The following is a 56,176-nucleotide window of genomic DNA, read 5'->3' on the forward strand; positions in this document are numbered from 1 at the left end:
GCTCGCCACGGCCGCGGGGCTGGTGTTGCTCGTGGGAGGCGCCGTCCTGCACCGCACCACGTCCGCGTCGCCCTGCGCCAGCAACGAGCAGGCCCTCGTCGGCGTCTGGGATGAGGCCCGCGGGGCCGCCGTGCGCGCGCGCTTCACCCAGAGCCCCCTGCCCTACGCCGCGGGCGCGTGGAGCGAGGTGGAGCGCACGTTGAACGGCCAGGCACGGGCCTGGCTCACCGCGAGCCACGAGGCGTGTGTCGCCACGCGCGTGAAGGGACAGCAGACGGAGCGGCTGCTCGAGCGACAGGTCATCTGCCTGGACCAGCGGCTCAAGGACCTGGGCGCCGTGGTGGACACGCTCGCCGCCGCGGACGCGCAGGTCATCCAGAACGCGACGCGCGTGGTGCACTCGCTGGAGAGCGTGTCCGTCTGCGCCAACCTGGCCGCGCTGGCCGCGCCCGAGCCGCCGCCCACCGACGAGGCCAGCCAGAAGCACATGGAGGCCCTGCGCACCCGACGGGCCCAGGTGCGCGCGAAGCTCAACGCGGGCCAGGTCGCGCCCGCGCTCCTGCTGGCGAACGAGGTGGCGGCCGAGGCCCACGCCATCGGCTACGGGCCGCTCGAGGCAGAGGTGCTGGACCTGCTCGCCGAGACGCAGGGGAAGAACCTCGCGTACCGCGACGCCATCAAGACCCTGCACCAGGCCATCCAGGTGGCCACCGCCAGTCGCCATGACCGACAGGCCGCCGAGTCGTGGGCGGGCATGATCCGCCTGCTCAGCCTGGTGGGACCGGAGGTGGACCCGGACGGCGCCGTGCCCGGACACGCGGAGGCGGCGCTGCGCAGGCTGGGCGGCGACGCGCGCATCGAGGCGATGTACTTCCGCAACCTCGCCAGCCTCCACCGCAGGCGCGGGCGACGCGAGGAGGCGCTGGCCGCGAGCCAGCGCGCGGTGGAGCTGGCGCGCAAGCTCTACACCTCGAACGAGCCGGAGCTCGGCACGGCGCTGTTGACCATGGGCCACGCGCTCCACGAGTTCGACCGCCACGCGGAGGGGATTCGCTTCCTCACCGAGGCGGAGGCCATCTACCGGGAGAAGTACGGCCCCGAGCATCCGTACCTCGCCACCGTGCTCAGCAACCTCGCCGTCTTCAACGTGCGGCTCGGCGACATCGAGGCCGCGCTCCGATACGGGCGGGAGGCGCTGGCCATCAACCAGCGCGTCTACGGCGAGGAGAGCGAGGCGGTGGCCAGCGCGTACCACAACCTGGCGGGGTTCCTGATGGAGCAGGGGCGCCCGGAGGAGAGCCTCCAGCACTACATCAAGGCGGCGCGCATCCACGAGAAGGTGCAGGGCCCCGACGCCAGCGACGTGGGCGCGTCCCTCTCACGCATGGGCCTGGTGCTGGCCTCGCTGGGGCGGCACGAGGAGGCGCTGAAGCACCACCAGCGCGCGGTGACCATCCGCGAGAAGCGCTACGGTCCCCAGGATGCCCGGGTGGGGATGGAGCTGATGAACGTCGCCGATGACCACCTGGGCCTGGGGGAGTCGCGCAAGGCCATCCCCCTGCTGGAGCGGGCCCTCGGCCTGCTCGAACAGCCCTCCGCCGAGCGCTACGCCGATGAGCTGGCCAGCGCCCGCTACTCGATGGCCCGAGCGCTCGAGGCCGAGCCCGGCCAGCGCCAGCGCGCCCTCACGCTGGCGAACGCCGCGCAGCGCTACAACCAGTCCCACCTGCCCGCCCGTACCCAGCAGTTCAAGGACGTCGAGCGCTGGCTCGTGCGACACACCGCGCCTCGTCTATCCTCCCAGCACCATGGCAAGCCCCTATGAGGTGACGGCGGTGCGCGGCCCGTCGGAGCTCCCGCGAATCCTGGAGCTGCAGCGCAGGAACCTGAAGCAGGTGCTCGAGGATGACGAGATGCGCTCGCAAGGCTTCGTCACCGTGGAGCACGACGTGACGGCCCTGGAGCAGATGCACGCGCTGGCGCCCAGCATCGTCGCGCACCACGGCGACGAGCTGGTGGCGTACGCGCTGACGATGCCCCGCGAGTGCCGGGCGCTGATGCCCCTGCTCGTGCCCATGTTCGACCTGCTCGACACGCTGGAGTACCGGGGGCGCGCGCTGCGAGAGCAGCGCTTCTACGTCATGGGGCAGGTCTGCGTGGACAAGGCCCACCGGGGCAAGGGGCTCTTCGACCAGCTCTACGCGAAGCACCGGGAGCTCTACCGCGGCCGCTTCGACCTGCTCGTCACCGAGGTGTCGGCGCGCAACACGCGCTCGCTGCGCGCCCACGAGCGCGTGGGCTTCAGGACGCTGCACACCTATCGCGACGCCACGGACGAGTGGGCCGTGGTGGCGTGGGACTGGAGCGAGGCGCCCTGACGCCGGCTACCACCACGCGGAGCAGCGCCCCGTGCTCGTGTTGCACAGCCGCAGCAGGAAGCGCTGGACGCCCGAGTACTCGCCGCTCCAGGCCGCGTTGAAGACGTAGCCGTCCGCGTAGAACTGGAGCCGGGTGCCGCTGGCGTGGCTGCTGGTGGACCACGTGCCCCGATAGACGCCACCACCCATCGCCGTCCACGTCTTGCAGACGTTCGCCCGGCGGTTCCCGGGCGCCGTCAGCATGGTGCAGGCCCGCGCCAGCTCCGCGGCGGCGTCGGGAGGCGCCTCGGGGACGGGTTGTGAACCGGCGACACCCGCCGCGGCGAGGATGCCTGCGAGGACCTGGAACATGGTGTGACGCTCCTGCCCGGGGCCCGTGCGGCCCACAGCGGGCTGTCGAGGGAGCGGCCAAGCTGCCTCCGGTCATGCATCGCGGCAACGAGCCCCGAAGGGACGGCCACGCGCCGACGCGTGACACCTGACTGCGGGACAGTTGCGCATGCGGGGCGCGCGGGGACCGCCTCCGTCGCCCGGGAGGAGCGGACCGCCGCCGTATGTCATTGCCCCGCGTGTCATCCCGGCCCGGCGCACGCTTCGCGCCAACGCGCTCCGCCCGGTTTCTTCGAAAGCGCGGGGCCCGCGGCGTCGATTCCTCCCTGGCGGAAATCACGGGGTCCGGCCGCTTGCGCAGTCCCTCGGTGATCCGGGTCGTCATCACACCATGGGAAACCACGAGGTCTCTCCTACCCTCTACCACCCAGGGTCTGGAGGCGGCGCACGGGGCGTCACCATTCCGGACGGCACGCTCGCGCGCTCGTGGCCCAGGGCCCTCGACGCGGAATCGACCCGTGGGCGGGCGCCGGCCACCTCCCCACCGGCCATGCGAGCGCGCCATCCGCCCCACCCCTCTCGGCCCGGTGCGGGCGCGGCGTAGCATGAGCGAGTGAATGCGCGGGTGCACTGTCTCGTCCTCGGAGGCAACGCCCCATCGGAGCCAATTGTCTCGTATATGATGCTTTGGTAGAGGACCGCCGCAGGCAGCACCCGCCTTTCTTCCCCGCCATCATGGTTTTTTCCGTCCACCACTGGGCCGCGTGGGCTCCTGGGCTTTTCGGGCAAGACGCCTGGAGGTCCTGGCTCTCCAAGCCCCATCCACTCCCGTCCGAGGGGACGCCTCCCCTGACGGAGATGCCGCCGATGATGCGCCGTCGGGTGGACAGGCTGGGCCGCATCGCGCTCCAGGCGGCGTACACGTGCCAGGCGGACGCTCCCGCGTGTCCCCTGGTGTTCGCGTCCCGCCATGGGGACATGGGCCGCTCGGTGGACCTGCTGGAGCAGCTCGCGAAGTCCACCCCGCTGTCGCCCACGTCCTTCAGCCTGTCGGTGCACAACGCCATCGGCGGGCTGTACTCCATCGCCCGGGGGGATTTGACGGCGCAGAGCGCGGTGGCCGCGGGCGCGGAGACGGTGGAGGCCGCCTTCGTGGAGGCGTGCGGGCTGCTCGGCGAGGGCGCTCCGGAGGTCGTCGTCATCGTCTACGACGAGCCCCGCCCCGCGCCCTTCCAGCACTTCCCGGAGCAGACGTCCCTGGCGCACGCCTGGGCCTGCAGCGTGAGGCCCGCGGGCGACGGCCCGCGCTTCCGGCTGTCCTGCGGCGCCGCGGAGGGTGTCCATCCCGCGCCGACGCCGGAGGGGCTCCCGGAGGAACTGTCCGTGCTGCGCTTCCTCGTCCTGGGCGACGCGCGCCTGGAGCGGGTCCTGGGCTCGCGCCTGTGGCGGTGGGAACGCGATGTCTGAGCGCCTCAACTATTACTGGCGCGTGTTCGCCACGGGCTTCTGCTTCGCCACCTTCGGGCTGGGCGGGCTGGCCCTGCGCATCTTCTTCTTCCCGCTGCTGTCGCTGCTGGTGCGCGACCGGCCCCGGCGCACGCGGCTGGCCCGGCTGGCGGTGCATTACTCCTTCCGCTTCTTCATCGAGCTGATGCGCGTGGTAGGCGTGCTGGCCTACCGCATCGAGGGCGTGGAGAAGCTCGCGCGCCCCGGCCTGCTCATCCTCGCCAACCACCCCACGCTCATCGACGTGGTGTTCCTCATCTCGCTGGTGCCCAACGCGGACTGCGTGGTGAAGGCGAGCCTGGCCAACAACCCCTTCACCCGGGGGCCCGTGGAGGCCACCGGCTACCTGTGCAACGACTCCGGCCCGGAGCTGGTCAAGGCGTGCATCGCGTCCGTGAAGGCGGGCAACAACCTCATCATCTTTCCCGAGGGCACCCGCACGCCGGTGACGGGGCCCATGAAGCTGCAGCGCGGCGCGGCCAACATCGCGGTGCGCGGGCCCTGTGACATCACCCCCGTCACCATCCGCTGCCAGCCGCTGAGCCTCACCAAGGGCCTGCCCTGGTGGCGCGTGCCCCCCTCGAAGATGAACTTCACCATCGTGGTCCAGGACGACCTCCAGGTCGCGTCCATGGTCGACGAAGCGCACGGAGAGGCGCTCGCGGCCCGCCATCTCACCGAGAGATTGCACGACTACTTCTCCACGGAGACACAACGTCATGCAGGTGCTTGAGCAGGAGATAAAGAAGCTGGTCATCGAGACCTTGAATCTCGAGGACGTCAAACCCGAGGACATCGACCCGGGTGCGCCGCTGTTCGTCGAGGGCCTGGGGCTGGACTCCATCGATGCCCTGGAGCTCGGCCTGGCGCTGCAGAAGACCTATGGCGTCGCCCTGGCGAGCGACTCCCAGGAGAACCGTCGTCACTTCGCCAGCGTGCGCGCCCTCGCGACCTTCGTGAGCGCCCACCGCAAGTCCTGAGCATCCACCATTCATTCGAGGGGGCCCTTATGCACCACATGACCAAGAACCAGCTCTTCGAGAACCTGCGCACGCTCCTGCAGGACACCTTCGACATCGACCCGGCGCGAATCACCCCCGAGGCCCGCCTCCGGGACGACCTGGACATCGACAGCATCGACGCGGTGGACCTGCTGGTGAAGCTCAAGCCCGTGACGGGCAAGCGCATCTCGCCGGAGGTCTTCAAGTCGGTCCGCACCATCCAGGACGTCGTCGACGCGCTGCACAGCCTGCTCGACGAATCCGTGGCGGCGTGAAGCACCTGCGTCCAGCGCTGCTCGGCGTGCTGAGCCTCGCGTACCCGCTGTTGATGTACAGCGGGCTGGGCCGGTTCGAGCCTCGCTGGATGGCGATACCCCTGGTGGTCATGGCCGTCCTGCGCGCCGTGGCCACGAAGGAGCGCGTGTGGCTCGTCACCGCCGCGCTCGCGCTCGTGCTCGCGGGCACCAGCATGCTGGGCAACCACGCCCTGCCGCTGAAGCTCTATCCGGTGCTCGTGAACTCGATGCTGCTCGCCGTCTTCGCCACCAGCCTGGTGTATCCGCCCACCGTCATCGAGCGGCTGGCGCGGCTGCGCGAGCCCCAGCTCCCGGCGTCGGGCGTGGCCTACACGCGGCGGGTGACGCAGGTGTGGTGCGGCTTCTTCGTCGTCAACGGCGGCATCGCGCTCGCCACGGCCCTGTGGGCGAGCGACGCCACGTGGGCGCTGTACAACGGGCTCATCTCCTACGGCTTGATGGGGCTGCTCTTCGCCGGCGAGTGGCTGGTGCGCCGACGCGTGAGGGCGGGCCACGTCCATGGCTGAGAGCGTCGCCCTCGAGGAGCTCCTCACCCACGGCCGCCCCTCCGACTTCCCGGTGGCGCTGCGGGACGGGCACGTGCTGGGGTTCGCGGCCTTCCAGGCCCGGGCCGCTGGCTGGCGCGCGGCATTCGAGCGGCGCGAGGGTCGGCGCCTGGCGCTGTACTTCGAGGACACGTACGAGTTCGCCGCCGCGCTCCTGGGCGCCTGGCACGCGGGGAAGTGTGTCTACCTGCCGTCCGACGTCCAGCCCGCCACGCTGGAGCGGCTCGCGCGCGAGGTGGAGGGCTTCGCAGGACAGGTCCCCGCCTCGCTCTCCCCGCTCGTGCCCGAGGAGGCCCGGCGCTCCGACTGGAGGCCGCTGTCCTCGGGGGCGCGCTCGCTGGTGGTCTACACCTCCGGCTCCAGCGGCGAGCCCGCGGCCATCGGCAAGCACCTGGGCCAGCTCACGCGCGAGGTCCACACGCTGGGCCGCCTCTTCGACGCGCGCGTCGGCGACGCCCGCGTGCTCGCCACCGTCTCGCACCAGCACATCTACGGGCTCTTGTTCCGGGTGCTCTGGCCGCTGACGGCGGGCCGGCCCTTCCTCGCGCGGAGCCTGCCGTATCCGGAGGAGCTGCTCGCGGAGCTGACGAAGGGCCCCTCCGTGCTCGTGGCCAGCCCCGCCCACCTCAAGCGGCTGCCCGGGACGCTGGCGTGGGAGGGCGCTCGCGGGAGCCTTCGCGCGGTGTACTCGTCCGGAGGGCCGCTTCCCACCGAGGCGCTGCACGCGTGCCGGACGCTCCTGGGTCAGGCGCCGGTGGAGGTCTACGGCAGCTCGGAGACGGGCGGCATCGCGTGGAGACAGCGCTCGCGCGAGGACGACGCGGGCTGGACGCTGATGCCGGGCCTGGAGGTCCGCCTGGAGGACGACGCGCTCGCGGTCCGCTCCCCGCACCTGCCAGAGGACAGCTGGTTCCAGACCGAGGACCGGGCGCGGCTCCTGCCGGAGGGCTTCGAGCTGCTGGGGCGCAAGGACCGCCTGCTCAAGCTCGAGGAGAAGCGCGTGTCGCTGAGCGCCATGGAGCGAACGCTCGTGGCGGGCGGGCTCCTCACCGAGGCGCGCGTGGTGCCGCTGCAAGAGGGCCTGCGGGTGACGCTCGCGGTGGTGGCGGTGCCCACGGCCGCTGGCGGGAGGCTCCTCACGGAACAGGGCAAGCGCTCGCTGAACCAGGCCCTGCGGGAACAGCTGGCCCACGGCTTCGAGCCTGCTGTCCTTCCGCGTCGATTCCGGTATCTGGAGGCGATGCCAGTCAACAGCCAGGGCAAATCCACCGAGGCGGCACTCACCGCCCTCTTCGACTCCCGCAGGCCGCCCCTGCGCGTGCTCGAGCAGGGTCCGGAGAAGGCCGTGCTGAGCCTGGAGACGCCGGCGAGCCTGCCCCAGTTCAAGGGCCACTTCCCCCAGAAGGCCATCCTGCCCGGAGTGGCGCAGATTGAATGGGCCATCCAGTTCGCCCGCGAGCTGTTCACGCTGCCGCCCCACTTCCTGCGCATGGAGGTGGTGAAGTTCCAGCAGCTCATCGTCCCCGGGACGCAGGTGACGCTGGAGCTGACGTGGAGCGCGGCCAAGGGCAGCCTCCACTTCAAGTACACCTCCGAGGCCGGCACCCACGGGAGCGGCCGCATCCTGTTCACCGAGGTCCACGGATGAAGGTCTGCGCGGTGATTCCCGTCTACAACCACGGCGAGGCCGTGGGCGCGGTGGTGCACGCCGTGCGCTCGCATGGACTGCCGTGCGTGCTGGTGGACGACGGCAGCGAGCCGGGCTGCGCGCGGGTGCTGGACTCGCTCGCGGCAAGCGACACGTCCGGTGTCTCCGTGGTGCGCCTGCCCCAGAACGAGGGCAAGGGCGGCGCGATGATGGCGGGCCTCAAGGCGGCCCAGGCCGCGGGCTACAGCCACGCGCTGCAGATCGACGCCGACGGTCAGCACGACACCGGCGACATCCCGCGCTTCCTGGAGCTGGCGAAGGGCGCGCCCGACAAGCTCGTCTGCGGCACGCCCGTGTACGACGAGTCGGTGCCCAAGGGCCGGCTGTACGGCCGCTACGCCACGCACATCTGGGTGTGGATCAACACGCTGTCGCTGGCCATCCGCGACTCGATGTGCGGCTTCCGCGTCTATCCGCTGGCGCCCACCGTGGCGCTCATCGACCAGGTGCGCATCGGCAAGCGGATGGACTTCGACGTGGAGGTGCTGGTGCGGCTGTACTGGCGGGGGATGGGCATCCTCAACCAGCCCACCCGCGTGCGCTACCCCACCGACGGCATCTCCCACTTCGACGTGCTCTGGGACAACGTGCGCATCTCCGGCATGCACGCGAAGCTGTTCTTCGGGATGCTGGCGCGGCTGCCGCTGCTCCTCTGGAGGAAGGTCTCCTCATGAGGGCGCGGCACTGGGCGGAGATGGGAGAGAGCACGTTCGTGCTCGGCATCTGGCTCCTGTACTGGGTCCACCGGCTCCTGGGCCGCTGGCCGTTCCGCCTGTGCCTGTACCCCGTCGTGTTCGTCCACTGGCTGTCGCGCCCCGTGGTCCGCGACGCGTCGCTGCAGTACCTCACGCGCGTCCAGGCGGCCACGGGCGCCATCGGCCACACGCCGGGCCGGAAGGACAGCCTCAAGCACCTGGTGACCTTCGCGGAGACGATGCTCGACAAGCTGCTCGCCGTCAGCGGCCGCTACCGCTTCGAGCAGGTCCGCACCGAGGGGCGCGAGCAGTTCTACGAGGTCGTGAAGCAGGGCAAGGGCGGCATCATCGTCACCGCGCACATGGGCTGCCTGGAGCTGTGCCGGGCCATGGCGGAGAAGCGCGGCGAGGTGAAGCTCCACATCCTGGTGCACACCCGCCACGCCGAGCAGTTCAACCGGCTGCTCAAGCGGCTCAACCCCGACAGCATGTTCCAGCTGGTGGAGGTCACCGACATGGGGCCGGGCACCGCCGTGGCGCTGGAGAAGTACGTGGCGGCGGGTGAGTTCGTGGTGATTGCCGGGGACCGCGTGCCGGTGAACGCCAGCCAGACGGTGGACGTGGAGTTCCTGGGGCACCCGGCCGCCTTCCCCGTGGGGCCGTACGTGCTGGCCTCGCTGTTCAAGTGCCCGCTGTACCTCTTGGGCTGCATCCACGAGAACGGCGGATACACCATCCACTTCGAGTGCCTGGCGGAGAAGGTCGAGCTGCCCAGAGGCAGGCGCGTGCCCGCGCTGACGGAGCACGCCAGGCGTTATGCCGGACAGGTGACGGCGCTCTTGAAGCGCTCACCGTTCGATTGGTTCAACTTCTTTCCCTTCTGGGATCAGGCGAATGTCTCCGCCAGGAATCAAGAGTGAGCGCGCGGTCCGGTTCGATGGGAGCCGGCTCGCCATCGAGGACGTGTCCGCGCTGTCGCGCCGCGAGCGCGAAGCCGAGCTGAGCACCGCCGCGGAGTTCCGGGGACGCATCACCCGGGGCGCGGAGTTCCTGGACCGGCTCCTGGCCGAGGACGGGCACATCTACGGGGTGACGACGGGGTACGGAGACTCGTGCACCGTCACCATCCCCCCGGAGCTGGTGGCCGAGCTGCCGCACCACCTCTACGCCTACCATGGCATCGGCGCGGGCCGCTTCCTCACCCCCGAGGAGACGCGCGCGGTGCTCGCGGCCCGGCTGGCGTCGCTGTCGCAGGGCGTGTCCGGCGTGGGCCTGGGGCTGCTCCACCAGTTGGAGCAGTTCCTGCGCCTGGACATCCTGCCGCTGATTCCGGCCGAGGGCTCGGTGGGCGCCAGCGGTGACCTGACGCCCCTGTCCTACGTGGCCGCCGCGCTGTGCGGTGAGCGCGAAGTCCTCCACCGGGGCGAGCGCCGTCCCGCGGCCGAGGTGCTGGCGAAGCACGGGCTTGTGCCCCTGAGGCTGCGCCCCAAGGAGGGGCTGGCCATCATGAACGGCACGGCGGTGATGACCGCCCTGGCCTGCCTCGCGTGGGAGCGCGCGGAGTACCTGAGCCGGCTGGCCACGCGGCTGACGGCCTTCAACGTGGTGGCGAGCGCCGGCAACGCGCACCACTTCGACGAGGCCCTGTTCGCCGTCAAGCCGCACGTGGGCCAGCAGCGCGTGGCCGCGAGGCTGCGGCAGGACCTGGCCACCGAGCGCCCCAGCCGCAACGAGCAGCGCCTGCAAGACCGCTACTCGCTGCGCTGCGCGCCCCACGTCATCGGCGTGCTCGAGGACGCCCTGCCCTTCTTCCGCGCGCAGATTGAGAACGAGCTCAACAGCGCCAACGACAACCCGCTCATCGACCCGGACAGCGAGCGGGTGCTGCACGGCGGGCACTTCTACGGCGGCCACATCGCCTTCGCCATGGACGGGCTGAAGAACGCGGTGGCCAACGTGGCGGACCTCTTGGACCGTCAGCTCGCGCTGCTGGTGGACACCCGCTACAACCACGGCCTGCCGTCCAACCTCTCCGGGGCCACGGGCCCGCGCGCGGCCATCAACCACGGCCTCAAGGCGGTGCAGATCAGCGTGTCCGCGTGGACGGCGGAGGCGCTCAAGCAGACGATGCCCGCGTCCATCTTCTCCCGCTCCACCGAGTGCCACAACCAGGACAAGGTGAGCATGGGCACCATCGCCGCGCGCGACTGCCTGCGCGTCCTCGAGCTGTCCGAGCAGGTGGTGGCCGCCATGCTCATCGCGGCGCGTCAGGGAATCGCGCTGCGGCAACGCGTTGCTCAAGGTTTGAATCTCACGGCGTCTCTGGCGTCGATGCAGGCCGAGCTGGAGCAGCGAATCCCGTTGGTGGTGGAGGACCGCGCGTTGGACCGTGAGCTGCAAGCGCTGCTGGGGGCCATCCGCGCCCGTGAGTGGAGGCTCTATGAAGCCTGACCTCAGCCACGAAATCGAGCTGACGCCGCCCTTCCATGACATCGACCTGATGGAGGTCGTCTGGCATGGCCACTACGTGAAGTACCTGGAGCTGGCGCGGTGCGCGCTCCTGGCGAAGTTCGACTACGACTACCCGCAGATGCTGGCGTCCGGCTACGCGTGGCCCGTGGTGGACATGCGGCTGAAGTACGTGCGCTCGGCGACGTACGGGAAGGCGCTCAGGATTCGCGCCGAAATCACCGAGTGGGAGAACCGGCTGCGCATCGACTACGTGCTGCGCGACGCGGCCACGGGCCAGAAGGTGAACCAGGCCCACACCATCCAGGTCGCCGTGTCCATCGCCACCAAGGAGATGCTGTACGTCTGTCCGCCGGTGCTCTGGCAGCGGCTGGGGGTGAAGCCCGAATGAAGCGCGTGCTCCTGCTCGTGGCGCTGCTCTGGGGAGCGGCGGCGAGCGCCCGTGACGTCGTGTCCCAGGTCCGCGAGCGGCTCGTGGATGTGCCGCTGCTGCGCGGCGACTTCGAGCAGAAGAAGACGGTCTCCGGCTTCAAGAAGCCGCTGGTGTCGCGCGGGGTCTTCCTCCTGTCGCGCGAACAGGGCGTGCTGTGGGACACGAAGGCGCCCTTCGCCTCCACCCTCACGCTGACGCGCAAGTCGCTGAGCGCCGAGCAGGGCACGGGCGCGGCGGCGTACCACCTGGACGCGAGCAAGGAGCCGGGGCTCGCCGCGGTGAACGAGGTGATGTTCGCGCTGCTGTCCGGCGACGTGAAGGCGCTCTCCAGGCGCTTCAAGGTCGAGGGGGAGCTGGTGGGCGCGGCGGGCTGGAAGCTGACGCTCACGCCCACGGACACGGGCCTGCAGCGCGTGTTCCGGAGCATCCACCTGGAGGGCGACCAGTACGTGCGGCGAGTGCAACTGGAGGAGGCCCGAGGCGACTCGAGCGTCATCCTCTTCGACAAGCTGAGCCAGACGCCTCCTCCCAGCGACGCGGAAGCCGGACGCCTTGCGAAATAAGTGGGCCATCCTGTGGCTGCTCGTGGTGCTCGTCGTGGGCGCGCACCAGGTCCGGTTCTGGCGCTCGGCGCGCCTGGACACGGATGTGCTGGCGCTGCTGCCCGAGGACGAGCAGGCCCCCGAGGTCGGCGCCGCCACGCGCAAGCTCGCCGACCAGGCCGGCCGTGAGCTGGTGATGCTGGTGGGCGCGGCGGACTGGGAGTCCGCTCAGCGCGCGGCGGACGTCGTCAAGGCGGAGCTGTCGCGCGAGGACTCGCCGCTGAAGGCCTCCGCGCTGGATGCGTCCTCGCTGGAGACGGCGCTGGAGCTGTACCGGCCCTATCGCGACAGGCTGCTCACCGCCTCGCAGCGCGAGTGGCTGGCGAAGGCGAGCCCGGAGGAGCTGGGCGGCACCGCGCTGATGAAGCTGTACCAGCCCGCGGGCCCCAAGCTGACGGACTGGGAGGCGGACCCGCTGGGACTGTGGCCCGACTGGTGGGCGGCGCGCGCATCGGAGAGCACCGCGCGTCCGCGGGATGGACGCCTGTGGTTGTCGGGCGAGGGGCGTGAGTGGGTGCTGCTCGCGTGGCACAGCCAGGTGTCCGCCTTCGCGCTGGGCGACGAGGGGAACATCACCTCCGCGGTGGCGCGAGCGCGCGCGACCATGGAGGCCCAGGTGCCCGGCAGCCGGATGGTGTCCGCGGGCGTGCCGCTGTACGCGGAGGCCGCCGCGTCCCAGGCCAGCTCGGAGATGTCCACCATCGGCATCGGCTCGCTCGCGGCGGTGCTGTTGCTCGTCTGGCTCACGTTCCGCTCGGTGCGGCCCATCGTCCTGGTCGGCGTGTCGCTGGCGCTCGGGTGCGCCGTGGCGCTGAGCGTCACGGCCCTGGTCTTCGAGCGGGTGCACCTGCTCACCCTGGTGTTCGGCTCCAGCCTGGTGGGCGTGGCGGAGGACTACGGCTTCCACTACTTCGCCGCGCGCCAGGGCAGGCCGCCCTCGGAGCGCTGGCCGCTGATGCGCGGCCTCCTGCCTGGCATGGTGCTGGCGCTCGCCACCAGCGTGGTGGCGTACCTGGCGCTGGGCGTGGCGCCCTTCCCCGGCCTGCGGCAGATGGCGCTCTTCTCCGCCACGGGCCTGGTCGCCGCGTTCCTCACCGTCGCGTGCTGGTTCCCCCTGCTGGACACGGGTGAGCTGCCGGTGACGTCCTTCGCCACCCGCTTCGGCGCGTCGCTGTCGCGCTGGCCGCGCTTCACGCACACGCCCGCGTGGTGGGTGGGCACGGCGGTGCTCGGCCTGTTCGTCGTCGGCGGCCTGTGGCGGCTGGGCACGCGCGACGACGTGCGCCAGCTCCAGAACGCGCCCGCGCACCTCATCTCCGACCAGCGCGAATTGGGGCGCCTGCTCGGCCTGCCCAGCCCCGCCCAGTTCTTCCTGGTGGGCGGCGGCGACCCGGAGCAGGTGTTGGAGCGGGAGGCCGCGCTCAAGGTGAAGCTGGACCCGCTCGTCACGCAGAAGGTGCTCTCGGGCTACCGCGCGGTGTCGGACTGGCTGCCCAGCATGGCGCGGCAGCGCGCGGACGCGGAGCTGAGCGCGCGCGCGGAGGCGCAGGCGGTGGCCGCGGTGGCCGAGGCCACGGGCGAGGCCCCCACGCGCGCCCGCTTCGCCGACGACGTGCTCACCCCCGAGCGGCTGTTGGCCAGCCCCGCCTCGGCGGCCATCCGCCAGCAGTGGCTGGGCCAGCTGGGCGACGGCCACTTCAGCATCGTCATGCTGCGCGGGCTCAATGACCCGTCCGTGCTGCCGCGCGTGGCCGAGGCCGCACAGGGCCTGGAGGGCGTGCGCTGGGTGGACAAGACGCGGGAGATCTCCAGCCTGCTGGAGCGCTACCGCCGGCTCATGGGCGGGCTCATCGTGCTGGGCTACGTCGCGGTGCTGCTGCTGCTCGTCGCGCGCTTCGGCCGACAGGCCTGGCGGGCGTGGGTGCCCACCGCGCTGGGGACACTGGTGACGCTGGCCTGCTTCGGCTGGGTCGGCGAGCCGCTCCAGCTCTTCACGGTGCTCGGCTTCATGCTCCTTTTGGGCATGGGCGTGGACTACGGCATCTTCATGCTGGAGCACCCCGGGGACAACTCGGCCTGGCTCGCGGTGGCGCTGGCGGGCGTGAGCACCCTGCTCTCCTTCGGACTCCTGGGACTCTCCGCCACGCCGGCGCTGCGCTCCTTCGGACTCACCATGTTGTTGGGCGAAGTCACCATCTGGGTGCTCACGCCCTGTTGCAGACTGCCATCAGGCAAGGACGTGTCGTGAAGATCGAAAAAACGGAAGTCGTCATCATCGGGGCGGGTCCGTCGGGTTCAGTGGCGGCGGGCATCCTGCGCAAACAAGGCCGTCAGGTGTTGATCCTGGAGCGCGAGGAATTCCCCCGCTTCTCCATCGGAGAGAGCCTGTTGCCGCAGAGCATGCAGTACATCGAGGAAGCGGGGATGCTCCGCGACGTCGTGGAGGCGGGCTTCCAGTACAAGAACGGCGCGTCCTTCGTACGCGGCGACAAGTACACCGACTTCGACTTCCGCGAGAAGTTCTCCCAGGGCTGGGGCACCACGTACCAGGTGCAGCGCGCACACTTCGACCACGTGCTGGCGCTCGCCGCCGAGCGCATGGGCGCCACGCTGCGCTTCCGCCACGCCGTGGAGTCCGTGGACGTCTCCGGCCCCACGCCGGAGCTGACGGCGCGCGGCCCCGACGGTGAGCCCTACCGCGTCCAGGCCCGCTTCCTGCTCGACGCCAGCGGCTTCGGCCGCGTGCTGCCCCGCCTCCTGTCGCTGGAGACGCCGTCCAACTTCCCGGTGCGCGGCGCGCTCTTCACGCACGTGGAGGACCGCGTCGCGCCGGGCACGTTCGACCGCAGCAAGATCCGCATCACCGTGCACCCCCAGCACGTGCACGTCTGGTACTGGACCATCCCCTTCTCCAACGGGCGCTGCTCGCTGGGCGTGGTGGCCAGGCGCGAGTACCTGGAGCAGTTCAAGGGCACGGAGACCGAGCGGCTCAAGGCCATCGTCGCCGAGGACCCGTCGCTGTCCGGCCTCCTGAAGGACGCCGTCTGGGACACGCCCGCGCGCGCCATCACCGGCTACGCGGCCAACGTGAAGTCGCTGTGGGGCAACGGCTTCGCGCTGCTCGGCAACGCGGGCGAGTTCCTGGACCCCGTCTTCTCCTCGGGCGTCACCATCGCCGTGAAGTCCGCGGGCCTGGCGGCGAAGTGCATCGCCCGGGAGTTCGCGGGTGAGAAGGTCGACTGGGAGGCCGACTACGCGGTGCCCCTCAAGGGCGGCGTGGACACGTTCCGCACCTTCGTCGAGTCCTGGTACCAGGGCGGCTTCCAGGACGTCATCTTCCACCCCAACGCCTCGCCCGAGGTGCGCAAGATGATCTCCGCCATCCTCGCCGGCTACGCGTGGGACAAGGAGAACCCCTTCGTGGCCGACAGCAAGCGCCGGCTCGGCGTGCTCGAGAAGCTGTGCGCGGCCTGAGCGCCACCCTCGCCCTGGTGGGGCTCGCCTCCTGCGTCACCCCGGCCCCGCGCCGGGGCGCGCCGGAGGTGGCCTTGCCCGCGCTCGCCCTGCCGCCGGCCTCGCTCGGCGCCAGCGTCAGCCTGACGCAGCGGCTGAGCTTCGCCCACGAGATGGACCCGGGCGGCCCGCGCTCGCTGGAGGCCCTGCTGGAGGTCGACCCGGCGGCGCTGCGCCTGGCCGGCTTCGCGCTGGGCCAGCGGGTCTTCACCATGGAGTGGGACGGTGAGCGGCTGGAGGAGCAGCGGGACGCGCGGGTGCCCGAGCAGTTCCAGGCTCGGACGGTGCTGCGCGACATCCAGTGGGTCTACTGGCCCGCCCCCGCGGTGCGGGATGCGCTCCCGCCAGGATGGACGCTTGAGGACGGCCCGGGCCAGCGGGTCCTGCGGTATGGAGACAAGGAGTGGATGTCGGTGCGCTATGGTGGAGAGCCCCGCTGGAAGGGCCGCGCGGAGCTGGTCAACGCGGCGGAACACTACCGGCTGACCATCGACTCCCAACCCACGGAGGAGTGAGCCCGTGACGCCGCCCGTCTTCCTCAACCACCTCGGCGTGGTGTGCGCCCTGGGCCATGGCACCACCGAGGTGGCCCAGGCCCTCTTCGGCGCCCAGCCGACGGGCGTGGCCCCCAGCCCCGACTTCGCCTCCCGCGTGCTGCACGTGGGGCAGGTCACCTCGCCGCTCGTGGCCACGGACGCGCTGCCGGTGCACCTGCGGAGCCGCAACAACGCGCTCCTGCTCACCGCGCTCGCCCAGGTGCGTCCCGCCGTGGATGAGGCCCTGCTGCGCTACGGGCCCCAGCGCGTGGCCGTGGTCCTGGGCACCAGCACCTCCGGCATCGGCGAGAGCGAGGCCGCCATCAAGGTCCGCGAGGCCACGGGCGAGCTGCCCGCGCACTTCGACGTGCGACAACAGGAATTGGGCTCGCCCGCGCTGGCGCTCAACCACGTGCTCGGGGTGAACGGGCCGTCGTTCGTCATCTCCACCGCGTGCTCGTCCAGCGCCAAGTCCCTGGCCACCGCGGCCCGGCTCCTGCGCTCGGGAATCGCCGACGCGGTCATCACCGGCGGCGCGGACGCGCTGTGCGCCTTCACCGTGGCGGGCTTCGCCTCGCTCGACTCGGTGAGCGAGGCCCGGTGCAACCCGATGAGCGTCCACCGCCGGGGCATCAACATCGGGGAAGGCGCGGCGCTGTTCCTGATGACGCGCGAGCCGGGGCCCGTGCGGCTCGCGGGCTGGGGCGAGTCCTCCGACGCTCACCACCTCTCCGCACCCGAGCCCGGGGGACGGGGCGCCCTGGTCGCCATGCGGACGGCGATGGAGCGCGCGGGCGTGACGGAGGCCGACGTGGGCTACGTCAACCTCCACGGCACGGCGACGCCGCAGAACGACGCCATGGAGAGCCGCGCGGTGGCCTCGCTCCTGGGGCAGGCCGTGCCGTGCAGCTCCACCAAGCCGCTCACCGGGCACACGCTGGGGGCCGCGGGCGCGCTGGAGGCGGCCCTGTGCTGGCTGACGCTCACCGACGCCCACGGGCGGCTTCCGCCCCACTGGTGGGACGGCGAGGCGGACCCGGAGCTGCCCGCGCTGGCGCTGGTGAAGCCGGGAACGGCGCTGGGGCGCCCGCCGCGCTATGTCCTGAGCAACTCCTTCGCCTTCGGCGGCAGCAACGCCGCGCTTCTGTTGGGGACGGCCTGATGCCCACGCCCATTGCCTTCGACATCTCGGAGATTGTCCCCCACGCCGACCGCATGCGGCTGATAGACAGGGCGGTGGAAGGCGACGAGGAGGGCCTGGTGGCCGAGGTGACGCTGCGCGAGGACTGCCTCTTCCAGGAAGGGGGCGAGGTGGGCGGCTGGGTGGGCATCGAGTTCATGGCCCAGGCCATCGCCGCCTACGCCGGCTGGCGGCAGCGGCTGCAGGGACAGCCCCAGCGGATGGGCTTCCTCCTGGGCACGCGCAAGTACGAGTGCAGCCGCCCGTCGTTCAAGGTGGGCGAGCACCTTCGCATCGAGGTCCGCCGACAATTCTGGACGGACGAGGGCATGAGCCAGTTCGACTGCACCCTGGGCGTGGGCGGGGAGACGGTGGCCACCGCGGCGCTGACGGTGTTCCAGCCGCCGGCCTCGGTGGACCTGACGAAGGTGGGCAAGGATGAGTGAGAAGACGGTACTGGTGACGGGCTCCAGCCGGGGCATCGGCCGCGCCATTGCCCTGCGGCTGGCGCGCGACGGCTTCGACGTCGTGGTGCACTGCCGCGCCAAGGTGGAGGAGGCGGAGGCGGTGGCCGCGGGCGTGCGCGAGCTGGGCCGCGCGTCGCGGGTGCTGCGCTTCGACGTGGCCGACCGCGCCGACACGGAGAAGGTGCTGCTCGCGGACATCGAGGCCCACGGCTGCTACTACGGCGTGGTGTGCAACGCGGGCATCGCCCGGGACAACGCCTTCCCCGCCATGCCCGCGGAGGACTGGGACGCGGTCATCCACACCAACCTGGACGCGTTCTACAACGTGCTCAACCCGCTGAGCATGCCGCTGGTGCGCAGGCGCAAGCCCGGGCGCATCGTCACGCTGTCCTCGGTGTCCGGCCTCATGGGCAACCGGGGCCAGGTGAACTACAGCGCGGCGAAGGCGGGCATCATCGGCGCCACGAAGGCGCTGGCGGTGGAGCTGGCCAGCCGTGGAATCACGGTGAATTGCGTGGCGCCGGGCCTCATCGACACGGAGATGGTGGAGCCGCACGTCGTCGAGGAGGCGCTGAAGATGATTCCGGCGAAGCGGCTGGGCAGGCCCGAGGAGGTCGCCGCCGCGGTGAGCTTCCTGATGAGCGAGGACGCCGCGTACGTCACGCGGCAGGTCATCTCCGTGAATGGAGGGCTGCTGGGATGAAGCGGGTCGTCGTCACGGGCGTGGGCGCGCTGAGCCCCCTGGGCCATGACTGGCCGCAGGTGGAGGCCCGGCTCAGGTCGCTGCGCAATGCCGTGCAGGTCATCGAGGACTGGAAGCAGTACGAGGGGCTCAACACCCAGGTGGGCGCGCCCACCGCGCCGTTCGAGCTGCCGCCGCAGACCTACTCGCGCAAGACGATGCGCGGCATGGGCCGGGTGGCGCTGCTGGCCACGCGCGCCAGTGAGCTGGCGCTCGTCGACGCGGGGCTCCTGGGCGACGCGCTGCTCTCCAGCGGGAGGATGGGCGTGTCGTACGGCTCGTCCACCGGCTCGCCGCCGAGCATCGGCGACTTCGGCCGGATGCTGATGAACAAGAGCACCGAGGGCATCACCGCCACGTCCTACGTGCGCTCCATGTCCCATACGGCCGCCGTCAACATCGGCGTCTTCTTCGGGCTCACCGGGCGCATCATCACCACGTCGAGCGCGTGCACGTCCGGCAGCCAGGGCATCGGCTACGCGTACGAGGCCATCAAGATGGGCCGGCAGGTGGCCATGCTCGCCGGAGGCGCCGAGGAGCTGGATGCCACCGGCGCCGCCGTGTTCGACACCCTGTTCGCCACCAGCACGAAGAGCAACGGCACCCCGGAGCTGACGCCCCGCCCCTTCCACGCCCAGCGCGACGGCCTGGTGCTCGGCGAGGGCGCGTGCACGCTGGTGCTGGAGGAGCTGGAGCACGCCCGGGCCCGGGGCGCGCGCATCTACGCGGAGCTCATCGGCTACGGGACCAACAGCGACGGGCGCCACATCACCCAGCCGCACTCGGAGACCATGGCCCTGGCGATGCGACTGGCCCTGGAGGACGCGGGCGTGGAGCCGGGCGCGGTGGCCTACGTCAACGCGCACGGCACCGCCACCGACACGGGCGACGTGGCGGAGAGCGTGGCCACGAACCAGGTCTTCGGCGAGCGGATGCCCATCTCGTCCCTCAAGAGCTACATGGGACACACGCTGGGCGCCTGCGGCGCGCTGGAGGCGTGGATGACGGTGGAGATGATGCGCTCGGAGTGGTTCGCCCCCACGCTCCATCTGGATGAAGCGTCGGTGGACCCCCGCTGCGCCCCGCTGGACTACGTGACGGGAAATGGCCGAAGGATCCAGGCCGACGTCGTCATGTCGAACAACTTCGCCTTCGGTGGCATCAACACCTCGTTGATCTTCCGCCGGTGGCAGTGACGGAGAACTCCATGAAGAAGGCAATGCTGCTGTCGCTGCTCGCGCTCACCGTCTCCACCCCGGCCCTGGCGCGCGACACCGTGGTCATGATTCCGCTCAAGGAAGTCCTGGCCATGCCCCAGGCCCAGGAGAAGCTGGACGGCACGGTGCGCTTCTACCTGGCCGGCGCCAAGACGCCCGACATCGTCAAGGAGATGGGCGAGGACGTCTCCAACAAGAAGACCAACGGCCTCAACAAGTCCGACGAGGAGGGCTGCAAGTGGGCCACCCTCTCCGCGCTCATCGCCCTCCAGGAGGGCGCCAAGAAGCGCGGCGCCAACGCCGTGGTCGGCATCGTCAGCTACTACAAGAAGAACGAGCTGCAGCACGCGACCGAGATCGAGTGCCACGCCGGCACCTTCGCCATCGGCGTCGCCCTCAAGGGCACGTACGCGAAGGTCGCGGGCAAGAAGTAGCGCCTTTCCACGGGGGTCCTCGACCACCCCGGTGGCTTGGTTTGAGCCCCGTCCAAGTCGTAATTCGCGAGGAGCGGGAGGCCTGGACTAGGCTCCCGCGTCGTGACGCCCTACACGATGTTGCATCTGGCATTGGCCGGCGCCTTCCTGGTGCTCGCGCTGGTGCACCTGGCGACGTGGGGCGCGGTGCGCTCCCAGCGGGTGCAGCTGTGGCTGGCCACGAGCTTCCTGGGCTTCGCGGCGCTGAGCTTCTCCACCGGCGTGACGAGCCACGAGGCGGGGCGGCTGTTCATCGACACGCGCCCCTGGTTGCTGTTGGGCGCGCTGATGGCCATCCCCCTGCCCTACACGCTGCTGCGGGTGCTGTGGGCGCTGTTGGACCTGCCGCTGACGCCCTGGCGCAAGGTGTTGGTGGCGCTGGCGGTGGCCTTCGGCGCGCTGCGCATCGTGGACGTGCTGGGCTCGGTGCTTTCGAGCGCGAGCGTGCGGATGACGCCCGCGGAGCTGGGCCAGGCGACCTCCAGCCTGGGGTTGCCCATGTTCTGGTTGCTCGCCTTCACGGTGGGCGGGACGTGGGCGGTGGAGGCGCTGCGGGCGCTCAAGCGGCGCGGGGCCATGGCGGTGGCGGTGCTGTTCGCCGCGCTGTGCGCGCTCGGCATCCTGGGGCGGGAGCTGGCGGTGGACCTGGGGTGGACGCAGGGGCCGTCCTTGACGACGCTGGTGGGGATTCCCTTCCTGATGCTGGCGACGACGGCGCTGGCCATCCTCACCGCGCGCTCGCTGCGGGGCGCGGACCTGGGCACGGGCATCCACCGCTACCGGCGCCTGTCGCGGTTGGGGCGTGGCGGGATGGGCGAGGTGTGGCTCGCGGTGCGCACGGGACGGGCGGGGTTCCACCGGCTGGTGGTGCTCAAGCGGATGGTCGACGAGGGGGGCGAGGACCTCGCGGTGCGGCTGCAGCGCTTCATCGGCGAGGCGCGTACGGCGGCCAGGCTGCATCACCCGAACATCGTCTCCGTGCATGACCTGGGACAGGTCGACGGCGCGTGGTTCATCGTCATGGAGTACCTGAGCGGCGTGAATGCGCTGAAGCTCGCGCGGCAGGTGCGGCGCGGGAGCGTGGTGCCGCTCGAGGTGGTGGTGGAGATCTGCGTGCAGGCGCTGCGGGGGCTCGCGTACGCGCACGAGCGCGGCGTCATCCACCGGGACATCAGCGCGGACAACCTGGTGGTGACGTTCGACGGCGTGGTGAAGGTGGTGGACTTCGGCATCGCGCACGGGCTGGGCGCGCCGCAGGAGTCGTCCGTGTCCACCGCGTCCGTGCCCGCGCTGAGCCACCTCACCCAGGAGGGGGATGTCATCGGCAAGGTCGCGTACATGCCGCCCGAGCGGAGGGCGGGCGCCCCGGCGACGGTGTCCGGGGATGTGTATGCGCTCGGCTGCGTGCTGCATGAGCTGCTGTGGGGTGAGCTGCCGGGCATCGGCATGAGCCTCCAGCAGCGCGCGCTGTGGGATGGGCCCGAGGCGGCCGAGGTGAACCGGAAGCTGCGGGCCATCGTCGACCGGGCGCTGCACCCCATGCCCGCGCGGCGCTTCGAGGATGCGCGGCAGATGGAGCTGGCGCTGGAGGGGCTGAGGCACGCGCTGCCTGCGGTGAATCTGGCGCGGTGGCTGCGCGAGGACTTCGTGGAGAAGTACGCGCATGAGTGCGCGCTCGCGGACTTGAGCGACCCCACGCCCGAGCAGGTGGAGGCGCTCCAGTCGCGCGCGCCCGGGGTGGCTCCGGTGGAGCTCGTCCCCACCCAGCTGGTGGCGCCAGTGGAGGCCGCGCCCACGGAGCTGCAGGCCACGCGCAAGCTGCGCGCCCCGAGCTGATGAAGCCGAGCGGCTCGTGCCAGCATGGCGTCCACAGAAGCCCTGCCGCGAGCGGCACGCCGAGCCTCGAGGTCCTCATCGCTCCGACCTGGCACAGACCAAGGCCGCCCCTGGTGAGCTGCGGCGCGCGCGCTCCGAGCCGGAGCGCCCCTCGCGGCGTGGGGACGGAGGACCTCGTCGGTTGCGAGTGCCGCGCGTCTCCTCGGGGCGCTATGGGCCGGGGCGCTCCTGTACCGGGTAGATCCACCCTTCTCCCGAGCGCACCACGGAGGCGGGAGCCCCACTGAACCCCGAGGCCCAGGCCGACGCGGCCGACAGCGCCGCGAGGAGCGAATCGAGCGCGTCGCCATCCGCGTCGGAGACCAGGGTGAGCTGGTCGCGGGTGGAGATGACCAGCCCGGTGGATGCACGAACGCATCGGAGGAGGTCGCGGCGGCGCTCGGCGAAGTCCCGGCCCTTGTATGTCCTGGGCAATCCCAACCAGCGGACGACCTCCGCGGGGAGCACCTCCACCACCGCCGGCCCGGGGTGCATGCTCCACGGAGGAACGGCCCCGCGCCAGCCCGCGAGCGCACGCAGGCCCCAGTACGTCTGTCTGAACATGCGCAGGTTCGTGGGCGCGAACGGCGCCGAGCACGTCAGGTCCGTGACGCGCTTCTTCTCCGGCCCCACCGCGTCCCTGAACGCTTCAGCCGAGGCATGCGCCTTCGCCACCGCGGCCCCCAACCGCGAGGGCCCCGTCACGGGGAGCCCCAGGCGCTGGAGCTGGCTCGCCTCCAGGCTGAAGCAGAAGTCGAGCCCGGCCACGTCGGCGCCGTGGGACGACAACCAGGGCCCCAGCCCCTCCGCCACCACGAGCGCGCCTCCGGAGGAGAACGGGCGCACGAGCGACACGAGCCTCGCCCGCCCCGCCTCGAACTCCACGGTGGCGGCCCAGACCTTCCGGTGGGCGTGGACCGCGCCACTCCAGTCCACTCCCACCGCGCGCCCCTGCCGCGGGAGCCACATGCGGCGCGACGTCACGACCCGAAGCTCCCGCGCACGCTCACCCCAAGGGCCTCAGAAGTAGAGCCACCGCGCGCCCGTGGGCGAGCTCGAATACGCCGAGCACAGCAACGCGTCCGCGAAGCCACTGCCACTGCAGCATGCCATCTGCGTCCCAATCTGACTGCGCAGGCAGGACTGGTTCGCATACTGGCTGCACGCGGGCAGCCCCGAGCAGGCGGACTGGGAGCACGCCGTGAACACCCCATCACACGTGACGCCCTGCCCGTCCGTGCCCGAGCACGTCGTCCCCGAGCACGACACGGACGTGGACCCGGGACACGACACGGAACAGACGGCGAGCTGGGAATGCGTCGCGCCCTCCTCCGAAGGCGCCGCGGAGCCGGGCTCCAGTTCCGTCCCACCACATCCGATGAACGAAAGCGCGACGAACAACGCCAACATGACTCCCGACGGCTTCATGTGCGTACCCCCGGCTTGGACGGACAGCCGCGCGACTCTAACGCGCGAGGCCCGGCAGTTCGATGTGCCCCGCCCCACTCACCCTCGCGATGAAGTGTCATCGGAAACGGGTGACCGCATCGTCAGCCCACGAAGCACCAGCTCGAGCATCTCCGAGAGCGCCGCACGCTGACCGGCGCCCTCCGCTGACGTGAGGAGCATTCCGGTGATGCCGTGGAGCCCGGCCAACAGCCCCATCGCGACGCTCCGGGGCTCGCGGACGACGAAGGCCCCCCGCGCCTTCCCCTCGACGATGATGGACTCCAGCAGCGCGAGCTCCCGCGCCCGTTCCTCCCGGAGGAAGGGCTCGGCGACGGGGATGAACTCCAGCATCGCGGTTTCAGGGAGCGAGAGCGTCCGCGTGACGCGCGTGAGCTGCGCCTCGCGCACCTCGATGAACGTGCGCAGCTTCGCTTCCGGAGTCGCCGCCCTGCGCACCGCGGCCTCCAGGTGGACGAGCGCCTCGCCCCGGTTGCGGTCGATGACGGCGCCGAGCAGGGCCTCCTTGCTCTCGAAGTGGAGGTAGACGGTCCCCTTGCCGATGCCCGCGCGCTTCGCGATGTCCTCGATGGAGGTCTTCTTGAAGCCGAGCCGGGAGAAGCTGTCCGTGGCGGCGTCGAGAATCGCGGTGCGGTGCTCGGAGCTCATTGGTAGATGGGTGGCGCGGTACCGGTCAGCGGCCCGTTTCCACCCGCCTCCTTTCAAACCGTACGTGCGGTTTTCCCGCATACGGCTTAACGAGAGTGTTGTCGTGCAGCATGCACGGTTTCGGGTAGCGAATCGTCCCACGCAATCGGTGGAGCCCCTGTCCCCAGAACCATTCCCGATTCCACTCGTGAGCCTGTCCGGCTCGCAGGTTCCTTCCCCTGCGCTTCACCATGAACTGGTGCAGCCGCCTGCACACGTAGGAGTCGAGCTGATTGAACTTCCGGGCTGCATTCCCGCTGCGGAAGTAGTTGCCCCACCCTCGCAGCACCGGATTCAGGTCGGCGATGATGACTCGCACGTCCTTCACCCCATACCGCTGACGACTCGTCAGCTCCTTCACCCGGGCCCTCACCCGCTTCATGCTCCGCGCTGACGGCCATCTGTGCAGGTAGTAGCGCTTGAGGCCACGCTCCTCCAGCAGCTTGCCCGACATGCGTTGATGCAGGTGACAGCCCAGGAAGTCGAAGCCTTCCTTGCCCTCGGTGAGTTCCACTCGCCGCGTCTTCTCCGGATGCAGTCGTAGCTTCAGCCTCTCGAAGATGATTCGCACTCTTCGTTCAGCCTCCTCGACAGCTTCGCGGCTTTTGCACAGCACCACGAAGTCATCCGCGTAGCGCACCAGCTCGCCTACCCGCGCGCACTGCCGCTGCCACACGCTGTCGAAGAAGTGCAGGTAGATGTTGGAGAGCAACGGAGAAACCACTCCGCCCTGCGGCGTCCCCGAGACCGTCTCGGAGTACCGGCCCTCTTCTACCACTCCCGCACTCAGCCACTGCCTCAGCAGCTTGAGCACCCTGCGGTCCGACACCCGTCGCTCCACCCGCTCCATCAGCAGCTCATGCTCGATGCTGCCGAAGTAATCGCGGATATCCGCGTCGAGCACGTGGCGACATCCGGCATTGACTACCTCCCGGATGCGCTCCAGGGCCTGCAACGCGCTTCGGCGAGGCCGGAAGCCATACGAGGACGGCAGGAAGTCCGCCTCGAATACCGGCTCCAGCACCAACTTCACCGCCATCTGCACGATGCGGTCCTTCACCGCCGGAATGCCCAGCGGCCTTCGCTTCCCGTCCGCCTTGGGGATGTACCGCCTCAGTACCGCGGGCGGCCTGTACGCTCCTGCTCGCAGCACCTCGCCCAGCTCCTCTACCAGCCGCTGCGCGCCGTACCGCTCCACCGCCGCCAGCGTGACTCCATCCACGCCAGCCGCGCCCTTGTTGCGTCGAACCCGCTCCCACGCTTCCCACAGGACGTCACTCCGGTGGACTCGGTCATACAGCGCATGGAAACGGCGCTCCTTGCACCGCTTGGCTGCCACGAAGAGCTTGCGCTGGAGTCGTCGAACTTTGTCGGTGGACTCTGGTCCACCGGGGAGATTGGAGCCGCCGTGGCGGCTCATGCCCTCGCTCTTACCTCCCACCCAAGCACCACTCAAGCAGGGGCCCTTCCCTCCGGGCGCGTTGTCCTGCACGCCCCTCATCGGTACTACGGCCCCCTCGGACTCCCGCTGCACTCCCCTCGCTTTCGCCTTCGGCTTATACGCGGGGCCCTGCCGCGACGACGGCTGCGCAGTCGGGTCTCTCCTGTTCCCCACCACTCCTTGAACACGTGCCGCGCCCCATACCCCGGGGAGTTCCGCTGCTTCACACCCGGACTCGTCCGCAGCGGACCTGGCCTTCACCGTGACATGCTCGGCTCGGCTCTCCCATTGTGTCTCTGTCGAGGCGGCAGGCTTCACTTCATGTTGCGGCCCGTGCTCTTGCTCCCTCCCTGTCGGAGGCTTTTGACGCCCCGCTGTGGCCTGCCGCCTCTCGGCGACCGGCTGGGGCCTGCTACCGGGCACTCCGGTGTCTACCCGGACGGGACTCTCACCCGCAGGTCTGGTGGAGCATGGACGTGCTCCTCTTTCTCGTCCTTCAGGACGCACCATGCCCCGAGGGTAGACCGGAGGGCCGGTCCCCCCAAGCGACACGAAGCGCCCCGTGCCACGCGCACACGGGGACGGCCGGCCGCCTGGAGACAGGAGGCGAGCGAGGGCTTCAGCGCTGGCTGTAGCGGTCGCAGGTGGCCAGGTACTCGTCGCTCGACATGTCGAGCGCGGCCACGCGGTACTGCTTGCCCTTGGGCTTCTTCAGCGTGGTCTTGATGACCACGAACTTCCCGATGGGGATGCCCATGTACGACTGGTCGAGGTAGGTGTTCTCCTCGATGTGCTCCCAGGCGATGTGCACGCCATCCGCGAAGTGGATGCCGTCGTGGCCGATGGTGAGCCCGGGCTGGTCCATCTTGCCCAGCACCATCGGCTTGATGCAGTTGACCAGCATCACCAGACAGCCGAACAGGATGAGCCCGGCGATGGCGAGCACGGCGGCGCCCTTGTCACGCGCGGCGAACGCGAGGTAGCCGAAGAACGCCGTGGCCACCACCCAGATGACGGTGCCGATGATGAGCTTCGTGCGCGAGTAGTAGAAATGCTGGGGCTGGTTCGACTTCGCCTTCGACTGAGCGGATCGGTAGAGTTCCATGATGTGCTGCCTGACGGTGGGGTGAGGACGAAAAGCTCAGCCGGCGAGCCGGTCTGAGAGGTAGGAGAACAGGACGGGCGCGTTGACGAGCTTCTCCTCGTCGATCTTGTGCAGCCGACCGTTCGCGAGGATGTGCAGCTCCCGAGTGGAGACGCCCTGCTCGAAGTCGTCCTGCAGCCGCAGCGACTCGATGTCCTCCCACTCGATGAGCTTTTTCTTGAAGACCAGCCCCTCGGCGCGGATCCACAGCGGACCGAAGCGCACCTCTTCGCCGCGAGCCACCTGGCGACGGATGGCCGGCAGCAGCATGGAGACGACCTGCTGGGTGACCACGGCCTCCAACTCGTCCGAGTCACTCCACAGGTGCAGCCGCAGCCGGTACTTGCTGTCGCGGTGCGCGAGGATGAGGCACTCGTTGTTGTGCTCGCGCACGATGCTCGTCATGTCGCGCCACAGGACGGACTTCTTGCCCACGTGGATGCCGCGGGCGTCGAGCACCAGCGAGTTCGGCGAGAGCAGCCACGCGAACAGGTCGCCCGCGCGCCAGAGAATCAGATAGAGCCCACACGGGATGCCGAGCAGCGCGAAGGCGAACCCCGTCTGACTGCGCACCATCCCCTTCACCATGTCCGCGGGCAGCAGATGGATGCCCGAGGGCGTGAGCATCATCGCGAGCGCGAAGTAGATGAGGACGAGTCCCCCCGCCAGCCAGGACAGGGTGTGCGTGGGGAAGACCAATGAGTGCGAGTACTTCAGGGGACGACTCCCAGCGGGCCGACCGGGGCACGAGCCTCAGCGAACGTTCGGTCACCTATAAAGGAGTGCGGGCGATTTTTCGACCCCGAAACACTCTCCGCGACACCGCCTCATTTGGGAGTCAGGCTTTCCAAGCCAGCCCTGTTGGACGCGCAGGGAAATGCAGCCCGGCTCCGCCTGCCGTCTCACACGGTGAGACTCACCCTCCGCGAATGCGCGGGTAGCTCCAGGGAGTGTGTCCAGGACATGCCGTGGACATGTCGTCGACACGCCAGGTCTTCGAGGCCGCCCTCCACGGGGCCGTCGGGGTGCGTGGCACATGTCCTGCTCTCGACAGGCTCGGCGTGAGCGACACGCCGGTCCCCACTCCTGGAGAGAGCAATGGCTTCCTATCAATGGAACGACGGCCACATCCTGACGTTGTCCCAAGGCGACACCGCGAGCTGCGCGGGCGGACTCAACAAGGATCTGCTCCATGCGCTCTTCTTCTACAACAGCGCGCAGAACGAGACCGGCGCCACGCTGACCGTCGTGTGGAAGAACAGCGAGGCGCCCGTGACGGTGCGAGTGCCCGGCACCAACGCGAAGCAGGGGCTGGCGTCGCTGTTCTTCGTGTCGGGTGACGACACCAACAGCGTCTCGGTGGGCATGAGCAACAACCAGCCTGGAGCCCAGGTGCAGTGCTTCATCGGGAGCGTCAAGCGAGCCAATGCCACCTGCCCGAGGGCGCTCGCGACGACCAGGAGCATCGCGGCGGCCACTGCCACGCGGCGGATGCGCCCAATGTCATAGCACCGCCCCGGGGACCAACCCGCTGGCCGCATGGGCCTCCAGGGCCTTCGCTACTTCTTCAGCTCGTTCATGCCGAACAGGGACACGCGGCCATCCGGGATGAGCGACACCTTGTACACGTAGGTGTCGGTGCCGAAGTCCACCAGGTACGTGTAGACGCGGTCATCGCCCACCACCTCTCGCTGGGCGAGCCGCAACTTCCCCGTGGGCCCCAGCTTCTTCAGGCGCTGCGTGAAGTGCGGCAGCGCCTCCGAGGCGAGCCACGGCGGCGCGTAGGCGAAGCGGGCCTTGTCCACCGTCCCCGCCCTCACCTCCTCGAGGAACGCCGTCAGCTGGGCGGTGACCTGCGGCTCGGTGTCCTCGATGGTGGCGAGCTTCGGCGGGCCGAGCGCCGAGTTGACGATGGCGGCGATGCCCTCGGTGAATCGCCCGGGGCTGGCCTGCGCCGTGTTCGCCAGCACGATGATGGACAGCGAGTCCCCCACGTAGTGAGAGTAGTTGGCGCGGAAGCCCTGCCACGCGCCACCGTGCTGGTGCAGCGGCTTGCCATTGCGCTCCAAAACCTGCCAGCCGAACCCATAGGGATGCGTGGCGCCGCTGTTGAGCCGCACCGGTGAGAGGATTTCGCGCCAGCTCTCCTCGCTCAAGAGCGCGCGCTTTCGCACGGCGGTGTCCCACGCCAGCAGGTCCTTCACGGAGAAGTAGAGCGCTCCGTCTCCCGTCGTGTTGAGTGACGGGGACACCCAGGTCTGGTGCTTGGGCGTGCCCTTCACCAACTGATAACCGGACGAGCGGTTGGGGATGATGTCGGCCTCGCTGATGCCGCGCGCCGTCTTCATGCCCGCGGGCTTGAAGACCTTCGCGTCCAGGACATCGACATACGTCGTGCCCGTGATGCGATTCACCAGCAGGCCCAGCAGGACATAGCCGGAGTTGCTGTAGCTGAAGCGCAGGCCCGCCGGGAACTCCAGGGGCAGCGTGTAGATGAACCGCGCGAACTCCTCGTCCGTGTAGTCCTTGCGCTCGTCGAGCTTCCCCTCCAGGTCCTGGATGCCGGACGTGTGCGTCAACAGGTGGCGCACGGTGATGGGCGCCCAGGACGCGGGGGCGTCCGGGAAGTGCTTCGTGATGGAGTCGGACAGCGACACCCTGCCCGCCTCCACCTGCGCCATCACCGCCATGGCGGTGAACATCTTCCCCACCGAGCCCGACTGGAAGAGCGTGTCCGTCCCCACGGGGACGCGGTGCTCCAGGTCGGCGGAGCCGTACCCCTTCGCGAGCACGACGCGCCCATTGTGCACCACGCCCACCGCGAGCCCCACCACGCCCTGACGCTTCTGCTCCGCCTGGACGAACGCGTCGATGCGCCCGCGCAACGAGCCCTGCGCCAGCGCGGGCCCCGCCGCGAGGAGGACACCAAGGATGACGCCGAAGATCCGCCTCTGCCCCGAACGACCTTGCATGAAAGCTCCTGCGCGAGAACACCCCTGTGGCCCTACGCAATGACTGCAACAGGATTGCGCTTCTTGGCAGGTCTCCGCCTGCCCCCTGCCCCTGCAGGGAGGATAGCCCCGCTCCACGCAAGCCCTCCGAATGAATTCGCGCGCCCCCGAGCCCTGGGGGCCTCACGCGCATGTCAGCGAAACTGTCTACCGGAGGACCACGCCCGCGACGCCGCGGCCCAAGACGTTCGCCAATGCCGCCCCCGCCCTGCACAGCGGCATCGCGCGGCGCCGGGCCATCGACTTCCCCAGCCTGGACGCCATCGTGTGGATGAGCCCCTCGAACCAGGACGTGCTCGTCTACCGCCTGTGAGGCGGCGCTCAGAACCGGCCGCCCAACCCCAACGTCATCCCGCCCTGGGTCACCGAGACCAGGGGTTGCAGGTGGACGTCCGAGGGGGCCGGCGGCGCGCTGTTGGCGGCATGGGACAGCTCATGGCCCACGAAGGACCCCAGGACCGAGCCCACCAGGGCGACCGAAGGAACGATGATGAAGTCGCCCTTCTCCACCAGGAACAGAGACACCACGGCGCCTGTCCCCGCGCCGGCCCCGGCCCCCAGGAGCGTTCCGCTCCACGTCCCCTTTCCATCCAGGATGCGTGATCCCCACATGATGCCGATGGGCGCGCCCACGGCGGCGCCCACGAGGAAGCCCGCAGCTGCATTGTCGATGCACGCACCGATTCCCGAGCGGGATTGACAAGACGCATTGCCCACGAAGAAGCCGGGGAGCCCCATCGACAAGGAGGTCACGGACATGGCGCCAATCTCCACCGCGATGCGGGCACTCGTGCGAAGCGCCGCGAGCGCCGCTGCGTCGGATGACGGGGCCGCCTCCCGAGGCGGAATGCTCGTGGCTCCATCCGGAAGGGGCGCTTCAGCGGCCCCGGAGCCCTCGCTGGACGCGAGCGCGAGGCGCGGGGAGAGGAACAGCAGTGAAAACAGCAAGGACGATGTCGACAGGAGTCGTGCCGTGATGACGAACATGCGCATGCGCCACTGCAAGCCAGGAGCCCCTCCGAGCCCCGAGGAGTTTCCAGCGGATGCGCGGCGCGCTCACGCGACGTGGTGCCTGGCATGTGCAGCCCGGTGCACACTCCCGGCCCGGGTGCGAAGCCCGTTGTGCGGCGACAGGCCGAGGCGGCCGATGAGGCTCGAGGAACCCTCGGCGCCTCATCTCGAAGGGAGGCCACGCCTGGCGGCCCCACCAGCACCGAGGCTCCGCGGTTACGGCAGACAGTCCGCGCAGGAGCCGGACAACCGGGTGTTGGCGATGAAGGCGTCGTAGTCCGCCTGGGTGGTGAGGACCGCGGAGCCGAAGTCCGCGTAGACAGCCCAGAGCGAGGGCGTGGCCGCCGCGCCCTCGAAGGTTCCGCGATAGTAGTCCACCCCATTGTTCGTCTGGATGAAGCTCCACCCGTGGTTGCGATTCCAGGGGCGGCAGCTGGCGTGGGTCACCATGTAGCTCTGCGTGGGATTGCCCCCGCGCCCCTTCCACAGGTAGCACGCATTCGCGGGCGCCTGGGAGGGAGGCGTCTGCGCTTCAGCGCCAGACATCAAGAGGCAGCTTCCCAGTGCGAGGAAGGACAAGGAGCGGCGAGGCATCATCGGTCATCTCCGGTAGGGCCCGGGTCGTCGGGCGGGAGTCCGCACTGCAAACCTCACACCCGGAGATGAAGAAGCACGGGCCGGGCGACCCCGTTCGCGGCCTGGGTCCACGCCGCGTGGTTTGACATGTCAATGGAAGGATTTGACGTGTCAGGAGCGGGGTCGTGACGTCAGGCCGAGGATGCCGGATGTCTGCCCTAGCGCCCGAGAATTGACGGTATTCCTGGTATCACGACAGGCAATGCGCTATGAGCCGCCGGGTCGTCTCCGAGCCGCTCCTGGTCAGGGTCACTGAAGGCCCCGTCACGAGCATGTCTGAAGCGAGCCCCTGAGAACGCGAAGCGCTGTCGACACCTGTCGTTGACATGTGTCGATGGCACTCGAGTGCCTGGCGGCTGGTGGCCGGAGGACGTTGGCCATTCATGTATTGCGCGACGAGACGTCGGTCGCAAGAAGAGCTGTCGTTCAATCCACGAGGGGGATGGTCCATTCCGGGCATCATCTTGCTCCTCGGGGGGAGTCCATCGATGCGAAGTGGTCCTGGGATGACGTGGTCATGGGGGCTCGGCGTGACGCTGGCCCTGTCGCTGGCGGCGTGCGGTGCGGAACCCGTGGTGGAGGAGCAGGTCCGTGCTCCGGAGCCCGGGATGTCGCAATCCGGGGAGGCGGCGTTGACGTGGGACCCGTATGCGGACGCGGTGGCGTCGGGCACCAACGCGGCGGTGCTCAACGCGAGCGCGGCGCTGGGCGCTCCGGACGGGAGGGCGGCGACCCTGCTGGGCCTGCTCAACGCAGCGCTGGTGCTGGACCTGGGCCAGGGTGAAGAAGGGACCGGGGACCTGCGCGTCTACTACCAGGGCCTGTCGCTGGCGCTGGTGGCCCAGGTGGACTTCCTGAAGGCGGATGGGACCTTCATCGGCTCCAGCCCGCTGCACCTGGTCGAGCTGGGCCTGGGGACCCATATCGCGGTGGCGAGGTACCCTGGGAACGTGCCCTATCGCTACGTGCGCCTGAAGGGGGCGCTCGCCGTGTATCTGGTGGACGCGGTGGAGACGTCGCTGCGGGTCATCTGTGGGGACGGCGTGCTGGACGGGTACGAAGTCTGTGACGACGGCAATCAGCACTCCGGAGACGGCTGCAGCAGTGTCTGCGAGGTCGAGCCGGGCTACACCTGCACGGGACAGCCGAGCGTCTGCGACAACAACCGCGCCCCCACCGTCGAGCCCGTCCAGACGACCACCCCCGAGGACACCGCGGTGGACATCACCCTCCCCGCGGCGGATCCGGATGGCGACGCGCTGAGCTACACGTTCACCCTGCCCGACCATGGCACGCTCACGGGCACGGGAGCCGTGGTGACGTACACCCCGAACGCGAACTTCAACGGGACGGATGCGTTCCAGGTCACGGTCTCGGACGGGAAGAAGCAGGCGAGGGCCACCGTCACCGTCACGGTGACGCCGGTCAACGACGCGCCCGTGGCGACCTCCGCGGCGGTGACGGTGAACCACAACACGTCGACGCCCGTCACCGTGGTGGCCACGGACGTGGACGGGGATGTGCTGGGCTTCACGGTGACGACGCCGCCCGCCCACGGGACCTTGTCCGGGACGGGGGCCCAGCTGCTCTACACGCCGAACGCGGACTACCAGGGGACGGACGCGTTCACCTTCACGGCCAACGACGGCGTGCTGACGTCGAACACGGCCACCGTCAGCATCACCGTCCGGGGGCCGCCGGTCTGCGGTGACGGCTTCGTCGACTCGGGTGAGGTGTGCGACGACGGCAACCGGGCCGCGGGCGATGGCTGTCGAGCGGACTGTCAGGGCCTGGAGGTGTGCGGCGACGGACTGGTCGACAGCGCGGCGGGAGAGCAGTGCGATGATGGCGGGACGACGCCGGGAGATGGCTGCGACGCCGAGTGCCAGCTGGACGCCTTCTCGAACATTCCTCCCACGCTCATCAGCGGGACGCTGAACTGCACCACGGCCAATTCGAACACGGGCCGCAAGGCCGCGGTGGACGCCCTGGGGCGCTTCTACGTCGTCATGCTCTGCGGTGGCTCGGTCCATGTCAGCGTGAGCGCGGACCGGGGTTTCACCTGGGTAGGGCCGACGCCGCTGGGCATCACCGACGCGGCGGAGGTCGCCATCGAGGGCGGCCCCACGGGGACCGCGTATGTGGCGGCCACGAGCGCGGGCTCGCTGCTGTTCACCCGGACCGTGGACGCGGGGACGAGCTGGGAGGCACCGCGAAACCTCGGCAACGCGGGCAACCCCACCGTCAGCCTGGATTCGACAGGCGACGCGGTCTACGTCGCCGTCTCACGAGGCGGCACGGGGGTGCGCGTCCTGCGCAACTTCGCGCGCGGCACGGGCGACTTCAGCGTGACGGACGTGGACCAGAACAATGCCTTCTTCGACGTACTCGTGGACAAGATCAGCGGCGATGTCTTCTCGGTGAGCGATGACCCGACGTTCCGCATCCGTCGGAGCAGCGATCAGGGGACGAGCTTCGGTCCGCAGAGCTCGCCGCCGGGGCAGGCGTTCTTCTCGGACTGGACGGGCTCCAACGGGTTCATCTACGTCACGGGCTCCTTCGGGGACGACAACGTGGATGTCATCCCGGTGTCCGCGCCGGGGACGAGCATCCAGGTGACGGGCCTGCCCACGGATGTCTCTCCGGCTCCGGTCCGGTCGATTGACGCGGACGCACTCGGCAACGGCTACATCGTCACGCAGCGGGGGACGGGCAACATCCAGTTGGACCGGATGCTCGTGGGGGCGACGTTGATTCAGCCCACGGACGCCAGGACCATCGGGCCGGGCAACGTGCCCGCGGTCGCCGCGCTCCCGTCGAACGGCGGCGCCTTGGTGGCGTACACGAACGGCACCAGCGTCTACGCCTCGGTGGTGGTGTACTGAACGTCCGGTCGCGCGCCTCCTGCTCATTGTGGGAGGCGCGCGGTTGCCGTTCCTGTTGAAGGTTGTCTTCAGGCCGCAACGCACGGCGAAGGCGCGCCCCCAGAGACTGTCGTCACGAATCGCACGTGCCGGGCAACACCGGGTCTCCATGCGGGCCCGTGCCGCCCCGGCGCAGTGTGGATTCGCGGCATGGTCCTCTTCCGAGATGCGTCCTGGGTCCTCCAGTCCGAGTCCACGCAGGAGCTGCGACCCACGGCTCCTCCGGTCAATCACCATGGCGATGAAGCGCGGTATCGCGGCCCTCTCGTGACGCCGCGCCCCGGGTCCGACATGTCCGTGCGCGTGAACGCGGAGCCCGGTTCACCGGAGGCGTTGGAGCACTTCCTCGAGCGCCTGGTCGGCGGGGACCAGGATGTCGGGGGTGATGCCAACGCCCTCCCAGTCCTTTCCCGTGTCGGGGTCCAGGGTCCGCCCGACGGGGAGGACCACGGCCAGCGCGTCCCCGAGCGGTTGTGGGCAGGCGAAGTGATTGGCCCCTGCCGTGGTCTCGCCCACCAGGGTCGCGCGCTCCGTGCGCTGGAGGGCCAGCGCCAGGTGCTCGGCCGCGGACGCGGTCCGGCTGGAGACGAGGTAGAAGACCCGCGCGCCGAAGAGGCGTGACTCCGTCGTGTGGGGGTGCACGCGGTGCTCCCGCCGATGGATTCCCTCGGGCCCATGGCCCTCGCGCATCAGGACGTCCCCGGGCGGCCCGCATTCGAGCTCGAGGTTGCGCCGTGGGGTGTCCATGTACGCCAGGAGGGCCTCCTGCTCGAAGAGATAGGACAGCAGGACGTTCATCTCGCGAGGGCCTCCGCCGCGATGGGTCCGCGCATCGAGGATGAGCGCCTTGGCCGTCGCATGCTCTCTCATGAACCGGCCCACCGCGGCGACCGACCTCTCGTCGCCGGGGAAGGCATTGATATGGACGCACAACACCACGGTCAGCAGCTACTCAGGCAGGGGGCCACCGCTAACAGTCTTCTGCGTGCACTTGCCAGAACAGCCATTTCCAGAGCAACTGAAGGGCGTACATGAGCCATTCATATGCGCCTGACACCCATAGCCACTGCACGACGGTCCGCTGCACTCAAGGATGCACTCCACCTTTCCCGGCTCCGGCAGCGGATCATTGAGAGAGGAGTTCACCCACACGACATCCACAGTCGAGACCGTCTTGTCCTTCGACACCCGCACGGTCCTCGTCTCCCCTACCTGGTAGACGGACACATCAGGTCGCGCGAGATACTCTCGAAGTTTCGGGTCCGTCTCATCCGTCACGATTCCGGTACACGTCCCCGAGACTTCGTTCGGCTCCTCAGCTGTCACGAGCCCACTCGATAGCGCTACCGCCAGGAACAGCCACCTCATGCTTGACCGCATGTATTCTCCCTGAGAAAGCGCACACAAACTCGCGCTTAACTAGAATATAGCGCAAATACATCGAGACTGCTACCAAACAACATATGCCATCATGATGCAAATAACCCTCAGTGGTTTTGACTCTTGAGCAGCTACCACCCCGAGGCTCCTACCCTGCCACCTCCTGGAACTCCGCGCTGACGTCGTGGGCGTTGAGTTCCTTCACGCTGGTGGACCAGCTCTCGCAGACGACGCGGTGCACCCGCGCGCCGGCCCCGGTGAAGGTGAGCGCCGCGCCCGCCGCTGGGGCAGCGGCGAAGGTGACAAGCCCCGAGGCGGAGAGCGCATAGCCCGTCCCAGCGACGAGCGTAACGGACCGGGGTAATGGATCGCAGGCGGGTCACCCAAGGTGTTCGTAGCGGGGGCGGCCAAGCGGACCGCAATCAGGAGCAGTCGGGGCGGCGGTCCGTTCCACCCTGAAGACCGTTGGAAGAAACGCAGTTGGCGGGGGCGAGAGCGCCTACCGGGCCAGTCATCCCGTGCATCTTCGCGAGTCCAAGAGCACCGCCCCGCGGTGCGGCCAGGGACGCGCGCGGATGAGCTACCGGAGAGTCGACATGGACAGGTTGCGAGAGTGGGTGCGGTTGCACCGCATGGGGGCGGGTGCGCCCGAAGTGGCCTGGTTGTTGGGAATGGGTCCGAATACGGAGAGGGAGTACCGAGCGGCCCTCGTGAGGGCCGGCGCACTGGAAGGCCCCGTGGACGAGGTGCCCGAGTTGGAAGTGCTCAAGGCCCTGGTGCAGGAGTACCTGCCGTCCAAGGTGTCACCGCAGCAGACGTCCTCGCTGGTGCCCTGGCAGGAGCGGGTAGAGGCGCTGCTGAGCCAATGACTGGGGCCGCGAGCCATTCCCCCCCGACGGTCGTGTCCCTATAAGTGTGTAGTCGGCGAGCAGGGACGAGCGGGAAAGAGGGAAGCTCCTCGGTGAAACCAACCGAGACGGTCTCCCCCTGGCAGGGGAGCCGAGGAGTTCCCTGAAGTGGACGATACCGAGTTTGCCGCGCCCTCGCACGAGGAGGTGCGCACCGACGTGCGAGGCCTGTTCCTGGGAGCCATCCGCATGACGCTGGAGATGCTGCTGGAGGAGGAGATTCGGGGGCTGGTGGGGGCCGGGCGCTGGCAGCAGGTGGCGGGGCGGAAAGACCAGCGCAACGGCAGCTACCTGCGCGGCCTGCTGACGTCCATGGGGCACCTGGAGGTGGCCGTGCCCCGGACGCGGGCCAGCGGCTCGGCGGAGGCCGTCCTGGGTCGCTACAAGCGGCGCAGCGAAGAGCTCGACGAGGCGATTACCAGCGCGTACGTGCAGGGCGTCTCCACGCGGAAGATGGGTCGGGTGACGCGAGCGCTCATGGGCGAGGAGGTTTCGCGTTCGACGGTGAGCCGAGTGACGAAGTCCCTCGAAGAGAAGGTGGAGGGCCTTCGCACCCAGCCTCTCACCCAGGCCTTCCCCTACCTGTACCTGGATGCCACCTTCCTGGACGCCCGGTGGGCGCGCACGGTGCAGAACGTCTCGGCCCTGGTGGCCTACGGCGTGGGAGAGGATGGGCACCGGCACCTGTTGGCCGTGACTCTGGGTGGCAGCGAGTCGCAGGACTCCTGGCTGGAGCTGCTGCGCCAACTGCTCGAGCGAGGGTTGAGGGGCGTGCGCCTGGTTATCGCCGACGGGCACGCGGGGCTGGCCGCCGCGGCCCGGCAGGCACTGCCCGAGGCCCAGCTCCAGCGCTGCACGGTGCACCTCACCCGGAACGTCCTCGCCAAGGCGCCCTGGCGCCTGCGAGGACGCCTCGGCAAGCAGACCTCGGCCGTCTTCGAGGCCCCCTCTCTCCAGGACGCCAGGAAGCGTCTGGAGGCGCTCCAGTCCGGACTGGGCCGCCAGGTCCCCGAGGCCATGGAGTGCCTGCGCGAGGGCTTCGCCGCCGCCACCTGCTTCTTCTCCTTCCCCAAGGCCCACTGGAAGCGCCTGCGCAGCACCAACGGCCTGGAGCGTCTGCACGGCGAAGTGAAGCGCCGCATCCGCTCCGTGGGCGCCTTCCCGGACCGTGCCAGCGCGCTGCGTCTCATCACCGCCGTCGCCCTCGAAGTGACTGGCATCTGGGACGACCGCCGCTACCTCGACATGGCCCTGCTCAACTCAACCCCAGACACTGCCGCTGATTGACACCGCCAAGGAGCATTCCTCCCCTGCCTCCCTCCGAACCAACTACACACGATTCGGGACTTGACCATGGACCACCTGCTCATCACCACGCTGAAGCGGGCGGGCGTCACGCGCGACAAGAGCACCATCGGCTGGCACGACCTCCGTCACACCTACGGGAGTTACCTCGCCATGAGGGGCGTGCCGCTGAAGGTCATCCAGGAGCTGATGGGCCACGCCACGCTCGACATGACCATGAGGTACGCGCACCTGAGTCCCCAGGTGAAGCAGGACGCGGTGCAGTTCCTCGACGGCCCCTTGCTGGCGAGGGGCAATACAGGGGCAATGACCGGAAGCTAAAAAAGCAGAAGGCCCGTAACCCCGGAGGATTACGAGCCTTCTGAGAGTGCCCAGGGCGGGATTCGAACCCGCACACCTTTCGGCGCCACCCCCTCAAGATGGTGTGTCTACCAGTTCCACCACCTGGGCGTTGCTGCGCGGACCATCTACAGGACCGCTTCGGATCACGCAACGAGATTCTAACCGCTGCGTGCTCCGATTTGTTTCAACCCGCTCCTCAGGGAGCCGGGGTCGGCGCGGGGGCCTGCTGGCCCTCGGCCGGAGCCGCCTCACCGCGCGGCTGCTCCACCGTCCCAGGGGCCGCCTGCTGACCCGCCGGAGACGACGTCTCACCCGCCGCAGGAGCCGGCGCCGCGGGAGCCGCCGGGGCGGGCGCCGCGATGGAACCACCCGCCGCCACCGAGGACTTCAGGCCGACGAAGGACAGGCCCAGCGACGTGAAGAAGAACATCGCCGCGCACACGCCGGTGAGCTTGCTCAGGAAGGTCACCGCGCCACGACCACCGAAGGCACTCGTGGCCGCGCCGCCGCCGAGGGCCGAGCCCATGCCAGCGTCCTTACCCGGCTGCAGCAGGATGACGAAGATCATGAACACGCACACGAGGACGTGCACGATCGTGACGAAGGTCAGCATGTGGAGTTTTCCGAACGTTCCGTGAAAAGAGGGCGCACCTTATTGCAGAAAACAGTGCGCCGATAGCACCAAATCGCGCGCCCTACCCTACCGGGCCGCCTGGATGATGGCCGCGAAATCGCCGACCTTCAGGCTCGCCCCGCCCACCAACGCCCCATCCACATCCGGCTGCCCCAGCAATTCCGCGGCGTTATCCGGCTTCACGCTGCCGCCGTACTGGATGCGCACCTTGCCGGCCGTCTCCTCGCCGTACAGCCGGCCCACCAGCGCCCGGATGGCCGCGTGGACCTCCTGCGCCTGCGCCGACGTCGCGTTGCGCCCCGTCCCGATCGCCCACACCGGCTCGTACGCCAGCACGAAGCCCGCCACGTCCTTCGCCTCGAAGCCCTCCAGCCCTCCCCGGACCTGGCGCTCCACCACCTCCAACGTCCGGTTCGCCTCGCGCTCCGCCAGCGTCTCACCCACGCAGAGGATCGGCGTCATCTTCGCGGCCAGCACCGCCTTGGCCTTCTTGTTCACCGTCTCGTCCGTCTCGCCGAACAGCTGCCGGCGCTCCGAGTGCCCCACGATGACGTAGGCACACCCGAGCTCCGCCAGCATCGGCGCGGACACCTCGCCGGTGAACGCACCCGACGACTCCCAGTGGCAGTTCTGCGCCGCCAGCTGCAACGGCGCGCCCTCCAGCGCGACGTGCACCGCCTGCAGCGCCAGGTACGTCGGCGCCACCACCACCTCCACCACATCCCCCACGGAGGTCACCGCCCCCCGCAGCTCACGGACCAGCGCCAGGGCCTCCGGCACCGTCTTGTTCATCTTCCAGTTGCCGGCGACGATCTTCCGACGTCGAGACGAGACGGCCATGTGTCACTCCCCCAGCGCTGTGGATGTGGTGGTGCTGCTGCTTGGGCGCGACGGAGACTACCGCGTCTCCAGCGCCTTGATGCCCGGAAGCTCGCGGCCTTCCAGGAACTCCAACGAGGCCCCGCCGCCCGTGGACACGTGGCTGAGCTGCTCCGCCAGCCCCATCTGCTCCACGGCCGCCGCGCTGTCCCCGCCGCCAATCACGGTGATGGCCTGCTTGTTGTTCGCCATGGCCGTGCCCACCGAGCGCGTGCCCTCGGCGAACTTCGCCACCTCGAACAAGCCCATGGGCCCGTTCCACACCACCGTGCGCGCGTCGCGGATGTGCTGCGTGAACAGCGAGCGCGTCTTCGGACCGATGTCCAGGCCCATCATGTCCTTGGGCACCGCGTTGTCCGGCGTCTCCTGCGCGGAGCTCTTCTCCGTCGGCTCGGTGCCGACGATGTGGTCCACCGGGAGGACGATGGGCGTCTTCAGCCGGTGCGCCGCCTCGAGCAGGCGCGTGGCCAAGGACAGCTTGTCCTCCTCGACGCGGGACTTGCCCACCTCCACGCCCTGCGCCTTCAGGAACGTGTACGCCATCGCCCCGCCCACCAGGAGCGCGTCCACCTTGGGCAGCAGGTTCTCGATGACCTTGATCTTGTCGCTCACCTTCGAGCCACCCAGGATGGCCACGAAGGGCTTCTCCGGCGTCTTCAGCACGCGGCCCAGGTACTCGATCTCCTTCTTCATCAGGAGGCCCGCCGCCTTCTCCTTCACGAAGGGCACCATGCCCGCCGTGGAGGCATGGGCGCGGTGCGCGGTGCCGAAGGCGTCGTTGACGTAGACGTCCGCCAGCGCGGCCAGCTCGCGCGCGAAGGCCTCGTCGTTGGCCTCCTCCTCCTTGTGGAAGCGCAGGTTCTCCAGCACCACCACCTGCCCCTCCTTCAGCTCCTTCACCTGCTTCTTCACGCCGTCGCCCACGCAGTCATCCGTGAGGATGACCTCGTGCTTGCCGCCGAGCAGGTCGGCCAGCCGCACGGCGACCGGCTCGAGCGACAGCTTGGGGTCCGGTCCCTTCGGACGTCCCAGGTGGGAGGCCAGGATGACCTTGCCGCCCAACTCCAGCGCGCGGCGGATGGTGGGCAGCGCCTCACGGATGCGGGTGTCGTCCGTCACCTTCCGGCCGTCGAGCGGGACGTTGAAGTCCACGCGGATGAAGGTGCGCTTGCCCGTGAGTTGCAGCTCGTCGATGTAGCGGATCATCTTGGCTCTCCCTGGACCGGAAACGGACTACACGCCCTTCGACACGAGGAACTTCGCCGTGTCGACCATGCGGTTGGAGAAGCCCCACTCGTTGTCGTACCAGGCCATGACCTTCAGCATGTTGTCGCCCATCACGAAGCAGTTGGTGGAGTCGAAGATGGCCGAGTGCGGGTTGCCGTTGTAGTCCACCGACACCGTCTGCGCGTCGCTGAACTCCAGGATGCCCTTGAGCGGGCCGGCGGCGGCGGCGCGGTAGGCCTCCACCACGGCCTCCTGGGTGATCTTCTTCTCGGTGTTCACCGTCAGGTCCACCAGGGACACGTTCGGCGTGGGGACGCGGACGGCCAGGCCGTGCATCTTGCCCTTGAGCTGCGGAATCACCTCGCCGATGGCCTTCGCGGCGCCGGTGCTGGTGGGAATCATGGAGAGCGCGGCGGCGCGGGCGCGGCGCATGTCCTCGTGCGTGAGGTCCAGGATGCGCTGGTCGTTGGTGTAGCTGTGCACCGTCGTCATCAGGCCCTTCTCGATGCCGAAGTTGTCCACCAGCACCTTGGCGATGGGCGCCAGGCAGTTGGTGGTGCACGAGGCGTTGGAGATGATGTGGTGCTTGGACGCGTCGTACTCGCCGTGGTTGATGCCGTAGGCGATGGTCAGGTCCGGGCCCTTGGCCGGCGCGGAGATGAGGACCTTCTTGGCGCCCGCCTTCAGGTGCTTCTCGGCGCCCTCGCGGCCGGTGAAGCGGCCGGTGCACTCGAGCACCACGTCCACGTTCAGGCTCTTCCAGGGCAGCGCCGTGGGGTCCTTCTCCGCGGTGACGATGATCTCCTTGCCGTCCACCACGATGCCCTTGTCCGTCGCCTTCACCTCACCCGGCCAGGTGCGGTGCACGGAGTCGTACTTGAACAGGTGCGCCAGGGCGGCGGGCTTGTCCAGGTCGTTGATGGCGACGATCTCCAGGTCTTCCTTGCGGCTGAGCGCGGCGCGGAGGATGCAGCGACCGATGCGTCCAAACCCGTTGATGGCGATGCGAGTGGCCATGTGCGTGTCTCCTTAGAAGAGGTGGGCGCGAAAGGCGCGCCCACGAACGGTTTTCACGTCAGAAAACGAGGGCCGCCGACCGTAGGCACGCGGCCCCGCTGAGTCAACGCTTCAGGTCGCTCGTGCGACGGCGCGCGCGTCGAAGCTGAACAATCACCCCGACCAACAGCCACAGCCCCGCGCCCGTTCCCCCGCCGGCCCCGCAGCCGCAGCCCGAGTCGCCCAGCGGATGGTAGAACTGCGGCAGCACGTCCAGGACGATGGGCTCGGGGGGCTCGGGAGGCTCGGGCTCCTCGGGAGGATGCGGGTCCACCCCGCGCGGCGCCACGCACCCGCTCAACAGGCCGGGCCCCGTCTCGCCGGAATCCCCGACGGGCGGCGAGCCCGGCGCGGGGAAGCCCGCGCGCACCAGGAACGCGGACAACAGCCGCGCCCGCGCCGCCCGGTCCACCACCGCCTCGAAGGGGACCCCCAACAGCAGCACCTGCCCCGCGGGCATGGAGAACACCCCCGCCCCCAGCTCCGTCCCCGCGTACCGCACCACCGCCGAGCCGCCCGATGCCGGGATGAGCAAATCGGTGGACCCCACCGGATAGGCGCCCCGGGTGCCGTCGTCCAGGGCCACGCCCGTCCAATCCGCCAGGAAGTCTCCCGGCACGCCCTCCACGCTCCGAGGCGGCGCGCCGGTCCCCACCGAGGCCCGGAGGATGTCCGTGAGGAAGGCCTTGTCGTCCGAGTCCCCCACCGACAGCGCGGACGCCACCTGGCTGCCCGACAGCAGCAGATGTCCACCGCCCATCACATACGCGCGCAGCGTGTCCTGTTCGGCGCGCGTCAGTCCGGCGCCGGCAGCGCCACCCCGCCCGGTGAACCAGTCCACCACCCGGTAGCCCGCTCCGACGGACACCAGCCCCGCCGCCACCGCCCCGCTCGTCGCGCTGTCGAAGGCCACGCCCGACTGGCTCATCGCGTCCCCGTGGCGGCGCACGTACGTGCCGTCGTTCATCGTCTCCAGGAGCACCCGCAGCGGGGCCTCCAGGCCATACGCGTCCAGCGCCTCGCCGCACGCCAGCGCGGAGTCCAGCCGCTCGAAGGCGTTGACCACCAGCGCCGGGGGCGCGTCCCCCGAGCGCACGCCGACGATGGCGGACGGGAAGCCCTCGCCGCCCGCGCTCACCGCCGCGACGCGGAAGTAGCGCGAGACGCCCGCCGCCAGCGGCACGCTCAGGCTCGTCCCGGACACCTCGGTGCCGTCGTCCCAGGCCTGGCCGTCCTCGCTCTGGTAGACGCGGTACGCGGTGGGCGCATCGCGCCCCTCCTCGTCCGGGTTGGCCTGGGGCGCGGCCCAGCGCACCTCCACCGTGCCGGCCGAGACGTTGCGCGCCACCACCGCGTCGGGGGCCTCGGGCGGCAGCGTCACCGCCACGCCGTCCCGCGCGGCGTAGTACTTGATGAGGCCCTGGAGGATGGCGCGCGCGGCGACGCGGCGGAACGCCGGCTCCTTCAGCCGGTTCGAGTCCGCCACCGCGTCGTGGTAGGCGATCTCCAGCAGCACCGACGGCATCTCCGGGTTGTGCGTGGGGTTGACCTCGCCCAGGTTCGCCGAGCGCAGGCTGCGCACGCGCCACGTCGGGTCGACCTCGCGCTTGAGGTCCGCGCCCAGCTCGTCCAACAGCGCCCGCCCCAGCACGTCGCTGCCGGGCACGCCGGTGAAGTTGAGCGTGCCGTCCACCGGGTTCGGCCCGTAGACATAGGCCTCGGTGCCCACCACGTTGCCGCTGGTGGAGGCGTTGGTGTGCCAGGCCACGTACACCGCGTCCTCCCCCTCCTCGTGCAGCCACGCGGCGAAGCGCGCGCGGGCCGTCACGTCCGCGTTGCGCTCGTTGGCGATGGCGTTGGCCCCGGTGGGCGCGTACACGCTCGCGGGCGCGCCGCTGAACTGCACGTGGTAGCGCGCGGCCTCCTCGTAGCGGGGACGCTGCAGCGCGGCCATCTGCGCGTCGCCGATGACGCCCGAGCCGCCGCCGAAGCGCACCGCGTCCACCGACACCGTGGCGCCCTCCTCCGCGTCGTTCATCAGCACCACCGCCGCGCGCTCCGGCCCCGCGTTCGCCTTGAAGAAGAAGCGGCCCAGGAGCACCCACGTCCCACCGTGGCGGCGCTGGTTGACGCGGAAGTGGCTCTCGCCGCCCGCGTGGCGCACCACGTAGTGCGCGTTCTGGGTGCGCGTGGGCGCCGCGCCATAGGAGACGTACACATGGTAGTTGCCGTCCGCGGGCACCACCGGCGCCCAGGTCGCCGTCGCCGTGGAGGCCTGCGTGGTGAGGAGCTCCCGCGTGGTGCCTTGTGTGAACGGCTCGACAGCGTTGCCCATGGGGAAGGCAGGCGTCGCCCAGCCCTTCTGCTCCGTCGCGCGGAACAGCCCCGTGTCCCCCGCCTCGGAGTAGCCCGCGCCTCCGTCGTCCACGATGACCATGCGCGAGTTCAGGTCCGCCTCGCGCACCGGCACCACCGTGGCGCCCGCGCCCATCAACATGGGCAACAGGTACTGGTTCACCACCTCGGCGGAGATGAGGTCCTCCACCACCGCCCACGTGTTGGGCCGCTGCGTGGCCCAGCGCGACAGCGTGGGCGCCCGGTAGAAGCCGTGGCCGGGGCTCAGGTAGATGACCTTCCCGGACAGCGCGCCCGCCCGCGTCCGCGTCTGGGGCACCCCCGCGAGCGAGGCCTTCGTCGTGCCATCCCGCTGCTCGCGCCGCACCACGGGGGCGTCGGAGGCGCTCAGCTTCCTCGCCTCGTGCGCGCGGCGGGTCGGCGCCGGCAGGTACACCGCGTCCGGGGGCTCCAGGCCACAGGCGCCCACTTCGCCCTCGTGGGTGTGCACGGGGGCCTGGGCGGCGGCGAGGGTGGAGGTCAACAGGAGGGCCAGCAGCACGCCACCTGGACGCGCCCGGAAGAAGTCGGTGCTCATGGCGGCCGACCTTACCCATTCACATCTCCACGGCAATCGGACCCGTGAGTGCTAGCCTGCCCGTCCCTTCAGGTTCCGATGACCGTACCTGCCCGGCCACCTCCCACCTTCCCTTCCCGTCGCGGCTCGGGGTTCCTCGCCTCGTTCGGCCATGCCTGGGCGGGCCTCATCCACACCGTCGTCCACCAGCGCAACATGCGCCTGCACCTCATCTCCGCCGTGCTGGTGGGGCTGGTGGGCAGCGGCATCCCCCTGGGGCTCGCCGAGAAGGTCACGCTCATCTTCTGCGTGCTGCTCATCTTCTTCGCGGAAATCCTGAACAGCGCGCTGGAGCACCTGGTGGACCTGGCCGTCCAGCAGTTCGACGAGAAGGCCCGGCTCACCAAGGACGCGGCCGCGGCGGGCGTGCTGGTGCTCGCGCTGGGCACGGTGGTCATCTTCGCCGCCATCCTCGTGCACAACTGGGAGACGGTGCGCACGAGCACCGACGCCATCGTCCGCCAGGTGGCGCTCGGCCTGCCCTTGACGGCGTGCGTGGTGGTGCTGGTGCTGCCCCAGCGAAGGCCCGTCGGCGTGGACGTGGGCGCCTTCGTGGCGGGCGGCGTGCTGCTCGCGTTCCTGGCCCAGTACACGGCCAGCACCGTGTTCACCGCGATGACGGCGGGGCTGCTCTTCGTCGCGGGCTCGGCGGCCTACACCCGCCGACGCGAAGCGGGCTCTCCAGGGGCGCCAGCGGGCGATTCGGCGGTCAACCGGACATAAAAAAACCGGCTGACGCCGGTCCACCACCACCTCAGGGGGCGGGAGCCCCGGAACCCGTCCGGAGCTCGCTCACCCGCCGAGGGTCGCTTGGGGTGAGTCTCGCACGCTCAGGCGCGCTGACGCCACTCGGAGCCCTGCTCCGGGGACGCAGGCACGGCGACGGCCTTGTCGCCTTCCTTCAGGTCCGAGGTCACCAGATCGAGCAGCTCCGTGGCGATACCGATGACCTGGTGCGGCGTGTAGCCGCTGGCGCGAAGCTGGTTGAAGAAGGTGCGCGCCAGGATCCGGGTGCCCTTTTGATCGGTGCTCACAGTCAATGCCTCCAAATTTGGGGGCGGCGCGAACAACGAGGGCCGCCGGCTAATCACTCGAGCCTTGTTCTTCAACCCCCGTGCCAGTCGTTCTCTTCCAAACGGATTCACCAGCAGTTCCCAGGGGTTGAAGAGCCGCGCGGGTCGGCACGGGGTGAATTGGGGTGCGAAGGGGGCTACGCACCCGGGGGAACCCCCGAGGGAACTGGATGGCCGGGTGCATCACGAGGTACGCACCCGTTCCGCGGCGGCGAGCCCCTCGTGGTTTCAAGTGCTTGCAATCTTTCAGCGGGGTGGAGCAGAACGCGCCCCCCACCAGGAGCGAATGGCAATGGCGTATCGGGTGAACAACATCGGGCTGTGGCTGGACGAGCCGGAGGAGCTGCTCGGTCAGCGGGCCGCAGAGAAGCTGGGCGTCACCCGCTCCGACCTGGCCTCCGTGCGGGTGGTGCGCTCCGTGCTGGATGCGCGAAAGAAGGGCAGCCCGCGCTACATCTACACGCTGGAGGTGGAGATGGCGCCGGGGCGCAAGCCCAGGCAGCTGCCGCCGGACGTGGGCGAGGCGCCGCCGCCCCCCGAGCCGCTGACGTCGGTGAAGCCGCCCGAGCAGTGGCCCATCATCATCGGCACGGGCCCCGCGGGGTTGTTCGCCGCGCTGGGGCTGCTGGAGCGCGGCGTGAAGAGCATCCTCATCGAGCGGGGACGCGAGGTGGTGGCGCGGCGCAAGGACGTGGCGAAGCTGATGCGCGACGGCACGTTGGACCCGGAGAGCAACATGAACTTCGGGGAGGGCGGCGCCGGCGCGTACACGGACGGCAAGCTGTCCACGCGCATCAACCACCCCATGGTGCGCAAGGTCATCGAGGCCTTCGCCCGCTACGGCGCGCCGGACGCCATCCTCGTCGAAGGCAAGCCGCACATCGGCTCGGACCTGCTGCCGGGCGCGGTGGCGAAGCTGCGTGAGGAGCTCATCGCCGGCGGCTGCGAGGTGCACTTCGGCCAGCGCGTGGACGACCTCGTCTACAAGGACGGCCGCGTCGCGGGCGTGAAGCTCGCGGACGGGCGCACGCTGGAGAGCGACCGCGTCATCCTGGCCCCCGGCAACTCCGCGCGCGAGCTGTACGAGCGCTTCGCCGCCGACGGCCGCGTCAGCGTGGAGGCCAAGCCCTTCGCGCTGGGCTTCCGCGCCGAGCACCCGCAGACGCTCATCAACGGCATCCAGTACGGCAGCGCCGCGAAGAACCCGAAGCTGCCCCCCGCCGACTACAAGCTCGCGGAGAACCTGGACGTCGACGGCGAGGTGCGCGGCGTCTACTCGTTCTGCATGTGCCCGGGCGGAATCGTGGTGCCCACGCCCACCGAGGACGGGCTGCAGTGCACCAATGGCATGAGCAACTCGCGCCGCAACGCGCGCTACGCCAACGCGGGCATCGTCGTCTCCGTCTCCGTGGCGGACTTCGAGCGCGAGGGCTTCCACGGACCGTTGGCGGGCCTGCAGTTCCAGCGGCACTGGGAGCAGAAGGCGTACGAGCTGGGCGGCGGGAAGTTCTTCGCCCCCGCGCAGACGATTCCGGACTACCTGGCCGGGCGCGTGAAGAAGGACCCGGGCGGCACCAGCTACCGTCCGGGCCTGGCGCACGTGGACCTGAACCGGCTGTTCCCGGAGCGGCTCACCACGTCCCTCAAGCAGGCGCTGAAGACCTTCGACCGGAAGATGCGCGGCTTCATCAGCGACGAGGGCAAGCTCATCGGCATCGAGAGCCGCACGTCGTCCCCCGTGCGAATCACCCGCGGCGAGGACCTGCAGTCGGTGTCCTGCAAGGGCCTGTACCCCGCGGGCGAGGGGTGCGGCTATGCGGGCGGCATCGTCTCGTCGGCCATTGATGGATTGCGCGTCGCGGAGCAGATTGCCACCGAGCTGGCGTGAGCCACGCCCGCGCCCCAACAGAGGGAGCCCTGCCATGCGTTACGTCGTGCGCACTCCGGATGGTGAGCTGACCTACCCCAGCCTCCTGGACGTGGAGCGCGCCTACGTCCAGGGCCTGGTGGACGCCGATGACGAGGTGCGGGAGGAGACCTCCCAGACGTGGCGCAAGGCGGGCAGCCTGCCGGTGCTCGCGCGCGCGAAGTCGCCGTCCTCGGGGCTGGCGGCGCGGGGCCAGTGGCTCACGGTGGCGGGCGCGGTGCTGGTGGGCGCGCTGGCCCTGTCGCTGGTGCTGCGCGACTCCTGGCACCTGCGCATCCTGGGAATCGTCCTGGCCCTGGTGGTCAGTTCGCTGCTCACGCGGGTGACGTTCAAGGCCTTCAAGCGGCCTCCGCCCCAGGCCTGAGGCCCGCCTCCTCCCCTGCTCTCCAGCCGGAGGGCCCGACGCCCGCCGACATCGGCAAGCGCACGGCCCATCTTGTCCGCTGGAAGTCAGCCACGCGAGAGGGGAGGACGCACTTGCTCAGCACCTATCTGTCCAAAGATGCCGCCCGCCGACTGCGCCATGGAGCCCCCTGGTTGCGCCGGGAGGACATCGTCTCCATGGAGGGAACGCCCCAACCCGGCGAGCCCGTGCAGCTGCGGGACGAGGACGGCGCGGTGCTCGGGCTGGGGGACGTGGACCTGGAGGCCTCGCTCGCGGTGCGGCGGCTGGGCATGCCGGACGAGGCGGTGGAGGGGCTGATTCCGCGCCACCTGCGCCGCGCCTTCGAGCGCCGGGGCCGCATGGTGGACGACCCGCGCTTCTGCCGGGTGGTGAACGATGACGGGGACGGGCTGCCCGGCCTCATCGTGGACCGGTACGACACCCACTTCGTGGTGCAGACGCTGACGCGCTCCATGGACGCCCGGCACCAGGACATCACCCGCGCGCTGGTGGAGGTGACGGGCGCCAGCTCGGTGCTCTTGCGCAACGACTCCCCGCGCAGGAAGGCCCTGGGACTGTCCACCCAGCGCCCCCATGTCCTCTACGGCACCCCACCCCGCTGGTGCCGGCTGCTGGAGCTGGGCGCCAGGTTCACCGTGGACCTCACGTACGGCCAGGGCACGGGCTACGCCTATGACCAGCGGGAGCTGCGCCGCGTGGTGGGCCGCATGGCCTGGGACGGCCGGGTGCTGGACGCCGCGTGCAACGTGGGCGGGCTGTTCGTCCACGCGGGCCTGCACGGGGCGCGGCACATCCTCGCCTTCGACGCGGACGCGGACGCGGCGGACCTGGCGCGCGAGAACGCCGAGGCGAACGGGCTTCTGGGGCGCGTGCTGGTGGAGAAGGGCACCGCGCTGCAGGCCCTGCGCGCGGTGCGGGAGACCTTCGACCTGGTGCTGCTGGACACACTCCGGGTGGCGACCGAGGAGGAGTTCGTGGAGCACCTGCGGTACGCGCTGCGACGCACCCGGCATGGGGGCCGGCTGATGGTGGTCGGCTATCACCCACCCCTGGCGTTCGGCGGCTTCGACGAGCTGGTGGCCACCGCGTGCGAGGCGGAGGCGCGAATCGCCACCCGGCTGGCCCGGCCCGGACTGCCTCCGGACCACCCGACGCTGGTGGGCTCCCCCGGCGCGGAGTACCTGGACACGGTGGCGCTGGAGGTGAGCTGACGCGGGAAAGCACCGCTCCGCCGTGGGGAGTGCTAGTGTCCGCGCCCGCGATGACCAACGAAAACGCCCCCCAGACCGCGACCTCCACCCCGGCGGATTCCGTCGAGACCGTCCGCAAGGTGTACGCGGCCGACCTGCGTGAGAAGGACCGCGTCCACACCGTCTTCCGCGTCACCAAGAAGGAGAAGGTGACGGCCCGCAGCGGCAAGGTGTTCCTGGCCCTGACGCTCGTCGACAAGAGCGGCGAGGTGGACGCGCGCGTGTTCGACAAGGTCGACGCGCTCGAGCCGTCCTTCCAGTCCGGCGACTTCGTGCTCGTCCAGGGCAACGTCATCCAGTTCCACGGCCGCACGCAGGTGGTGGTGGAGGGCCTGGAGCGCCTGGACCCCGAGCCCCTGGACCCCAAGGAGTTCGAGCCGCCCCCGGCGCCTCCCGTCGAGGCCAAGGCCGCCCCGGAGGCGAAGCCCGCCGCCGAGCCGCGCGCCGAGAAGGCCGACAAGGGTGAGAAGAGCGAGAAGAGCGAGCCCCGTCACGACGGCGGCGGTGGCGCCCGGGCCGCGGGCCTCATCCGCGAGCTCATCAACGAGCGCATCAACGATCCGTTCGTGAAGCAGCTCCTGATTGCGTTCCTGGACGACCCGCAGGTGGCCGCGGGGCTGCCGGTGGCGCCGGCCGCCAAGGGCATGCACCACGCGTGGCGCGGCGGCCTGGCCGAGCACCTGCTGTCGGTGATGCGGCTGACCCTGCGGGTGGCGGACCACTACCCCATGGCGGACCGGGACCTGCTGCTGGCGGGCGCGTTCCTGCACGACGTGATGAAGGTGGCGGAGATCTCCCCGGACAAGGGCTTCGACTACACCGACGAGGGCAAGCTCGTGGGCCACCTGGTGATGACGGCCCAGAAGATCCGCGAGAAGACGCTGTCCATCCCCGGCTTCCCGCCGCTGCTCGAGAACCACCTCACGCACCTGGCCATCTCGCACCACGGGCAGCTGGAGTACGGCAGCCCCAAGGTGCCGATGACCATCGAGGCGCACATCGTCCACGCGCTCGACTCGCTCGACTCGCGCATCGCCTCGTGGCTGGAGGCCATGCAGCGCGACTCGAACGAGAAGTGGACGGACGTGCTGCGCCACTACGACCGGCAGCTCTGGAAGGGCCCCCTGCCCACCGTGCGCGGCCGCGGACCCGTCGAGGGTGGCGGCGGTGGTGGCGGTGGCCGCCGCAAGTCGCGCGAGGAGAAGCGCAAGAACCGGGGCGACAAGGCTCCGCAGCAGCAGGCCCCTTCGCAGGAGGGCGGCGCGCCGGTGGTGGCGCGTGAGGAGCAGCAGCCGCAGCAGCGTCCTCCCCGCCGCGAGCGGCCGCCTCGCGAGGACCGGCCTCCCCGCGAGGACCGTCCGCCGCGCGAGGAGCGCGCCCGGGACGAGCAGCGCGCGCCCCGCGAGGAGCGTCCGCCGCGTCCGCCGAGGGATCCGAACAGCCTGCCGAAGGAGCTGACCTTCAAGCCCTTCAGCGCGCTGACGACGCTCTCGGGCGACAAGAGTGGCGAGGGTTCGTCGGAAAGCTGAGTCGTCATGGCGAAGAAGCTGGGTGAGCGCCTCATCGAGGCGGGGCTCGTCAACGCCGGGGCCGTGGAGCAGGCCCTGGAGCACCAGAAGATCACCGGCCACAAGCTGGGGGACTGTCTGGTGGAGCTGGGGCTCCTCCAGGAAGCGGCGCTCTTGCGCTTCCTGGCCGCGGAGTTCCAGACGCGCTTCGTGAGCGCGGACAAGCTGGCCAAGGCGAAGATCGCCACCGAGGTGCTCGACAGGCTCCCGGTGCGACTCGCCGAGGCGCAGAACGTGCTGCCCCTGGCGGTGGACCCGGACCGGAAGCTGTTGTCCGTGGTCGCCGCCGAGCCGCAGAACAAGGCGCTGATGGACGAGATTGCCCTCGTCACGGGCATGTCGGAGGTCTACGCGTACGTGGGCCTGCGCGGCGCCATCGCCGCGGCCATCCGCAAGCACTACTACGGCGACCCCACCGCGTTCGCCGCGCTGCTGGAGGCCGCGAGCGCGCAGTCCGGCCCCGCCGAGTCCACGTCGCGCGCCGGCGCGCCGGAGCACAACCGCACGTCCACCAGCAACCGCAGCAGCCTGTCCTTCCGCATGGAGACGGACCCGCGCATGCGGGTGCAGCGTCCCAGCGGCGGCACGCAGGTGGCCGGTCGTCCGTCGTCCACGCAGCGGCGCGAGCCGGGTGGCCCGCGCGGGCTGGTCAGCGACATCGACTACGTGGAGACGCTGGGCATCCTCGTGGGGCTCTTGGAGCAGGACCGCCAGCGGCACCGGGGACACTCCGCGCAGCTGGCGCGTCAGGCGGGCATCGTCGGTCAGCGCATGGGCATGCCCCACAAGGAGCTGGCCGCGCTGTCCATCGCCGCCTACCTGCACGACCTGGGCAAGCCGTCCGAGCGGCACTTCTCGCTGGCGAGCAACGCCGTCAACTCGGAGTGGAAGGCGCAGGCCCGCGCCGCGTGCCGCGCGCCCACGAAGCTGTTCGAGACGGTGCACCTGCCCGCGCAGGTCAACACCATCCTCGCGCAGCTCTATGAAGCCTGGGATGGCTCGGGAACTCCGCAGGGCGCCAAGGGAGAGGAGATCACCCTGGGCGCGCGCATCCTCGCGGCGGTGGACAGCTTCCTGGAGCTGACCAAGAACCCCGGCAACGCGCTGGGCAAGGCCCTGCCCAAGGAGCAGGCCCTGGAGCACCTGCGCACGAACGCGGGCGTGCTCTACGACCCGGTGGTCGCGGACATCGTCATCCAGCTGCAGAGCGGCGAGCTGCTCCGTCACCGACTGGAGAGCGAGGGCCGGCAGGTGCTCGTGGTGGAGCCGGACGAGACGGCTCGCGGCGAGCTGCTGGAGGCCGTGCTCAAGCAGGGGCTGGTGGCCCACGCGCTGTCCACGCAAGAGGGCGCGCAGGATGGCCTCGCCCGGCAGGACTGCGATGTCCTGGTGGTGAGCCTGCGCCTGGGTCAGCAGGAGGTGTTGGACTTGCTCCAGCAGGCCCGCTCCGCGCCGGAGACGGCGGGGCTGCCCATCGCGGTGGTGGGCGAGCCGGATGCGCCCACGCGCGAGCGACTGATGATGGGCGGCGCGACGGAGCTGCTGCCGCCCGGGGACAAGTCCCTCGTCGCCAAGGCGGTGCGCGCGCTGCTCGAGGACCGGGTGCTGCACAACGGCCCGGGGCGCGTGGTGCGTGGCAGCTTCGACGAGCTGCCTCCGAGGGAATTGCTGCGCACGCTGGGCAGCGCGAGGAAGAGCGGCAAGCTCAACCTGCGTCAGCACACGCTGGAGGGCTCGATGCACCTGGAGAGCGGCCGCGTCGTGTTCGCCTCGTTCGGCGGACACACGGGAGAGCCCGCGCTCCAGGCGCTCTTGAAGCTCAAGCAGGCCGACTTCCAGTACGACCCGGACGCGCTGCTGCTGGACGTGCCGCAGATGGACCAGGACCTCCAGGCCCTGGCCGGCGGCGTCAGCGCAGGTTGAGGTTGAAGAGGGCGGCGGCGTTGGCGGTGGTGACCTCGGTCACCGTCTCCAGCGTCACGCCCTTGAGCTCCGCCAGCTTCCGCGCGGTCTCCACCACGTGCGAGGGCTCGTTCTTGCGCCCCCGGTGCGGCACGGGCGCCAGGTACGGGCTGTCGGTCTCCACCATCAGCCTGTCGAGCGGCGCGAAGCGCACCGCGTCCTGCAGCGCCTCCGTCTTCTTGTAGGTGATGACGCCGGAGAGCGAGAGGTAGAAGCCCCGGTCCAGGTAGCGCCGCGCGGCATCCGTGTCTCCGGTGAAGCAGTGGATGACGCCCTTGGGCACGCCCACCTCGCCGAGAATCGCGTCGCAGTCCTCGTGCGCGTCACGCACGTGCACCACCAGCGGCTTGCCCAGCTTCACGGCCAGCTCGCACTGGTGTCGGAAGATGCGCGCCTGCGCCTCCCGGGGTGAGTGGTCGTAGTAGTAGTCCAGGCCGGCCTCGCCCACGGCGCGGACCTCGGGCCGGGCGCAGGTGCGCTCCAGCGTGGCCAGGTCGTCCTCCGTGGCGCGCGCGGCCTCGTGCGGATGGATGCCGAGCGTGGGCGAGAGGAACTCGGGATGCGCGGCGGCCAGCTCCAACGCGTTGCCCCACTCGCCGGGACCATGGAACTGGCCCACGACGATGGCGTGGACGAGGCCCGCGGCGCGCGCGCGCTCCAGCACCGGGGCCGCGTCCGCGAAGTCCTTCACTTCCAGGTGGCAGTGCGCATCCACCAGTCTCATGTCCCCTCCTGAAACAAGTCGTCCAGTTCCTGCCGTGCCTCGGGTGAGGTGAAGGTGCTCACCGCCGCGCGCACGTGCTCGCGGCCCTCGGGGAGGCCCAATCTCCAGAGCCCATCCGCCGCGTCCAGCCGGTCCTCTTCCTGAGCGCTCACGTCCCGCAGCAGCGCGAGCAGCCAGGGCAAGGCCCGCTCGTCGCCCAGGCGTCCCAGGCCGCGCGCGGCGGCGCCCCGGCAGGAGTCCTTCGGGTCATCGAGGATGGCCTTCAGTCGCTCCAGCGCGCCAGCGGCCTTCACCTCGCCGAGCAGCTCCACCGCGAGCGCGCGGTCCTGACTCCACTTCTTGCGCGTGCGCTGGAGCAGGTGTGCCGCGCCGTCGGCGTCACCCAGCCGGGCGAGGACTCCCGCGGCCTGCGTCTTGTCGAAGGCGGGGAGCAGCCAGCGGCCGAACAGCTTCTTCACCGCGGGCAGCGCGCGAGCGTCCTCGAGCTCCGCCAGCGCACCCAGGGCGCGGAAGCGGAGCAGGTCCGCGTCCAGCGCGTCGATGAGCACCTCGAGGCCCGCGGGGTGCTTGAGGGCGGCGATGCCTCGCGCGGCCTCGAAGCGCACCTCGGGGACGGAGTCCTCCAGCATGCCCGCGAGCGCGCCGCGCAGCTCGGGACGGGCCATGTCCGCAAGGCGCCCCGTGGCCTCCAGGCGCACCAGCGACTCCTCGTCGCGAAGCCGCGAGATGAGCAGCGCGATCGCCTCTTCTTGCGGCAGCACCACGGTGGCCAGCGCGATGCCCGAGCGCTTCACCTCGGGCTGCGCGTCCGACAGCATCCTCGGCACCACCTCCGTGAACTCGGGCGCGCGCGAGGGCAGCTCCGCCGCGAGGTGATGGAGTTGCTCGGCCGCCTCCGCGCGAAACGCGGGGCGCTTCTCGTTCTCCAGCGCCAGCAAGGCCCGGTCCCGCTCCGCACGCCAATCCGTCACGTCCCATCACCTCGCTTGCCCGACAGCGTCCGCTTCGAGCACCTCGAGCGAACTGGGGCAGGGGGTTGCCACCCTGCCCCGTCCGCGCCGACTACTTCACGTCGCTGCCCGGCGGCACGTTGCCCGGATCCAACAAGGACAGGTCCTTGCCGCCCGGCCCCGCCGTCAGGAGCATGCCGCGCGACGAGATGCCCTTGAGGCTGCGGGGCTTCAGGTTCGCCACCACCACGACGTTGCGCCCCACCAGCGACTCCGGCGCGAACGCCTCGGCGATGCCCGAGACGATGGTGCGCGGCCCCGTCGCCTCGCCCACGTCCACCGTGAGCTTCAGCAGCTTGTCCGCCTTGGGGACCTTCTCCGCCGCGAGCACCTTGCCCGACTTGAGCACCACCTTGGCGAAGTCCGCGTACTCGATCTCAGCGGACGCCTCCCCTGCGCCCTCCGTCGCCTGCGTGACGGGCGCGGCCTCGGCCGGCTTCTTCTCCACCTTCTTCTCCTTGCCACCTTCGGCCTTCTTCGCCTCCACCGCCGGAGCCGGCGCGCCGCCCGCGGGCAGCGAGAGGATGGCGTTGACGCGCTCCTCCTCCAGCCGGGGCAACAGCGGCTCCGGGGTACCGATGGGCCGGCTGCGATCCAGCAGCGGATACTTCGCGCCCTCCAGCGCCTGGAACGTGAGCGGCGGCGCGCCCAGCTGCGCGAACAGCTTCTCGGACAACCTCGGCGTCACCGGGCCCAGCAACGCGCCCAGCAGGTACACGACGTCCGCCGCGTCGGAGAGGTCCGCGCGCGCCGCCTCCGCGTCCTTCTTCACCAGCGCCCACGGCGCCTGCGCCTGGACGAAGGCATTCGCAGCCGACGCGATGTCCGTGATGACGCGGATGGCGTTGCGGTACTCGAGCTTCTCGAACGCCTCGCGCACCTCGCCGACCCGGGCCAGCACCGACTCCACCAGCGCGCGTCCAGGCCCCTCGGCCCGACCCGGCGCCAGCTTCCCGCCCAGCGGCCCGGCCAGGAGCGACAGCGCGCGGTTGGCCAGGTTGCCCACGTTGTTGACCAGCTCCCCGTTCACCCGCAGACGGAAGTCCTTGAGGTTGAGGTCCAGGTCCTCCACGCCCGCGCCCAGGTTGGCCGCGTAGAAGTAGCGCAGGTAGCTGGGGTCCAGCTGGTTCAGGTAGTCGCGCACCGGAATCATGGTGCCGCGGCTCTTCGACATCTTCTCCCCGTTCACCGTGAGGTGGCCGTGGACCTTGATCTCGCTCGGCACATGCAGGCCCGCCACGTCCAG

Annotated in this window: 54 protein-coding genes, 1 tRNA gene and 1 pseudogene (2 of these 56 cut by a window edge); 35 read left to right on the forward strand and 21 right to left on the reverse strand. The window is 70.0% G+C overall.

The features are described from left to right. Together VZQ01_RS01845 and VZQ01_RS01850 are read left to right on the forward strand one after the other, a co-directional pair. Positions 1–1,825, forward strand: the 3' portion of a protein-coding gene (locus VZQ01_RS01845; protein ID WP_426746768.1) for a tetratricopeptide repeat protein. 1,100 nt of this gene lie to the left of the window's left edge; only the last 1,825 of its 2,925 coding nucleotides appear in the window; its start codon lies beyond the left edge, outside the window; its stop codon occupies positions 1,823–1,825. Continuing rightward, positions 1,809–2,378: a GNAT family N-acetyltransferase gene (locus tag VZQ01_RS01850; protein WP_426746770.1), complete on the forward strand. Its 570-nt coding sequence runs from the start codon at positions 1,809–1,811 to the stop codon at positions 2,376–2,378. Before VZQ01_RS01845 ends, VZQ01_RS01850 begins: the two co-directional genes overlap by 17 nt. A 6-nt stretch (positions 2,379–2,384) precedes the next feature. Here the strand turns inward: VZQ01_RS01850 and VZQ01_RS01855 are convergent, their stop codons facing one another. Then, a complete protein-coding gene (locus VZQ01_RS01855; protein ID WP_426746772.1) occupies positions 2,385–2,729 on the reverse strand; it encodes a hypothetical protein in 345 nt (114 codons plus the stop codon). A gap of 714 nt (positions 2,730–3,443) precedes the next feature. Here VZQ01_RS01855 and VZQ01_RS01860 point away from each other — a divergent pair. The 20 genes from VZQ01_RS01860 to VZQ01_RS01955 all read left to right on the forward strand — a co-directional run bounded on the left by VZQ01_RS01860 (position 3,444) and on the right by VZQ01_RS01955 (position 21,948). Further along, positions 3,444–4,175: a beta-ketoacyl synthase chain length factor gene (locus VZQ01_RS01860; RefSeq protein WP_267696623.1), complete on the forward strand. Its 732-nt coding sequence runs from the start codon at positions 3,444–3,446 to the stop codon at positions 4,173–4,175. Further along, on the forward strand, positions 4,168–4,947 hold the full coding sequence (locus VZQ01_RS01865; protein WP_426746774.1) for a lysophospholipid acyltransferase family protein: 780 nt from the start codon (positions 4,168–4,170) through the stop codon (positions 4,945–4,947). The genes VZQ01_RS01860 and VZQ01_RS01865 overlap by 8 nt, the downstream gene beginning before the upstream one ends. Then, complete coding sequence (locus VZQ01_RS01870; RefSeq protein ID WP_046713101.1) at positions 4,934–5,194, forward strand: phosphopantetheine-binding protein; 261 nt, start codon at positions 4,934–4,936, stop codon at positions 5,192–5,194. Before VZQ01_RS01865 ends, VZQ01_RS01870 begins: the two co-directional genes overlap by 14 nt. A gap of 29 nt (positions 5,195–5,223) precedes the next feature. Next, positions 5,224–5,490 carry an acyl carrier protein gene (locus VZQ01_RS01875; RefSeq protein ID WP_223750172.1) on the forward strand — a complete coding sequence of 89 codons (267 nt, stop codon included), beginning with the start codon at positions 5,224–5,226 and terminating at the stop codon, positions 5,488–5,490. Then, positions 5,487–6,038: a COG4648 family protein gene (locus VZQ01_RS01880; protein ID WP_223750173.1), complete on the forward strand. Its 552-nt coding sequence runs from the start codon at positions 5,487–5,489 to the stop codon at positions 6,036–6,038. Before VZQ01_RS01875 ends, VZQ01_RS01880 begins: the two co-directional genes overlap by 4 nt. Next, positions 6,031–7,725, forward strand: a complete 1,695-nt coding sequence (locus VZQ01_RS01885) for an ApeI family dehydratase (RefSeq protein ID WP_426746777.1) — start codon at positions 6,031–6,033, stop codon at positions 7,723–7,725. The genes VZQ01_RS01880 and VZQ01_RS01885 overlap by 8 nt, the downstream gene beginning before the upstream one ends. After that, positions 7,722–8,459, forward strand: coding sequence for a glycosyltransferase family 2 protein (locus VZQ01_RS01890; protein ID WP_223750175.1), 738 nt, complete (start codon positions 7,722–7,724; stop codon positions 8,457–8,459). The genes VZQ01_RS01885 and VZQ01_RS01890 overlap by 4 nt, the downstream gene beginning before the upstream one ends. After that, entirely contained in the window at positions 8,456–9,400 is a 945-nt protein-coding gene (locus VZQ01_RS01895) for a lysophospholipid acyltransferase family protein (RefSeq protein ID WP_223750176.1), read from the forward strand. The genes VZQ01_RS01890 and VZQ01_RS01895 overlap by 4 nt, the downstream gene beginning before the upstream one ends. Beyond that, positions 9,375–10,931, forward strand: a complete 1,557-nt coding sequence (locus tag VZQ01_RS01900; RefSeq protein ID WP_426746779.1) for an HAL/PAL/TAL family ammonia-lyase — start codon at positions 9,375–9,377, stop codon at positions 10,929–10,931. Before VZQ01_RS01895 ends, VZQ01_RS01900 begins: the two co-directional genes overlap by 26 nt. Further along, a complete protein-coding gene (locus VZQ01_RS01905) occupies positions 10,921–11,340 on the forward strand; it encodes an acyl-CoA thioesterase (RefSeq protein ID WP_046713096.1) in 420 nt (139 codons plus the stop codon). The genes VZQ01_RS01900 and VZQ01_RS01905 overlap by 11 nt, the downstream gene beginning before the upstream one ends. Next, the gene (locus tag VZQ01_RS01910; protein WP_223784758.1) at positions 11,337–11,945 is read left to right on the forward strand and encodes a LolA family protein; all 609 of its coding nucleotides are present in this window, start codon (positions 11,337–11,339) and stop codon (positions 11,943–11,945) included. Before VZQ01_RS01905 ends, VZQ01_RS01910 begins: the two co-directional genes overlap by 4 nt. Beyond that, positions 11,935–14,232 carry an MMPL family transporter gene (locus tag VZQ01_RS01915; RefSeq protein ID WP_408890752.1) on the forward strand — a complete coding sequence of 766 codons (2,298 nt, stop codon included), beginning with the start codon at positions 11,935–11,937 and terminating at the stop codon, positions 14,230–14,232. Before VZQ01_RS01910 ends, VZQ01_RS01915 begins: the two co-directional genes overlap by 11 nt. After that, positions 14,229–15,458 (forward strand): NAD(P)/FAD-dependent oxidoreductase, encoded by a 1,230-nt coding sequence (locus VZQ01_RS01920; RefSeq protein ID WP_426746780.1) that lies wholly within the window; start codon positions 14,229–14,231, stop codon positions 15,456–15,458. Before VZQ01_RS01915 ends, VZQ01_RS01920 begins: the two co-directional genes overlap by 4 nt. Continuing rightward, complete coding sequence (locus tag VZQ01_RS01925; RefSeq protein WP_426746782.1) at positions 15,446–16,012, forward strand: DUF3261 domain-containing protein; 567 nt, start codon at positions 15,446–15,448, stop codon at positions 16,010–16,012. The genes VZQ01_RS01920 and VZQ01_RS01925 overlap by 13 nt, the downstream gene beginning before the upstream one ends. Before the next feature lie 4 nt (positions 16,013–16,016). Then, positions 16,017–17,195, forward strand: a complete 1,179-nt coding sequence (locus tag VZQ01_RS01930) for a beta-ketoacyl-ACP synthase (protein WP_426746784.1) — start codon at positions 16,017–16,019, stop codon at positions 17,193–17,195. Next, positions 17,195–17,659 (forward strand): hotdog family protein, encoded by a 465-nt coding sequence (locus VZQ01_RS01935; RefSeq protein ID WP_426746785.1) that lies wholly within the window; start codon positions 17,195–17,197, stop codon positions 17,657–17,659. Before VZQ01_RS01930 ends, VZQ01_RS01935 begins: the two co-directional genes overlap by 1 nt. Further along, a complete protein-coding gene (gene fabG, locus VZQ01_RS01940; protein WP_223750183.1) occupies positions 17,652–18,383 on the forward strand; it encodes a 3-oxoacyl-ACP reductase FabG in 732 nt (243 codons plus the stop codon). Before VZQ01_RS01935 ends, fabG begins: the two co-directional genes overlap by 8 nt. After that, entirely contained in the window at positions 18,380–19,618 is a 1,239-nt protein-coding gene (locus VZQ01_RS01945; protein WP_141325835.1) for a beta-ketoacyl-ACP synthase, read from the forward strand. The genes fabG and VZQ01_RS01945 overlap by 4 nt, the downstream gene beginning before the upstream one ends. Before the next feature lie 11 nt (positions 19,619–19,629). Continuing rightward, complete coding sequence (locus tag VZQ01_RS01950) at positions 19,630–20,073, forward strand: excinuclease ATPase subunit (protein ID WP_223750184.1); 444 nt, start codon at positions 19,630–19,632, stop codon at positions 20,071–20,073. Positions 20,074–20,175: 102 nt separating this feature from the next. Beyond that, the gene (locus VZQ01_RS01955; RefSeq protein ID WP_426746786.1) at positions 20,176–21,948 is read left to right on the forward strand and encodes a serine/threonine-protein kinase; all 1,773 of its coding nucleotides are present in this window, start codon (positions 20,176–20,178) and stop codon (positions 21,946–21,948) included. Positions 21,949–22,158: 210 nt separating this feature from the next. Here the strand turns inward: VZQ01_RS01955 and VZQ01_RS01960 are convergent, their stop codons facing one another. The 6 genes from VZQ01_RS01960 to VZQ01_RS01985 all read right to left on the reverse strand — a co-directional run bounded on the left by VZQ01_RS01960 (position 22,159) and on the right by VZQ01_RS01985 (position 27,425). After that, on the reverse strand, positions 22,159–22,971 hold the full coding sequence (locus VZQ01_RS01960; RefSeq protein ID WP_426746787.1) for a hypothetical protein: 813 nt from the start codon (positions 22,969–22,971) through the stop codon (positions 22,159–22,161). Between the two features lie 36 nt (positions 22,972–23,007). Continuing rightward, positions 23,008–23,415, reverse strand: coding sequence for a hypothetical protein (locus tag VZQ01_RS01965; protein ID WP_426746788.1), 408 nt, complete (start codon positions 23,413–23,415; stop codon positions 23,008–23,010). Positions 23,416–23,493: 78 nt separating this feature from the next. Next, positions 23,494–24,102 carry a TetR/AcrR family transcriptional regulator gene (locus VZQ01_RS01970; protein ID WP_426746789.1) on the reverse strand — a complete coding sequence of 203 codons (609 nt, stop codon included), beginning with the start codon at positions 24,100–24,102 and terminating at the stop codon, positions 23,494–23,496. A gap of 25 nt (positions 24,103–24,127) precedes the next feature. Then, complete coding sequence (gene ltrA / locus VZQ01_RS01975) at positions 24,128–25,561, reverse strand: group II intron reverse transcriptase/maturase (protein WP_426745732.1); 1,434 nt, start codon at positions 25,559–25,561, stop codon at positions 24,128–24,130. A gap of 640 nt (positions 25,562–26,201) precedes the next feature. Next, positions 26,202–26,687 (reverse strand): hypothetical protein, encoded by a 486-nt coding sequence (locus tag VZQ01_RS01980; RefSeq protein ID WP_223750189.1) that lies wholly within the window; start codon positions 26,685–26,687, stop codon positions 26,202–26,204. A gap of 36 nt (positions 26,688–26,723) precedes the next feature. Then, positions 26,724–27,425, reverse strand: a complete 702-nt coding sequence (locus VZQ01_RS01985; RefSeq protein WP_223750190.1) for a DUF6585 family protein — start codon at positions 27,423–27,425, stop codon at positions 26,724–26,726. Between the two features lie 399 nt (positions 27,426–27,824). Between VZQ01_RS01985 and VZQ01_RS01990 the strand changes: the two genes are divergently transcribed. Then, a complete protein-coding gene (locus VZQ01_RS01990; RefSeq protein ID WP_426746791.1) occupies positions 27,825–28,235 on the forward strand; it encodes a hypothetical protein in 411 nt (136 codons plus the stop codon). A gap of 50 nt (positions 28,236–28,285) precedes the next feature. Here VZQ01_RS01990 and VZQ01_RS01995 read toward each other — a convergent pair whose 3' ends face one another. Then, positions 28,286–29,698, reverse strand: a complete 1,413-nt coding sequence (locus tag VZQ01_RS01995; protein ID WP_426746792.1) for a serine hydrolase domain-containing protein — start codon at positions 29,696–29,698, stop codon at positions 28,286–28,288. Between the two features lie 130 nt (positions 29,699–29,828). On the opposite strand from VZQ01_RS01995, the gene VZQ01_RS02000 reads away from it, so the two are divergent. Further along, positions 29,829–30,050 carry a hypothetical protein gene (locus VZQ01_RS02000; protein WP_426746793.1) on the forward strand — a complete coding sequence of 74 codons (222 nt, stop codon included), beginning with the start codon at positions 29,829–29,831 and terminating at the stop codon, positions 30,048–30,050. A gap of 8 nt (positions 30,051–30,058) precedes the next feature. Here VZQ01_RS02000 and VZQ01_RS02005 read toward each other — a convergent pair whose 3' ends face one another. Next, entirely contained in the window at positions 30,059–30,496 is a 438-nt protein-coding gene (locus VZQ01_RS02005; protein WP_426746794.1) for a hypothetical protein, read from the reverse strand. A 468-nt stretch (positions 30,497–30,964) separates the two neighbouring features. Next, the gene (locus VZQ01_RS02010; RefSeq protein ID WP_426746795.1) at positions 30,965–31,294 is read right to left on the reverse strand and encodes a hypothetical protein; all 330 of its coding nucleotides are present in this window, start codon (positions 31,292–31,294) and stop codon (positions 30,965–30,967) included. A gap of 596 nt (positions 31,295–31,890) precedes the next feature. On the opposite strand from VZQ01_RS02010, the gene VZQ01_RS02015 reads away from it, so the two are divergent. After that, a complete protein-coding gene (locus VZQ01_RS02015; RefSeq protein WP_426746796.1) occupies positions 31,891–34,269 on the forward strand; it encodes an Ig-like domain-containing protein in 2,379 nt (792 codons plus the stop codon). A 360-nt stretch (positions 34,270–34,629) separates the two neighbouring features. Here VZQ01_RS02015 and VZQ01_RS02020 read toward each other — a convergent pair whose 3' ends face one another. Next, on the reverse strand, positions 34,630–35,178 hold the full coding sequence (locus VZQ01_RS02020) for a S41 family peptidase (protein WP_426746797.1): 549 nt from the start codon (positions 35,176–35,178) through the stop codon (positions 34,630–34,632). Positions 35,179–35,879: 701 nt separating this feature from the next. Here VZQ01_RS02020 and VZQ01_RS02025 point away from each other — a divergent pair. From VZQ01_RS02025 to VZQ01_RS02040, 4 genes and pseudogenes are all read left to right on the forward strand, one after another. Beyond that, positions 35,880–36,017, forward strand: a complete 138-nt coding sequence (locus VZQ01_RS02025; protein ID WP_223785987.1) for a hypothetical protein — start codon at positions 35,880–35,882, stop codon at positions 36,015–36,017. A 381-nt stretch (positions 36,018–36,398) separates the two neighbouring features. After that, positions 36,399–36,557 carry a hypothetical protein gene (locus tag VZQ01_RS02030; RefSeq protein WP_426746799.1) on the forward strand — a complete coding sequence of 53 codons (159 nt, stop codon included), beginning with the start codon at positions 36,399–36,401 and terminating at the stop codon, positions 36,555–36,557. Between the two features lie 147 nt (positions 36,558–36,704). Further along, the gene (locus VZQ01_RS02035; RefSeq protein WP_426746800.1) at positions 36,705–37,883 is read left to right on the forward strand and encodes an IS256 family transposase; all 1,179 of its coding nucleotides are present in this window, start codon (positions 36,705–36,707) and stop codon (positions 37,881–37,883) included. Positions 37,884–37,970: 87 nt separating this feature from the next. After that, a pseudogene (locus tag VZQ01_RS02040) lies at positions 37,971–38,222 on the forward strand (tyrosine-type recombinase/integrase); the annotation flags it as partial. Positions 38,223–38,269: 47 nt separating this feature from the next. Here VZQ01_RS02040 and VZQ01_RS02045 read toward each other — a convergent pair. The 6 genes from VZQ01_RS02045 to VZQ01_RS02070 form a co-directional block, all read right to left on the reverse strand. Continuing rightward, a tRNA-Leu gene (locus tag VZQ01_RS02045) sits at positions 38,270–38,351 on the reverse strand. A gap of 88 nt (positions 38,352–38,439) precedes the next feature. Further along, a complete protein-coding gene (gene secG / locus VZQ01_RS02050) occupies positions 38,440–38,856 on the reverse strand; it encodes a preprotein translocase subunit SecG (RefSeq protein ID WP_046713064.1) in 417 nt (138 codons plus the stop codon). Positions 38,857–38,943: 87 nt separating this feature from the next. Next, a complete protein-coding gene (tpiA, locus tag VZQ01_RS02055) occupies positions 38,944–39,717 on the reverse strand; it encodes a triose-phosphate isomerase (RefSeq protein ID WP_426746802.1) in 774 nt (257 codons plus the stop codon). 57 nt (positions 39,718–39,774) lie between these two features. Beyond that, positions 39,775–40,962, reverse strand: a complete 1,188-nt coding sequence (locus VZQ01_RS02060) for a phosphoglycerate kinase (RefSeq protein ID WP_223746901.1) — start codon at positions 40,960–40,962, stop codon at positions 39,775–39,777. Positions 40,963–40,989: 27 nt separating this feature from the next. After that, positions 40,990–42,000, reverse strand: a complete 1,011-nt coding sequence (gene gap, locus VZQ01_RS02065; RefSeq protein WP_141323170.1) for a type I glyceraldehyde-3-phosphate dehydrogenase — start codon at positions 41,998–42,000, stop codon at positions 40,990–40,992. Between the two features lie 103 nt (positions 42,001–42,103). Beyond that, positions 42,104–44,971 (reverse strand): golvesin C-terminal-like domain-containing protein, encoded by a 2,868-nt coding sequence (locus VZQ01_RS02070; RefSeq protein WP_426746803.1) that lies wholly within the window; start codon positions 44,969–44,971, stop codon positions 42,104–42,106. Between the two features lie 78 nt (positions 44,972–45,049). Between VZQ01_RS02070 and VZQ01_RS02075 the strand changes: the two genes are divergently transcribed. Beyond that, positions 45,050–45,733, forward strand: coding sequence for a diacylglycerol kinase family protein (locus VZQ01_RS02075; protein WP_223746899.1), 684 nt, complete (start codon positions 45,050–45,052; stop codon positions 45,731–45,733). 107 nt (positions 45,734–45,840) lie between these two features. On the opposite strand, the gene VZQ01_RS02080 is transcribed toward VZQ01_RS02075, so the two are convergent. After that, positions 45,841–46,044 carry a hypothetical protein gene (locus VZQ01_RS02080; protein WP_174816750.1) on the reverse strand — a complete coding sequence of 68 codons (204 nt, stop codon included), beginning with the start codon at positions 46,042–46,044 and terminating at the stop codon, positions 45,841–45,843. 331 nt (positions 46,045–46,375) lie between these two features. On the opposite strand from VZQ01_RS02080, the gene VZQ01_RS02085 reads away from it, so the two are divergent. The 5 genes from VZQ01_RS02085 (at position 46,376) to VZQ01_RS02105 (ending at position 53,157) form a co-directional block, all read left to right on the forward strand. Then, the gene (locus VZQ01_RS02085) at positions 46,376–47,971 is read left to right on the forward strand and encodes an NAD(P)/FAD-dependent oxidoreductase (RefSeq protein WP_267701085.1); all 1,596 of its coding nucleotides are present in this window, start codon (positions 46,376–46,378) and stop codon (positions 47,969–47,971) included. A 34-nt stretch (positions 47,972–48,005) separates the two neighbouring features. Then, positions 48,006–48,374, forward strand: a complete 369-nt coding sequence (locus VZQ01_RS02090; RefSeq protein WP_141323166.1) for a hypothetical protein — start codon at positions 48,006–48,008, stop codon at positions 48,372–48,374. A 113-nt stretch (positions 48,375–48,487) separates the two neighbouring features. Next, the gene (locus VZQ01_RS02095; protein ID WP_223746898.1) at positions 48,488–49,627 is read left to right on the forward strand and encodes a class I SAM-dependent rRNA methyltransferase; all 1,140 of its coding nucleotides are present in this window, start codon (positions 48,488–48,490) and stop codon (positions 49,625–49,627) included. Between the two features lie 50 nt (positions 49,628–49,677). Continuing rightward, a complete protein-coding gene (locus VZQ01_RS02100) occupies positions 49,678–51,195 on the forward strand; it encodes a 3'-5' exoribonuclease YhaM family protein (RefSeq protein WP_223782924.1) in 1,518 nt (505 codons plus the stop codon). Between the two features lie 6 nt (positions 51,196–51,201). Next, the gene (locus VZQ01_RS02105; protein WP_426746805.1) at positions 51,202–53,157 is read left to right on the forward strand and encodes an HD domain-containing phosphohydrolase; all 1,956 of its coding nucleotides are present in this window, start codon (positions 51,202–51,204) and stop codon (positions 53,155–53,157) included. Here the strand turns inward: VZQ01_RS02105 and VZQ01_RS02110 are convergent. The 3 genes from VZQ01_RS02110 to metG all read right to left on the reverse strand — a co-directional run. Further along, entirely contained in the window at positions 53,144–53,920 is a 777-nt protein-coding gene (locus tag VZQ01_RS02110; RefSeq protein WP_426746806.1) for a TatD family hydrolase, read from the reverse strand. The two genes, VZQ01_RS02105 and VZQ01_RS02110, sit on opposite strands and share 14 nt — an antisense overlap. Further along, on the reverse strand, positions 53,917–54,891 hold the full coding sequence (locus VZQ01_RS02115) for a HEAT repeat domain-containing protein (protein WP_426746807.1): 975 nt from the start codon (positions 54,889–54,891) through the stop codon (positions 53,917–53,919). Before VZQ01_RS02115 ends, VZQ01_RS02110 begins: the two co-directional genes overlap by 4 nt. Positions 54,892–54,982: 91 nt before the next feature. Next, positions 54,983–56,176: the 3' portion of a methionine--tRNA ligase gene (gene metG / locus VZQ01_RS02120; protein ID WP_426746808.1), read on the reverse strand. 921 nt of this gene lie beyond the right edge of the window; 1,194 of the gene's 2,115 nt are visible here — the last part of the coding sequence; its start codon lies off the right edge, out of view; its stop codon occupies positions 54,983–54,985.

This window comes from Myxococcus faecalis, from assembly GCF_050039385.1.
In the GTDB taxonomy this organism is placed as follows: domain Bacteria; phylum Myxococcota; class Myxococcia; order Myxococcales; family Myxococcaceae; genus Myxococcus; species Myxococcus fulvus.

Coding starts and splice junctions, on each gene's coding strand:
- VZQ01_RS01850 (WP_426746770.1), top strand. CDS start 1,809: ATGGCAAGCCCCTATGAGGTGACGGCGGTGCGCGGCCCGTCGGAGCTC.
- VZQ01_RS01855 (WP_426746772.1), bottom strand. CDS start 2,729: ATGTTCCAGGTCCTCGCAGGCATCCTCGCCGCGGCGGGTGTCGCCGGT.
- VZQ01_RS01860 (WP_267696623.1), top strand. CDS start 3,444: ATGGTTTTTTCCGTCCACCACTGGGCCGCGTGGGCTCCTGGGCTTTTC.
- VZQ01_RS01865 (WP_426746774.1), top strand. CDS start 4,168: ATGTCTGAGCGCCTCAACTATTACTGGCGCGTGTTCGCCACGGGCTTC.
- VZQ01_RS01870 (WP_046713101.1), top strand. CDS start 4,934: ATGCAGGTGCTTGAGCAGGAGATAAAGAAGCTGGTCATCGAGACCTTG.
- VZQ01_RS01875 (WP_223750172.1), top strand. CDS start 5,224: ATGCACCACATGACCAAGAACCAGCTCTTCGAGAACCTGCGCACGCTC.
- VZQ01_RS01885 (WP_426746777.1), top strand. CDS start 6,031: ATGGCTGAGAGCGTCGCCCTCGAGGAGCTCCTCACCCACGGCCGCCCC.
- VZQ01_RS01890 (WP_223750175.1), top strand. CDS start 7,722: ATGAAGGTCTGCGCGGTGATTCCCGTCTACAACCACGGCGAGGCCGTG.
- VZQ01_RS01895 (WP_223750176.1), top strand. CDS start 8,456: ATGAGGGCGCGGCACTGGGCGGAGATGGGAGAGAGCACGTTCGTGCTC.
- VZQ01_RS01900 (WP_426746779.1), top strand. CDS start 9,375: ATGTCTCCGCCAGGAATCAAGAGTGAGCGCGCGGTCCGGTTCGATGGG.
- VZQ01_RS01905 (WP_046713096.1), top strand. CDS start 10,921: ATGAAGCCTGACCTCAGCCACGAAATCGAGCTGACGCCGCCCTTCCAT.
- VZQ01_RS01910 (WP_223784758.1), top strand. CDS start 11,337: ATGAAGCGCGTGCTCCTGCTCGTGGCGCTGCTCTGGGGAGCGGCGGCG.
- VZQ01_RS01935 (WP_426746785.1), top strand. CDS start 17,195: ATGCCCACGCCCATTGCCTTCGACATCTCGGAGATTGTCCCCCACGCC.
- fabG (WP_223750183.1), top strand. CDS start 17,652: ATGAGTGAGAAGACGGTACTGGTGACGGGCTCCAGCCGGGGCATCGGC.
- VZQ01_RS01945 (WP_141325835.1), top strand. CDS start 18,380: ATGAAGCGGGTCGTCGTCACGGGCGTGGGCGCGCTGAGCCCCCTGGGC.
- VZQ01_RS01950 (WP_223750184.1), top strand. CDS start 19,630: ATGAAGAAGGCAATGCTGCTGTCGCTGCTCGCGCTCACCGTCTCCACC.
- VZQ01_RS01965 (WP_426746788.1), bottom strand. CDS start 23,415: ATGAAGCCGTCGGGAGTCATGTTGGCGTTGTTCGTCGCGCTTTCGTTC.
- VZQ01_RS01970 (WP_426746789.1), bottom strand. CDS start 24,102: ATGAGCTCCGAGCACCGCACCGCGATTCTCGACGCCGCCACGGACAGC.
- ltrA (WP_426745732.1), bottom strand. CDS start 25,561: ATGAGCCGCCACGGCGGCTCCAATCTCCCCGGTGGACCAGAGTCCACC.
- VZQ01_RS01980 (WP_223750189.1), bottom strand. CDS start 26,687: ATGGAACTCTACCGATCCGCTCAGTCGAAGGCGAAGTCGAACCAGCCC.
- VZQ01_RS01990 (WP_426746791.1), top strand. CDS start 27,825: ATGGCTTCCTATCAATGGAACGACGGCCACATCCTGACGTTGTCCCAA.
- VZQ01_RS01995 (WP_426746792.1), bottom strand. CDS start 29,698: ATGCAAGGTCGTTCGGGGCAGAGGCGGATCTTCGGCGTCATCCTTGGT.
- VZQ01_RS02000 (WP_426746793.1), top strand. CDS start 29,829: ATGAATTCGCGCGCCCCCGAGCCCTGGGGGCCTCACGCGCATGTCAGC.
- VZQ01_RS02005 (WP_426746794.1), bottom strand. CDS start 30,496: ATGTCCGTGACCTCCTTGTCGATGGGGCTCCCCGGCTTCTTCGTGGGC.
- VZQ01_RS02010 (WP_426746795.1), bottom strand. CDS start 31,294: ATGTCTGGCGCTGAAGCGCAGACGCCTCCCTCCCAGGCGCCCGCGAAT.
- VZQ01_RS02015 (WP_426746796.1), top strand. CDS start 31,891: ATGACGTGGTCATGGGGGCTCGGCGTGACGCTGGCCCTGTCGCTGGCG.
- VZQ01_RS02020 (WP_426746797.1), bottom strand. CDS start 35,178: ATGAGAGAGCATGCGACGGCCAAGGCGCTCATCCTCGATGCGCGGACC.
- secG (WP_046713064.1), bottom strand. CDS start 38,856: ATGCTGACCTTCGTCACGATCGTGCACGTCCTCGTGTGCGTGTTCATG.
- tpiA (WP_426746802.1), bottom strand. CDS start 39,717: ATGGCCGTCTCGTCTCGACGTCGGAAGATCGTCGCCGGCAACTGGAAG.
- VZQ01_RS02060 (WP_223746901.1), bottom strand. CDS start 40,962: ATGATCCGCTACATCGACGAGCTGCAACTCACGGGCAAGCGCACCTTC.
- gap (WP_141323170.1), bottom strand. CDS start 42,000: ATGGCCACTCGCATCGCCATCAACGGGTTTGGACGCATCGGTCGCTGC.
- VZQ01_RS02070 (WP_426746803.1), bottom strand. CDS start 44,971: ATGAGCACCGACTTCTTCCGGGCGCGTCCAGGTGGCGTGCTGCTGGCC.
- VZQ01_RS02075 (WP_223746899.1), top strand. CDS start 45,050: ATGACCGTACCTGCCCGGCCACCTCCCACCTTCCCTTCCCGTCGCGGC.
- VZQ01_RS02085 (WP_267701085.1), top strand. CDS start 46,376: ATGGCGTATCGGGTGAACAACATCGGGCTGTGGCTGGACGAGCCGGAG.
- VZQ01_RS02090 (WP_141323166.1), top strand. CDS start 48,006: ATGCGTTACGTCGTGCGCACTCCGGATGGTGAGCTGACCTACCCCAGC.
- VZQ01_RS02100 (WP_223782924.1), top strand. CDS start 49,678: ATGACCAACGAAAACGCCCCCCAGACCGCGACCTCCACCCCGGCGGAT.
- VZQ01_RS02105 (WP_426746805.1), top strand. CDS start 51,202: ATGGCGAAGAAGCTGGGTGAGCGCCTCATCGAGGCGGGGCTCGTCAAC.
- VZQ01_RS02110 (WP_426746806.1), bottom strand. CDS start 53,920: ATGAGACTGGTGGATGCGCACTGCCACCTGGAAGTGAAGGACTTCGCG.